Below are 55,734 nucleotides of genomic sequence, written 5' to 3'. Positions count from 1 at the left end.
GTGATGGCCGCGACTACCAGGAAGATCTTCCCGGTTTCGCCGAACAGCGCGGTGGCGAACAGGTAATGCGGCAGGGGCGAGCCGGCCAGCGCGTCTTGCGGTACATAGAGCAGCGCACCCACGCAATACAGGGCGATGGTGATAAAGATCACCGTCACCCCGAGGATCATCGACCAGGGGATGTTGCGCTGCGGGCGACGCGATTCTTCCACCAGCGGGCAGACGAATTCGGCGCCGACGAAGCCCCAGATGGCCAGCGCCACCAGGGTCATCACGCTGGCGCCCATGGGGTTCCAGTCGCTGCTGATGGCGCTGCTCAGTGCCGGTTCGCTACCGCTGCCGGTCACCGCGGCCAGGCCCAGAGCGAGCAGCACGACAACCATGACCAGTGCCAGGGCCGACTGCAGGCGGGCGAAGATGTCGATACCCAGCAGGTTGAGCAGGGTGAACACCACCAGCACCCCATAGGCGATCAGCATGCTGGGGAAGGCGCCGGGGTAGACCTCGTTGATGATCAGATCGAGCAGCAGCAATTCCGCCGACAGGGCGAACATAGCCACCACCACATAACCGGAGAAGGTCGCCAGAATCGCCGGGAAATGCCCCAGCGCCACTTCGGTGTAAGTGCTCAGGCTGCCGGCGCGGGGGATCATCAGCGCCAGCTCGGCGAACGACACCACATAGGTCAGTGCCAGCACGAAGGCCAACGCCAGCGGAATCAGAAAGCCCAGGCCAGCGATGCCGGCGCCTTGCAGCATCAGCACCATAACGCCCTGGGAGACCACCAGGCCGATGGCCACGGCCAGCAGCGCGGTCAGGCCCAGGCTGAGCTTGCGCTTGCGCGCCGGCTCGGCCGCCAGGCCAAAGGGAGGGTTAAGGCTTATATCGGGATCGTGCATGGGAGTTCTCCTGCAATCTTATTGTTGTCTCAGGTGAATCGCACGCGGCAGGTGCCGCAGTTGTTTGCTGCGTCCCTCAAGAACGCAGCTGAAACCAGGTGGTCTTCATCAGGCTGTATTTGTCGAAGGCATGCAGCGACAGGTCGCGGCCGAAGCCCGACTGCTTGCAGCCGCCGAACGGCACGCAGACATCCAGGGCGTCGACGGTGTTCACCGACACAGTGCCGGCACGCAGGCGACGGGCGACGCGATGGGCGCGGTTGAGGTCGTCGCTCCACAGCGAGGCGGCCAGGCCGTACTGGCTGTCGTTGGCCAGGGCGATGGCCTGCTCCTCACTGTCGAAGGGGATCACCGCCAGCACCGGGCCGAACACTTCCTCGCGGGCCAGCTGCATAGCCGCGGTCACGCCGGTGAAGATGGTCGGCTGGATAAAGTTGTTCGAGCCGCCCACTGTCAGGCGCTGGCCGCCGCAGACCAGGGTCGCGCCCTGGCTCTGCGCCCGGTCGATAAAACCCATGATGCGTTCGGCCTGGCGCGCATCGACGATGGCCCCGGCGCGGCTGGCCGGGTTCAGCGGGTCGCCCGGCTGCCACTGCTGCGCCTTGGCGATCAGACGCTGGACGAATTCGTCGTGAATCGAGCGTTCTACCAGCAGCCGCGAGTTGGCCGAGCAGACTTCGCCCTGGTTGAAGAAGATCCCGAAGGCCGCCTTTTCCGCGGCCAGGTCGAGGTCCTGGCAGTCGGCGAACACCAGGTTGGCGCTCTTGCCGCCGCACTCCAGCCACACCTGTTTGAGGTTGGACTGGGCGGCGTAGGCCATAAAGTATTTGCCCACCTCGGTGGAGCCGGTGAAGGCTAGGCAGTCCACGTCCATATGCAGGCCCAGGGCCTTGCCGGCGGTTTCGCCCAGGCCCGGCAGCACGTTCAGCACCCCGGCCGGTAGGCCTGCCTCCAATGCCAACTGACCGAGGCGCAGGGCGGAGAAGGGCGACTGTTCGGCCGGTTTCAAGACCACCGAATTGCCGGCGGCCAGGGCCGGCGCCAGCTTCCAGGCGGCCAGATCCAGGGGGAAGTTCCAGGGCACCACCGCGCCGATCACCCCCAGGGGTTCGCGGGTGATGGTCGCCAGGGCGTCGCTGGCGGTCGGCGCGACCTCGTCGTAGCGCTTGTCCAGCGCCTCCGCATACCAGCTGAAAACCTGGGCCGCGCCGGGTACGTCGATGTTGTAGGCGTCCATCACCGGCTTGCCCATGTTCAGCGAGTCGAGCAGCGCCAGTTCCTCGCGATTGGCCATGATCAGCTCGGCCAAACGCAGCAATACCTGCCTGCGCTCACGCGGGGCCATGCGCGCCCAGGGGCCGTTGTCGAATGCGCGGCGGGCACTGGCCACGGCGGCATCGACATCGGCGGCGGCGCAGGCGGCGACATGCGCCAGCGGTCGGTTGCTGGCCGGGTCAATCGACGTGAAGGTCGCACCGCTCTGCGCCGCGCATAGCTGGCCGTCGATCAGTGCCTGGGTGATAAAACCCTGTTCGGCCGCGCGCTCTTGCCAATCGCTGTACTGCAACATCGCCTCTATCCTCATACCGGATGCCGCAAGCGGCGTCTCGTGGTTGTTGAGGACGATGTTGGCGCAGAGCGCAAACAAGGAAAATTAGTAAATATATGCTCGCAGGCCATGAAAAAACTGGGCAGGCGAGAGGCCCCGGCTGGGGTATGTTGGTATTCAGGTTTTCAGTTGCAGCATCACAAGACGGCCTCGAGGCCGCTACCGGAGGTACCGCATGGCCGCCTACTCCCTGCGCCAGCTCAAGTATTTCGTCACCACCGTGGAATGCGGCAGCGTGGCCGAAGCCTCGCGCAAGCTGTACATCGCCCAGCCGTCGATCTCCACCGCGATCAAGGGCCTGGAAGAGAGCTTCGGTGTCCAATTGCTGATCCGCCATCACGCCCAGGGCGTATCGCTCACCCCCGGTGGCGGGCGCTTCTACCGCAAGGCCCAGGAACTGCTGCGCATGGCCCACGAGTTCGAGCAGAACGCCCTGGCCGACAATGAAATGGTGGCCGGGCAGATCGACATCGGCTGCTTCGAAACCGTGGCGCCGCTCTACCTGCCGCGTCTGATCGCCGGTTTCAACGCGCTCTACCCCGGGGTGGAAATCCGCATCCGCGACGGCGAGCAGCAGGAACTGGTGCAGGGCCTGACCGCCGGGCGCTTCGACCTGGCGATGCTCTACGACCACGACCTCGACGCGACCATCGAGTGCGAACCGCTGATGGTGCCGCAGAAACCCTATGCCCTGCTGCCCGAGGGCCACCGATACACCGGCCAGGCCCAGGTTTCGCTGCGCGACCTGTGCCTGGAACCGATGATCCTGCTCGACGTGCAGCCGAGCCGCACCTACTTCGTCAGCCTGTTCGAGGAACTCGGCCTGACGCCGAACATCGTCTTCAGCTCGCCGTCGATCGAGATGGTGCGCGGCATGGTCGGCCAGGGTTTCGGTTTCTCCCTGCTGGTCACCCGCCCGCACTCGGAATGCACCTACGACGGCAAGAAGGTGGTGATGGTGGATATCGCCGAGCCGGTGAGCAGCTCCGGCCTGGCTGCCGCCTGGCTCAAGCGCGCCCAATTGACCAAGCCGGCGCAGCTGTTCGTCGAGTTCTGCAAGGAGCAGCTCGCCTCGCCCTCGCCTGAGAGGTTGTGAAGAAACGCTCGCCTACTGCGGCCGCCTCCAGACGCCCACTGCTCCGGGCAATTGCCATCTGGCGGGTTGTCGCTGCGCTGTGCAGCACGGTCCCGCGCCTTGCCGCGCACGCCTGGAGACGCTCTCGCGACGGCGCTCGATTTTTTCACAAGTGCTGAGCCCTCTGCTGGGGAGCCTCAAACCGTACCAGGGCCGAACCGCTGCGCCTCCATTCGGGGCTGTCTCCGTGCATCCCGCTACGGGTCGGTTTCAGGCCGCTGACCGTCGCTCTCGCCCATTTCCCGTCTCTGCATATCCGTAAGCTGGCCCTTGCCTTGCCCCGCGAGGCAACTTTGGGGGTCGCTGTCTTCGGTGCCATGGTGCACCGCCAAGCAACACTCTCGACTCACCAAGGAAGGAGGCGACGCCCAGGTTCACTGCAGCCAACGCTGTTTCACCGCAGATAAGGAAAACAATAAAATGCCATTGAGCAGAAAATCCCTACTGGCTCTGACCATCGCCGCCACCACAAGCGCCCCGCTGGCCATGGCCAATCAGGCCGAAAGCCAGGGCTTCATCGAGGATGGGCACCTGACATTCCTCACCCGCAATATGTACTGGAACCACGACCGCCATGATGGCGCCGACGACCGGCGCGAATGGGGCCAGGGCTTTCGCCTCGACTACAAATCCGGCTACACCCAGGGCCTCGTAGGCTTCGGCATCGACCTCAGCGCCTATGCCGCGCTCAAGCTGGATGGCGGTCGCGGCCATTCGGGCGCTGCCGGGGTACTGGTACCGGACGGTGACGGCACTCGCGACGAGGCCAGCTCGGCCGGCGCCTCGGTGAAGATGCGCCTGTCCAACACCGAGCTGAAGTACGGCAACAACCTGCGTCCCTACAACCCGGTGTTTGCGCCGGCCGACGCGCGCCTGCTGCCCAGTACCACCACCGGCTTTTGGCTGACCAGCGCCGAGCTGGACGGTCTGGGTCTGGAAGCCGGCCATTTCACCGCGGCCAAGGACTTTAACAGCACCAACAGCAACGATGACTTCTTCGCCTCCTATGCCGGCGTGAGCACCGACACCGTGAACTTCCTCGGCGGCAACTATGCCGTCAACGACCGCCTCAGCGTCAGCCTCTATGGTTCCGAGTACGAGGACATCTGGCGCCAGTACTACGTCAACACCAACTACAACTATCCGTTGAGCGATAGCCAGAGCCTCAACTTCGACGCCAACATCTACCGTGTCGACGACGACGGCCGCTCGCTGGCCGGCGAGATCGATGTCACCGCCTGGTCGCTGGCCGCTGCCTACACCATCGGCGCGCACACCTTCAAACTGACTCACCAGCAGATCGACGGCGACCAGCCGTTCGACTACCTGGGCATGGGCCCCGGCACCTTTCACGACTCCATCTACCTGGCCAACTCCTCGCAACTGGCCGACTTCAACGGACCGAACGAGAAGTCCTGGGGCGCGTTCTACAACCTCGACATGACCAGCTATGGCGTGCCGGGCCTGAGCTTCCACGCTCGCTACATCCGCGGTACCGATGTCGATGGCAGCAAGATGGACCCGAGCAGCCCCTATGCCTACTACGCCGACAACGAAAAGCACTGGGAGCGCGACCTCGCCGTCGCTTACGTCGTCCAGGCCGGGCCGGCCAAGGATCTGTCGCTGCGTCTGCGCCAGGCCACCCACCGGATCAGCGGCACGTCCGATGTGTCCTCCGACCAGGTTCGCCTGATTATCGAATACCCTTACGAAATCTTCTGACGCAGCAGCGCCGGCCGGTTTACTCCGGCCGGCGTTTCGCGGCACTCACGCCATCGTCCAGGCAGCAGCGGACAACCCCGGCGCGAGCTACGTCATGCCAGCATCCACTTCACCAGCCGTGCCAGTAGCGCATCGCAGCCATCCAGCTGGGACTGGCTGACGAATTCGTCTGCCTGGTGACCCTGCGCCATGCTGCCGGGGCCGCAGACTACCGTGGCGATACCGGCCTGATGGAACAGGCCACCCTCGGTGCCGAAGGCTACTGTGCCGAATTCGCGACTGCCGCTGATCAGCGCAAGCAGTTCGGCCACGTCACTGTGCGGGTCGGTGGCCAGGCCGGGGTAAGCCGATAGCGGTTGGAAATCGATGGCGCTGGCGGCACTGCGTTCACGCATCTGCGGCAGCAAATGCGTCTGCGCATAATCGCGCAATTCACCGGCGACCTGCTGCGGGTCGTCGCCGGGCAGGGCGCGCACCTCGAAGTCGAACTGGCACTCGGCCGGCACTATGTTGAGCGCGCGGCCGCCGTTGATCAGGCCGGTCTGCACGGTGCTGAAGGGCGGGTCGAAACGCGCATCCTGGCGCTCGAGCGCAGTCAAACGCTGGCCGATCTCGCCGAGCCGGTTGATCAGTCTGGCGGCGTATTCGATGGCATTCACCCCGTGCGTCGCATAGGCCGAATGGCAGGCCGCGCCGCGCACCTGGCAGCGCATGGCCAGCTTGCCCTTGTGGCCGAGCACCGGCTTGAGCTCGGTGGGTTCGCCGATCAGGCACAGCAGCGGTTTGTTCGGGCGTCGTTCGAGTTCGGCCAGCAGCGAGCGCACGCCGAGGCAGCCGACTTCCTCGTCGTAGGAAAAGGCCAGGTGCAGCGGCAGGCGCAGTGGTTTTTCCAGAAAGCCCGGCACGGCAGCCAGCACGCAGGCGATAAAGCCCTTCATGTCGGCCGTGCCACGGCCGTAGAGTTTGCCGTCGCGTTCGCTCAGCGCGAAAGGCGGCACTGTCCAGGCCTGGCCGTCCACCGGCACCACGTCGCTATGCCCGGACAGCAGCACGCCGCCATGGTCGGTTGGGCCGATGCTGGCGAACAGGTTGGCCTTGCTGCGCTCGGCGTTGTAGTCCAGCTCGCAGGTCACGCCGAGGCCGTGCAGATAGTCGCGGACGAACTCGATCAGGGCCAGGTTGGAGTCACGGCTGACGGTGGGGAAGGCCACGAGTTCGGCGAGTAGTTCGCGGCTACTTGCATTACTCATCGCCGGGTACGCCGTAGCTCGGCGCACGGGTCGGGTCGAGGGCGCGGATTACGTAGTCGTGCATTTGTGGGCGATAGGCTTGCCAGAGCTTGTCCAGTTCGCCGACGGGGTCGTGCTCGGCCCAATCCACGCGCAGGTCGACCAGCGGCCAGGTCATGTCGTCGACCACCTGCAGCGCCGCCGAATGCACCGGGCCGGCTTCGCCGCCAGCGGTCATGGCTGCGTGCATGGCGGCGAGCAGGCGTTCGCCGAGCAGTCCGGCGCTGTGTTCGAAGGCTTCGATCATCGCGGCGATTACTGCGGGGGAGGCCAGCAGATTGCCGGCCGCCACGCATTGTTCGCCGGCCAGGGCGTGGTGCTGGCCGAGGGCTTCGCTGCCGGAGAACAGGGCGCTGCGGCCCTGGTTGTCGAGCAGCGCGACCTGGCGATACTGGCTGTAGCCGTTACGGCTGAGCGCCAGGTCCAGCGCCGCCGCCGGTTCCAGGCCGGCTTCCAGGGCGTCGAGAATCTGTGGGCCGAGGGCCGGTAGGGTGATGTTCTGGCTGGCCACCGCGCCGATTCCGGCGCGCAGCCAGGGGCAACGGGCGCCCACGGCGATGCTCGAGGAACTGATGGCGATGCCCAGTTGGCCGGTCTCGGCGCAGCGGCCGACGATGGAAAAGGTCATTGCGACTCCTTGATAGATATTGCGAGTGTCACGAGCGAAGCGGCTTTCAGTCGGGAATGACGGCGATCACATCGATCTCCATCAGCCACTGCGGCTGCGCCAGGCCGCTGACCACCAGGCCGGTGGAGATGGGGAATACGCCTTTCAGCCATTTGCCCACTTCCTGGTAGACCGGCTCGCGGTAGCGCGGGTCGGTCAGGTAGGTGGTGGTCTTGACGATATGGCTGAGGTCGCTGCCGGCTTCTTCCAGCAACTGCTTGACGTTCTTCATCGCCTGTTCAGCCTGCGCCCGCGGGTCGCCGAGGCCGACCAGGCGGCCCTCGAAATCGGTGCCGACCTGGCCGCGCACATACACGGTATTGCCGGCGCGCACGGCCTGGCACAGGTCGTTGTCCAGGCTCTGGTTGGGGTAGGTGACCTTGGTGTTGAACATGCGGATGCGGCTATGGGTGGGCATCGGCTTGCTTCCTTTATCCGGTTGATTTAACGGGCGGTTCGGGGCCTGGCTTTGCTCAGTCCGCTGCCTGACGTTGTGCGCAATCGCGATAGGCGAGGTAGGTGCGCTGGGTGGCGATATGGCCAGCAACGTGCTTGGCGTCGTGCCACACCCCCCAGATGAAACTGGAGCCGCGCCGCGACAGCCACGGCAGGCCGAGGAAGTAGACCCCCGGCTCGCTGGACACGCCGCGCTGATGCTGTGGCTTGCCCTTGGCGTCGAAGGCGCCCACCTGCAGCCAGCTGAAATCCACGGCGTAGCCGGTGGCCCAGACGATAGAGGTCACCCCGGCGGCGGCCAGGTCGAGCTCGAGAATGGGCTGGGTCACGCATTGCGGGTCCGGCAGCATGGTGCGGGCCTCGGGCTCCTCCGGCAGGTCGAGACCATTGCGGGCGATATAGGCGTCGGCCGCATCCAGCAGCGCCAGATAGTTCTCATCGCCGCGGGCGAGGTTGTCGGCCAGATCCGCCTGGAAGGTCACCACGCCGTTGTCGAAGGCCTTGGTCAGGCCGACCAGCGTCATGCCCTGCTGGGCCAGGCGGCGGAAGTCCACCGTATGGCCGCCGCGGGCACCGCTGACGGCGATGGTGACGTGCTCCTTGCCCGGCTGGGCGACCTCCGCATCCCATTCGCCGAGCACGCCCAGCCACCAGCAGAAATCGCGGTTGCGGTAGGCGCGCGGCGGACGATCGTGCGGCCCCACCGAGAGGTAGACCTTTCTGCCGGCGCGCTGCAGCTCATCGGCGATCTGCACCCCCGACGACCCGGCCCCCACCACCAGTACGGCACCCGCGGGCAGCTGCGCCGGGTTGCGGTAATCGGCCGAGTGGATCTGGCCGAGCTGCTCATCCTTGGGCGCGATCGGCGGGATAACCGGGCGCTGGAATGGCCCGGTGGCGACCACCACACGACTGGCCTGGATCACCCCCTCGGAGGTTTCCACGGTAAAGCCTGCGCGGTCGGTGTTGCGCACTACCTTTCTCACTTCCACGCCGGTGCGGATGGGGGCGTCGAACTTGCGGGCATAGGCTTCGAAATAGGCCGCTACCCGCTCTTTCGGGGCAAAGGCGTCGGGTTCGAGATCGTCGAACTCCAGGCCCGGGAAGCGGTCGTGCCAGGCCGGGCCGTTGGCCACCAGCGAATCCCAGCGGCCGCTGCGCCAGGCTTCGGCGACCCGGTTGCGCTCCAGCACCAGATGCGGCACCCCGAGCTTGCTCAGGTGTTCGCTGATGGCCACGCCGGCCTGGCCGGCGCCGACCACCAGCGTGTCGATTTCCGTGGTTTCAACGGCCCTGTCGGCGTGCGTCTGCAAAACGCTCTGCTGCAAATCGGTCATGACGTGTTTCCTCTGGTTCCGAGCTTTGTTGTTCTGATGGGTGCGGCTGTCCTTGGGCCCATTCTGTGCAGAACCGGAAATTCACGAAATTATGATTTTTGTCGTCGTTGGCGAGGAAAAAGCTGCGCGCACGGAAATGCCGGGCCGGCATAGCCGCGGGTTTTGCTTAGAGGGTTGCGGGTTTACAGGCGAGGAAATGAAGCCGTTATGGCGCGTGTAGCGGCGGCTATGCGTGCCGGCGGCGAAGCGGTTGGTCAGTGCGCCGGCGGCGTCGTTGGGCGAGCGGCGGTGATCAGGCCTCGCGGTGGCGGTTCTGGCTGGCCTGGACGATACGCTGCGCCGGTACGCGCAATTGCCTCAGCAGGTAGTCGGCAAAGGCCGGCGGGTAGGACTGCACGGCGATCGCCTGGGCCATGCAGCTGAGCCAGATGTCGCTGAGGCGCTCGTCGATCGGCCATTGGGCGTGGAACGCCGGGATCGAGATGGCGCCGTATTTCTCGGCAAACAGCCGCGGGCCGCCCAGCCAGCCGCTGAGAAAACAGGCCAGCTTGTCGCGCGCCATATCGAGATTTTCGCTGTGCATGCGCCGCAGCTCGGCGGCTTCGCTTTGCTCGTCCATCAGCCGGTAGAAGTCGCTGGCCAATCGTTGCAGGCCGGCGATGCCGCCGGCTGCGAGGTAGGAGGCGTCGCCGACGCCGTAGGGGATCTGTTCGTTCATGGTGGACTCTTGGTTAAAACGCCTGCCCGAAACCGGGTTAAACGGCGCGGCTATTGCGGTTATTGTAGGAGCCAGCTTGCAGGCGATTCGGGGGCGTGAAGAGCATCGCCGAGACGCCGGACCGCAGCAAGCTGGCGCGACAGCGCGGCGTCTGGATGACGGGGCTCCTATCAAGCAACCCATATATCATTGATTTTATTGATTATGGTAGGAGCGGCTTTAGCCGCGAATTCTTCGCGGCACAGCACAGCAAAGCAAAGCAAAGCTTCGCGGCTGAAGCGGAACGCCGCCCGGCCGCTCCTACAGGTAGCCACAAGCCGACAGACACGATTGCCCCCAGTTTGCTGCGCGACAGCGCGGCGTCTGGACGACGGGGGATCTTTTATCAAACAGCGGTTGTCGTGGCTGAAATCCATGATGGGTTACGGCGCGTTTGGTCTGCTGGCAGCAGGTTAATTTGTGGGCGCCTAACCTACGCGGCCCGACCTACGCGGCCCGACCCATCCTACGGTCTTGATCCTTGAACACGCGGTTCAGGCTTCGCCTTTGATCTCTTTCAGGTGCTTGTACACGGTGGCGCGGCCCATGTTGAGCACGTTGGCCACGTAGTTGGCGGCGCTCTTGCCCTTGAACGCACCTTCGGCATGCAGGGCTTCGACCAGTTCGCGCTTGTGTTCGCGGGTCAGCAGGTTGAGGCCGAGCTGGCGCTGGCGCAGCCAGTGGTGCAGGAAGGTGTTGATGCGTTCCTGCCAGTCGTCGCGAAACAGCGCGTCCGGCTGGGGGATCAGCTTGCTCGGCGAGAGAAACAGGTCCAGGGCGGCCTTGGCGCTTTCGAACAGCGAGATATTCAGGTTGATGCACAGCACCGCGATCGGCACGCCCCGGGCGTCGCGCAGCACGCTGCTGACCGAGCGGATCTTCTGGCCGTCCCAGTTGAGCTTCTCGTAGGGGCCGATATTCCATTCGTCCACCTCGCCGTCGAGCAGGTCTTCCAGGGCGGCATCGTCGCCGATCTCGCGCTTGGAGATGTTGTTGGCGATGTAGTCGACCTTCTGCGTGCGCAGGTCGTGCAGCACCACTTCGGCGTGGGGGAAGAACAGGGTGGCGATGGCATCGGCGATGACCCGGTAATTATCCAGGTCGGCGGTGGATGTTGGCTTCATCGAGGGCTCCAGTCAGCGCCCCTTGGCACGGGGCGCTGCGAGTGTGGCGCAAAGCACCCGAGGCGTCACCTGTCGGGCGCAGGTTCCTAGGCCTGGCGCAGGCGAGCGGGGGAGAGCATCTGCGCCGTCAGGCCGAACCGGCCGAGGTGCTCGGGCAAGGGTTCGCCGCGGGCCAGGGCGGCGCAGGCCTGGCCCATCGCCGGCGAGGTCTGGATGCCGTAGCCGCCCTGTGCGGCGCACCAGAAGAAGCCCGCCACCTGCGGGTCGTAACCGCCGACCAGGTCGCCATCGGCGACGAAGGAACGCAGCCCGGCCCAGGTGCGGGTCGGCCGGCGGATGCTCAGGCTGGTGTGCTCCTCGATCTGGTAGATGCCCATGGCGATGTCCAGCTCCTCCGGTTGCACGTCGTGGGGCTCGACCGGGTCGGCGTTGGCCGGCGAGCCGAGCAGCATGCCGGCATCGGGCTTGAAGTAGAAGGATTCGTCGAGGCTGACCACGCCGGGCCAGGCCTGGCAGTCGACGCCTTCCGGGCCGGCGAAGATGAAGGCCGCGCGGCGCTTGGGCTGTAGGCCGAGCGGGGCGACCCCGGCGAGCGCGGCGATCTGGTCGCACCAGGCGCCGGCAGCATCGATCAACACCTTGGCGCGAAAGCGCTGGCTGGCGGTGCGCACGTCCCAGCCGTCATCGCGGCGCTGGATCTCCAGCACTTCGCTGTTGCAGTGGATCTGCCCGCCATGCCGGCGGATGCCGCGCAGGTAGCCCTGGTGCAGGGCGTCGGTGTCGATGTCGGCGGCGCTGGGGTCGTACAGCGCGCCCTGGACCTTGTCGCGACGCAGCACCGGCACCAGGGCGCAGGCCTCGTCGGCACCCAGCAGACGCGCCTCGGCCACGCTGGCCTTGGCGCTCCGGTACTGGCGCTGCAGTTCGTCCGGGTCGCCGGCGAAGTCCACCACCAGCTCGCCCCGCGGGCTGAGCAGCGGGTGTTCGGCGAAACCGTGCGGCGGTGCGTCGAAAAACGCCCGGCTGGCGGCGGTCAATGCGCGCACCTGCGGCGTGCCGTAGGTCCCGATGTAGAGCGCGGCGGAGCGGCCGGTGGAGTGGTAGCCGGGCAGTTGTTCGCGTTCGAGCAGGATCACCCGCGCGTGCGGCGCCAGCCAGTAAGCGGTGGAAGCGCCGGCGATCCCGGCGCCGATGATGAGAAAGTCGGCCTGTTGCATGGCGGGGCTCCTAGGCGTTGTTCTTGAGATGATAGAGCGCATTGGCCAGGGCGATGTCTTCCAGGCCCAAACCGATGGAGCGGAAGAACACGTGACGCCGATAGTCCGGCAGGGGCGCCTGGTCGCTGAGCAGCTCCGCCAGGTCGCCGCGGATCAGGGCGCGGTCCCAGTGGTGCTGCTCGCTGGCCAGGCACATTTCACCGGCGCTGGCGGGGGTGGTGGCGCGGTAGTCGCAGTACACATCCATGTTCGCCAGCGACTGCGGCGGCACTTCGTGGGCCCGCGGCGCGTTGGTGCTGATCGAGGTGATCAGCGCCGGCTGGCGCAGGCTGTCCGGGTCGAGCACCGGAGCGGCCGCCGAGGTGCAGAGCAGGATCACCTCGGCGTCGCGGGTCGCCTCCTCAAGGCTGGGGCACAGCTGCAGGCGCGGGTCGAGCTGCCGCAGTGCGAGGCGCTGGGCATCGGTCTGTTCGGCCAGGCTCGGCGAATAGACACGGATACTCTGCCACTCACGCAAGCCCTTGACGTAGTGCACGTGGGCACGCGCCACCGCGCCGCTGCCGATCACCGCCAGGCGGCTGGCCTGCCTGGGCGCCAGGGCATCCACGGCGACCGCGGTGGTGGCGGCGGTGCGTGCGGTGGTCAGGGCGCCGGCATCGCAGAGCAGCAGCGGTTGGCCGCTTTGCATCGACATCAGCAGGGTCCAGGCGCTGACCAGCGGACCTTGCTCGCGCACGATATAGGGCGAGGTCTTGACCCCGTACACGCCTGCTTCGGCCAATACGCCGAGGTAGTTGATGAAATCGCCGGCGGCGTCGGGGAATTCGACCAGCTGCTGCGCTGGCTGCACGGCAGTGCCCGCCGCCAGGCCACGGAACATGGCGAGCATGGCCTGGTGTACGTCGATTCGGGCGAGCAGCTGCTCGGCCTCGGCCTGGTGCAGTACGTAGGGCGTGAGGGTAGGCATGCGGGTACTCCGGCTGGAAATAAACTTAATAATCCATTCTGGACTTTTAAGTATTTCTCGGCAAGGGCCATGGCCGCAGGCTGTCCGTTCGTGGCGCACTGTTGAAGCTGCTGCTGGCTGATCGCCTGCGTGGACAAGTCCGCTCCCACAGGGGAGCGTGCCAGGTGACGGCGCTTGGTCGGCCATCGCCCACAAAAAAGGCGAAGCCGCTTGGCTTCGCCTGTTTGGTGTTTCCTGCTGCTAGTGCTTGCGCGGCACCGGCTTGAGCAGCTCTTCTGGCGGCATCTCGCAGTTGATTTTGCGCCCCAGCAGTTGCTCGATCGGCGGCAGGGCGTAGGCGTCGTTTTCGCTGGCGAAGCTGATCGAGGTGCCGCTGGCGCCCGCGCGACCGGTACGGCCGATGCGGTGCACGTAGTCGTCCGGCACGTCCGGCAGGGTGTAGTTGATCACGTGGCTGATGGCGTCGACGTGGATGCCGCGGCCGGCCACATCGGTTGCGACCATCACCCGGATCTTGCCTTCGCGGAAGCCTTCCAGGGTCTTGATCCGCTTGTGCTGCGGCACGTCGCCGGACATCTGGGCGGCGCTGATGCCGTCGCGGGTCAGGCGTTCTTCGATGCGCCGCACTTCGTCCTTGCGGTTGGCGAAGACCATCACCCGGATCCAGTCGTTCTGCGCGATCAGGTTGTACAGCAGCTTGTACTTGTCGCTGGAGGCGACCATGTAGACGTGCTGCTCGACGGTGTCGCTGGCGACGTTCTCCGACTCGATCTCGACGATGGCCGGGTCGGTGGTCCACTGCTTGGCCAGGTTCATCACGTCTTCGGTGAAGGTGGCGGAGAACAGCAGGGTCTGGCGCTCGTTCTTCGGCGGGGTCTGGCGGATGATCTGGCGCACCTGGGGGATAAAGCCCATGTCGAGCATGCGGTCGGCTTCATCGAGCACCATCACTTCGACCATGTCCAGATGCACTTCGCCACGCTGGTTGAAGTCGAGCAAACGGCCCGGAGTCGCCACCAGGATGTCGCAATAGCGCGACTCGAGCAGCTTGAGCTGTTTGTCGAAGTCCATGCCGCCGACGAAGCTCATCACGTTGAGCCCGGCGTACTTGGTCAGGTCCGCGGCGTCCTTGGCGATCTGCACCACCAGCTCGCGGGTCGGCGCGATGATCAGCGCGCGCGGCTCGCCCATGTAGCGCTCTTTCGGCGGTGGGGTCTGCAGCAGCTGGGTGATGATCGAGATCAGGAAGGCGGCGGTCTTGCCGGTGCCGGTCTGGGCGCGGCCGATGGCGTCCTGGCCCCTGAGGGTGTAGCCCAGCACCTGGGCCTGGATCGGCGTGCAGTAGGGGAAACCCAGATCGTGGATCGCATGCATCAGCTCGGGGGCGAGTTTGAAATCATGGAAACGGGTCTTGCCTTCGGCCGGTTCGACCGCGAAGTCTTCCAGCTTCCAGGTGTCCACCGGCTTGGCTGCGCGCTGGCGCCGGGACTTGTCGGTCTTGGCGGTGGGTTTTTCTGGACTGGGCGCCGTTGCAGGTACGCTGTCGCTCACGCTGGCCGGTTGGCGCATCTTGGTCGCGCGGCTGGGTTTCTCGTGTTTGTTGTCGCCGTTGCGGGGCGTGGTTGGCGAAGCAGACGTGCTGGTTGGGCTGGGCTGCTCGCCCTCGGCTTTGCCGAACATTTTCTTGAGTGCTTTGAGCACGGTCATCTCATCAATTGGTTAAGGAGTGAACGGCTGCCAGTGTAAAGCAAGAAGCCGGCGCGGCGAAGTGCCATGGCTGGCGGCTGCTACCAGCAGTCAGTGGCTGGGAGGCAATTGTCTGATAAGGCATCAAAGTCTCCGCGATTGGCGGTGCGTTCAACATATTAGAAGGCGCAATTTAGAAGGCGCAATCCGGGAGACTCGCCGCGGATTGCGCCGGAGCCGATCCGGTTGGTCAGTCGCCGCCGTGCAGCTGGATGGGCACCGCGAATCCGGCCAGGCGCTTGCTCACGGCCTGCTCCAGCTGGCTGTCGCGGCGCGGCAGGTGGATGTGGGCGAGCTGGCCGCGGCGTTCGTCGCTGAGCACCTCGACGCGGATGGCACTGTCCAGTTCGGCCACTGCCGCTTGATAGACGCGGCGAATGGCATCGAGGCGCAGGGTTGGTTTGAAGGTCTTGCCCACCGCCGTGACCGGGATGGCGTCGATGATCCAGGCGTCCTTGGGCACGGCCGCACGTTCGCTAATATGCGCGGCGGCATGCGCCAGCAGTTGCGCTTCGCTGGCCTGGCTGCCCGGCTTGAGTTGGATATAGACCACCGGCAGTTCGCCGGCCTTCTCGTCGGGCTTGCCGACCGCGGCGGCCAGGGCCACGGCAGGGTGGCCGTGCAGGGCCTGCTCGATCATCTGCGGGTCGATGTTGTGCCCGCCGCGGATGATCAGGTCCTTGCTGCGCCCGGTCAGCCAGATGTAACCGTCGGCGTCGATGCGCCCCAGGTCGCCGCTGTTGAACCAGTCGCCGTCGACCCAGATGCCCTGGTTCTTGACGGTCTGCAGGTAGCCCTTGAACACCGTGGCGCCGCGGATGCACAGGTTGCCGATTTCATCTTGTGCGGCATCGCGCAGGTAGCGGCCCTGCTCGTCGAGCTGCTTGATGCTGACTTCGCAGTAGGGCATGCGCAGGCCGATCGAGCCGGGACGGCGCTCGCCGGCGGGTGGATTGGCGCAGGTGCCGCAGGTGCCTTCGGTGAGGCCGTAGCCTTCGATCAGGGTCAGCCCGGTCTTGGCCTCGAATTGGCGGATCAGCTCCACCGGCATCGGCGCGGCGCCGCACAGGGCGTATTTCAGCGAGCTCAGGTCGTGTCCCGCGCTGGGCACCTGCAGCAGGCCGGCATAGATGGTCGGCACGCCGCTGAAGAAACTGACCTTGTGGCGTTCGATGATGCGCCAGAAGTTCTCGATCAGCGCGCCATTGCGATAGCCCTGCGGGGTGGCCAGGAGGACTTCGGCACCGCCGCCGAAGGCGGTCAGGCCGGTGACGATGACGCCGTTGACGTGGAACAGCGGCAGGCCGCATAGAGTCACGTCGCCAGGCGCGAAGCCGGTCACCATATTCATGCTGTAGGCCATCGCCACTTCGTTGCCGTGGCTGTGCGGGGCCAGCTTGGGGGTGCCGGTGGTGCCGCCGGTGTGGAAATAACTGGCGATGTCGTCCGGGTGGAACCGGCGACCGCTTTCCAGCTGGTCGGCCGGGCAGGCGGCGATCAGTTCGTCGAAGTCCAGCACGCCTTGCGGCAGCGGCCCGCGTTGCGTCTTGAGCGCGCTGCGTTGCGGCTCGGGCAGCAGGTTGGCCATGTCCACGCAGATCACCGCCTTGAGGTCCGGCAGGTGGCCGCGCAGCGACTCGACCTTGGCCCACAGGTCGGTGCCGGGGAAGGGCGCCAGGGTCACCAGCAACTCGGAGTCGGAGGCCTGGATCAGCTCGGCAATATGCTCGGCTTCCAGCAGCGGATTGATCGCGTTGACGATGCCGGCCGCTTCGCCGCCCCAGATGGTGAAGTGAGTCTGCGGCAGGTTGGGTAGCAGGAAGGAGACCGCCTTGCCCGGGCGCAGGCCGAGGCGGTGGAAGGCGTTGGCGGTCTGGGTGATCTTGCCCAGCAATTGCTGGTAGCTGAGCCGGTAAGTCGGCTCATCGACAGTACCCTGGAGGATGAAGGACAGCGCCGGTGCCTGCGGGTGCGCCGCGGCCGTGCGGCGGATCAGGTCGTAGGTGCTGGCCGGCAGGTTGCGTTCGGCCAGTGGGGTGGCTTCGATCTGCTCGATATCGGCTAAACCGCGAATGATGGGCTGGTTGGTCATTTATTGATCTCGGCTTGTGACATTGGCGTGCTCAGCCGCTGCGCCAGCCAATCGGCGATGTCGCGGATCTCTTCCGGCAACACTTCATGGGCCATCGGATAGTCGCGCCACTGCACGGCGACGCCACAGGCGGCCAGTTGATCGTGGGCTGCGCGACCCATGGTGGGCAGCACAACCTCGTCGAATCTGCCATGCGCACAGAGTGTTGACAGTTGTTTTTTTGTATCCGCCAGCTGCATGTCGTCACTGAATGTCGGTGCATAGGTGGACAGGGCGATGACCCCGCCGAGCGGTCCCTGCCAGCGCAGGAAGGCGGCGTGCAGCACCACGGCGCCGCCCTGGGAGAACCCGGCGAGAAAGATCCGGGCCGGGTCGATGCCGCTGTCGCGCTGCGCTTCGATCAGACTGATCACTTGCTGGGCCGATGCTTCCAGTTGTTCGCGGTTGATCGCCCGTGCCGGGTTCATGGCCAGGATGTCGTACCAGCTGGGCATGGCCCAGCCACCATTGATGGTCACCGCCTGGGTCGGTGCCTGGGGCAGGACGAAGCGGGTGCTGTGCAGGCGCTCCTGTAGTGCTTCGGCCACGGGGAGAAAGTCATAGCGGTCGGCCCCCAGGCCGTGCAACCAAATGACGCAGGCGTCGGCAGCGAGTGTGGGCTCAAGGATCAACGGTTCGCTCATGGGTAGCTCCGGGGTGGTGCAGGTGTGCATGTTTTAGTGCACCTGAAATATCAGTGAGTGGCTAATCTGTGAAGAAGATGTCGCAAGGTTACAAGTTTTGCGCTTGACCTGTACGTATGGTGATAAAGGCGAAGCTTTGGTACGGGCTTTGCTATAACCAACCGGGACTGATGCTGTAGCCCGGAACGGTAACACTGCTAGCAAACCGGGTATGGAACAGACGGGAAGCCATTTGTTGGGGGTTTCCACTAGACTCGGCAAACGCTGCATATTTGCCGATAAGCGAATCGCTATCCGTCTCCAGCCCATTCGACCAATGGGCGAGCGCGAGATTTTATGGCCGATGCAACGATCGCCAACTAGACTCTCGCGAGGTCTGAGCCCCGGTTGATCGCGTTGCTGCCGACACGATCGACGTGCCCCATAAGGGTACGGAGGTAGGGCCGAGACTCCAAACACAACAAAAGCAACTGGAGGTTTTAATGAAGATGGTGAAATCCACCCTGGCTATTCTGACTACCGCAACCGTTCTGGGTGTCAGCGGCTTCGTTCACGCTGGCGCGACCCTGGACGCGGTACAGAAGAAAGGTTTCGTTCAGTGCGGCATCAGCGATGGTCTGCCTGGCTTCTCCTACGCCGATGAAAAAGGCAATTATTTCGGCCTCGACGTCGATGTATGCCGCGCAGTGGCCGCTGCCCTGTTTGGCGATGCGACCAAAGTCAAATACAGCCCCTTGACTGCCAAGGAGCGCTTCACCGCGCTGCAATCCGGCGAAGTCGATGTGCTGTCGCGCAACACCACCTGGACCAGCTCGCGCGACTCCGGCCTGGGCCTGAACTTTGCCGGCGTGAACTACTACGACGGCCAGGGTTTTCTGGTTAACAAGAAACTCGGGGTGACCAGTGCCAAGGAACTCGACGGCGCTACCGTGTGCATCCAGGCCGGCACCACCACCGAGCTGAACCTCTCCGACTACTTCCGCGCCAACGGCCTGAAGTACACCCCGATCACCTACGATACTTCCGACGAGAGCGCCACTTCTCTGGAATCCGGCCGTTGCGACGTGCTGACTTCCGACCAGTCGCAACTCTACGCCCAGCGCATCAAGCTGGCTGCGCCGCTGGAGTACGTGGTACTGCCGGAAGTGATCTCGAAAGAGCCGCTGGGCCCGGTTGTGCGTCAGGGTGATGACGAGTGGTTCAACATCGTCCGTTGGAGCCTGTTCGCCATGGTCAACGCCGAAGAGCTGGGGATCACCTCGGCTAACGTCGAGGAAACGGCGAAAACCACCAAGAACCCGGACGTTGCACGTCTGCTGGGTGCCGAAGGCGAGTACGGCAAGGACCTGAAACTGCCGAAGGACTGGGCCGTGCAGATCGTCAAGCAGGTGGGCAACTACGGCGAGAGCTTCGAGCGCAACGTCGGTGCCGGCAGCGAGCTGAAGATCGAGCGTGGCCTCAACGCCCTGTGGAACAAAGGTGGTCTGCAATACGCACCGCCAGTGCGCTGATCGTCTTTGCCGGTGTCCCGTCCCGGGGCATCGGCATGTTCTAGATGACGTGAACCCCATGCCCGCCAATGCGGGCATGGGGGTTCCTAGAGGGCTCCTATGCAAAATCCTGCAAATGTCTCGCGGCCACGCGGATCGGTCTGGACCGATCCCAAGGTGCGCGCATGGCTATTCCAAATTATTGCCGTTATCGTCGTCGTGGCGCTCGGCTGGTACCTGTTCGATAACACTCAGACCAACCTCGAGAAGCGTGGGATCACCTCCGGGTTCTCCTTTCTCAACAACAGTGCCGGGTTCGGCATTGCGCAAAGCCTGATCGATTACAACGAAAGCCACACCTATGGGCGGGTCTTCTTCGTTGGTTTGCTCAACACCCTGCTGGTGTCGGTGATCGGCATCTTTCTGGCGACCATTCTGGGCTTCATCCTCGGTGTGGCGCGGCTGTCGCCCAACTGGTTGATCGGCAAGCTCGCTACCGTCTACATCGAGACCTTCCGCAATATCCCGCCGCTGCTGCAGATCTTCTTCTGGTACTTCGCGGTGATGCTCTCGCTACCCGGTCCGCGCGCCAGCCTGGAGATAGGTCAGACCTTCTTCCTCAATAGCCGCGGCTTGTATATGCCGGCGCCGAGCCCCTCGGACAGCTTCGTCAGCTTTTTCGGGGCTTTGGTGGTGGCGATCATCGGCATCGTCTTGCTGACACGCTGGTCGCGGGCACGGTTCGAGGCCACCGGCAGGTACTTTCCGGTGTCCTTGGGGGCGATACCGCTGTTGCTGGTGCTGCCCGGCCTGGCCGTGCTGCTGACCGGCAATCCGCTGCAATGGAGCACGCCCGAGCTGACCGGTTTCAACTTCACTGGCGGCTGGGTACTGATTCCCGAATTGATGGCCTTGACCCTGGCCTTGTCCATCTACACGGCGGCCTTCATCGCCGAGAACGTGCGTTCCGGGATCATGGCGGTCAGTCATGGACAGACCGAGGCAGCACGTTCGCTGGGCCTGCCGGGCGGCAAGACCCTGCGCCTGGTGATCATTCCCCAGGCCATGCGGGTGATCATTCCGCCGCTGACCAGTCAGTACCTCAACCTGGCGAAGAACTCCTCGCTGGCGGCCGGTATCGGTTATCCGGACATGGTCTCGCTGTTCGCCGGCACGGTGCTCAACCAGACGGGGCAAGCCATCGAGGTGATTGCCATCACCATGAGTGTGTACCTGGCCATCAGCATCAGCATTTCCATGTTGATGAATTGGTACAACAAGCGCATGGCGCTGATCGAACGCTAGAGGACAAGCCATGAGCACTCATACTTTCAAGCCCGATCTACCGCCACCGCTGCTGAGCGTCGGCGTACTCGGTTGGCTGCGCGCCAACCTGTTCTCCAACTGGTTCAACAGCCTGCTGACCCTGTTCGCCGCCTACCTGATCTGGCTGATCGCACCGCCGATCATCCAGTGGGCCTTCATCGATGCCGACTGGGTGGGCACGACTCGGGCCGACTGCAACTCGGGCGGGGCTTGCTGGGTCTTCATCCAGCAGCGTTTCGGCCAGTTCATGTACGGCTTCTACCCGACCGATCTGCGCTGGCGTGTCGACCTGACCCTATGGTTGGCCGTCATCGGTGCCGCCCCGCTGTTCATCTCGGCAATGCCGCGCAAGGCCGTGTATGGCCTCAGCTTTCTGGTGGTGTATCCATTGCTGGCCTACTGGTTGCTGCATGGCGGCTTCTTCGGCCTGCGCGAGGTGGCCACCAGCCAATGGGGTGGTTTGATGCTGACCCTGGTGATCGCCGCCGTGGGTATCGCTGGCGCCTTGCCGCTGGGCATAGCGCTGGCGCTCGGACGGCGTTCGGACATGCCGGCGATCCGGGTGATCTGCGTGACCTTCATCGAGTTCTGGCGCGGTGTGCCGCTGATCACGGTGCTGTTCATGTCGTCGGTGATGCTGCCGTTGTTCCTGCCTGAAGGCATGAGCTTCGACAAACTGATGCGCGCGCTGATCGGGGTGATCCTGTTCCAGTCGGCCTATATCGCCGAAGTGGTGCGCGGTGGCCTGCAGGCCATTCCCAAGGGCCAGTACGAAGCCGCTGCGGCCATGGGTCTGGGTTACTGGCGGATGATGGGCCTGGTGATTCTGCCGCAGGCGCTGAAGCTGGTGATTCCCGGCATCGTCAACACCTTTATCGCGCTGTTCAAGGACACCAGCCTGGTGATCATCATCGGCCTGTTCGACCTGCTCAACAGCATCAAGCAAGCCACCACCGATCCGGTTTGGCTGGGCATGGCCACCGAAGGCTATGTATTCGCCGCCCTGGTTTTCTGGGTTTTCTGTTTCGGCATGTCCCGCTACTCCATGCATTTGGAACGTAAGCTGAACACTGGCCACAAGCGTTAGGAGTTATTTCAATGGCTGTAGCAAAAAAACAAACCAGCGCTGAATCGATGATCCTGATGGAAGGCGTGCACAAGTGGTATGGCGAGTTCCACGTGCTCAAGGACATCAACCTGAACGTCAAACCGGGCGAGCGTATCGTCCTCTGCGGTCCGTCCGGTTCCGGCAAGTCCACCGCCATCCGCTGCATCAACCGGCTGGAAGAACACCAGCAGGGGCGCATCGTGGTCGATGGCACCGAACTGACCCATGACCTCAAGCACATCGAGACAGTACGTCGCGAAGTGGGCATGGTGTTCCAGCACTTCAATCTGTTTCCGCACCTGACCGTGCTGCAGAACTGCACCCTGGCGCCGATGTGGGTGCGCAAGATGCCCAAGCGTCAGGCCGAAGAAGTCGCCATGCATTTCCTCGAGCGCGTGCGCATCCCCGAGCAGGCCCTCAAGTACCCGGGGCAGTTGTCCGGCGGCCAGCAACAGCGCGTGGCGATTGCCCGGGCGCTGTGCATGAAGCCGAAAATCATGCTGTTCGACGAACCGACCTCGGCCCTCGATCCGGAAATGGTCAAGGAAGTGCTGGACACCATGATCGGCCTGGCCGAAGACGGCATGACCATGCTCTGCGTGACCCACGAGATGGGCTTCGCCCGCACCGTGGCGAACCGGGTGATCTTCCTCGACAAGGGCGAGATCGTCGAACAGGCCGATCCCGAAACCTTCTTCAACAACCCGCAGAACGAGCGCACCAAGCTGTTCCTCAGCCAGATCCTGCACTGAGAACCCGTGGCAATGAAAAAAGGAGCCCTCGGGCTCCTTTTTTCATTCAGCGCGTCAGGCGCCCGGCATCGTTACATCCGTGGGTAATCGATATAGCCAACCGCCCCGGAACCATAAAAGGTTGCCGGCTGCGGTTCGTTCAACGGGGCGTCCTCGGCGAGGCGCGCAGGCAGGTCCGGATTGGCGATAAAGGGGATGCCGAAGGCCACGGCATCGGCCTTGCCGCTGGCCAGCCAGGCGTTGGCCTGCGCCTTGCTGAAGCGCTCGTTGGCGATGAACACGCCACCGAAGGCTTGCTTCAGACCCGGTGCCAGGCTGTCATCGGCTTCCTGCTCGCGGGCACAGATAAAGGCGATGCCGCGCTTACCCAGTTCGCGGGCAATGTAGGTGAAGGTCTCGGCGCGGTTGCTGTCGCCCATGTCGTGGCTGTCGGCGCGAGGCGCCAGGTGCATGCCGACCCGGCCGGCGCCCCACACCGAAATCACCGCATCGGTGACTTCCAGCATCAGCCGTGCACGGTTTTCCAGGGCGCCGCCGTAGCGGTCGCTGCGCTGGTTGGTGCTGTCCTGGAGGAACTGGTCGAGCAGGTAACCGTTGGCGCCATGGATTTCCACGCCGTCGAAACCGGCCGCCTTGGCATTTTCCGCACCCTGGCGATAGGCCTCGACGATATCGTCGATTTCCTCGGTTTCCAGGGCGCGCGGGGTGACGTATTCGGTGATCGGGCGTACCAGACTGACATGCCCGGCCGGCGCGATGGCACTGGGCGCTACCGGCAGTTCGCCGTTGAGATAGCTGGGGTGGGAGATACGCCCGACGTGCCACAGTTGCAGGACGATCTTGCCGCCATGGGCATGCACCGCCTTGGTGATATTGCTCCAGCCGCGCACCTGTGCGTCGGACCAGATGCCGGGGGTATCCGGGTAGCCGACGCCCATCGGCGTGACCGCGGTGGCCTCGCTGATGATCAGCCCGGCGGAGGCGCGTTGCACGTAGTACTCGGCCATCAGCGCGTTGGGTACACGGCCCTCGTCGGCGCGGGTGCGGGTCAGGGGCGCCATGATGATGCGGTTGTTCAGTTCCAGCTCGCCGATGGTGATCGGGTCGAAAAGCGTAGGCATCGGATGATCCTCGGTCAGGGTTGCAGATAGTGGGGGGCTAGAGTTCTTGGCTGATGTGGCGCACAAACGCCTGGATGTTGTCTTCGTTGCGTTTGAAGAAATGCCACTGGCCGACCTTCTTGCTGGTCACCAGGCCGGCTCGTTGCAGGGTCGCCAGGTGGGCCGAGACCGTCGATTGCGACAGCCCGGTGCGCTGGTCGATCTTGCCGGCACACACGCCGATCTCCAGCGGGTGATCCTGGTCGGCGAAATAGGCCTCGGGGGTTTTCAGCCAGTGCAGGATGTCGCGGCGCACGGGGTGGGCCAGGGCTTTGATCACTTCATCGATATCGATGGGCATGGGTGCGGTTTCCAGGGTTGCTGTCGCGCCATATCGCGATGGGGCGAACTATATATCGGTCCCAGGCGATACACAGATCGTTTGCGCCGATAGTGCTCATTGCCCGCGCTGATGTGTATGCTCCGGCCTATGAACTACCTCGCTCATCTGCACCTCGGTGGCGACGCGCCGGCCCAACTGCTCGGCAGCCTGTATGGCGATTTCGTCAAAGGCCGGCTGGCCGGGCAGTGGCCGGCGGATATCGAGGCGGCGATCGTCCTGCATCGGCGCATCGATGCCTTTACCGACAGCCATGCGCTGCTGGCCCAGGCCCGTGCGCGCTTCCCCGCCGAGCGCCGGCGCTATGCCGGTATCCTCCTGGACCTGTTCTTCGACCACTGTCTGGCGCGCAACTGGCCGGATTACGCCGACGAACCGCTGGCGCAGTTCACCGGGCGGGTGTATCGGGTCTTGGCCGATGAGCCGGTCCTGCCCGGGCGCCTGGCCCTGATTGCGCCGCGCATGGCGGCCCAGGACTGGCTGGGCAGCTACCGCGATTTCGCCGTGCTGGAACAGGTGATTGCCGGCATGGGCCGGCGCCTGTCACGGCCCGGCGTGCTGGATGGCAGCCTGCTCGAACTGGAGCGCCTGTATCAGCCGCTGAGCGAGGATTTCCGCGCCTTCTACCCCGAACTGATGGAGTTCGTCAGGCGGGCGCAGGATTGCAGGTAGGGTGCGCCGCGCGCACCGGGTTCAGCCCCCGGCATGCGGATGCAGGTGAAAGCGGCGGATCACCGCCTTCTCCAGCTCGGCGACGCTGAACAGCAGCAACCCGGCCAGCACTACACGCAGCCATTCGTCGCCGCCCAGTGCAGTGGAGCCGAATACCTGCTGCATGGGCGGTGCGTAGGTGAACAACAGTTGCAGCGCCAGGCACACGGCGATGGCCAGCAGCACCTTGGGGTTGCCGAGCAAGCCTTCGCGATTGAGGACCGAGGCGAAGATATGCCGGCTGTTCACCAGGTAGAACATCTCGCACATCACCACGGTGTTGACGGCCATGGTGCGCGCGCTTTCCAGGCTGTTGCCGTGGCGCATTTCCCAGAGAAACAGGCCGAGGGCGCCGCCCATCATCAGCAGCGAAACCATCAGCACGCGCCAGACGAAGAAGCCCGTGAGCAGCGGCTCGGCCGGCGGGCGTGGCGGACGGCTCATCAGACCTTGCTCGGACGGTTCGAAAGCGAGGGCCAGGGCCAGGGTGATGGAGGTGACCATGTTGATCCACAGCACCTGGACCGGGGTCAACGGCAGATTCAGCTGGAACAGGATGGCGGCGATCACGATCAGGGCTTCGCCGCCGTTGGTGGGCAGGACGAACAGGATGAATTTCTTCAGGTTGTCGTAGATCGCCCGGCCCTCGCGCACGGCCCCGGCAATGGTGGCGAAGTTGTCGTCGGTGAGGACTATCTCTGCCGCTTCCTTGGCCGCCTCGGTGCCCTTGCGGCCCATCGCCACGCCGATATCCGCACGCTTCAGCGCCGGCGCATCGTTGACCCCGTCGCCGGTCATCGCCACCACTCCGCCGCTGGCCTGCATGGCCTGCACCAGGCGCAGCTTGTGTTCCGGGCTGGCGCGGGCGAACACCTCGATGCCGGCTAGCAACTCGCGCAGGCGGCGTTCGTCGAGCAGTTCGATTTCGGCGCCGGTCAGGGCCGGCCGGCCAACCCCGATGCCCAGTTGCGCGCCGATGGCGCGGGCGGTTTCGACATGATCGCCGGTGATCATTTTCACCGCGATGCCGGCGCTGCGGCATTCGGCCACCGCGGCGATGGCCTCTTCGCGGGGCGGGTCGATGATGCCGAGCAGGGCGAGCAGGGTGAAACCCTGTTCCACATTGGCAAAACTCAGGCTGCGTTGCTCGGCATCGGCCGGGCGGCTGGCAATGGCCAGCAGGCGCAAGCCGTGGGCGGCCAGGTCAGTGGCCTGGCGCCGCCAGTAGTCCGCATCGAGCGGCTGGTCGCCGTCGCCGGTGCGTTGCCGGCTGCACATCTCCAGCAGTCGCTCGGGGGCGCCCTTGAGGTAGATCAGCCCATGACCGCCATGGTCATGGTGCAGGGTGGCCATGAAGCGGTGTTCCGACTCGAAGGGAATGGCGTCGCTGCGCGGCAGCTCGGCCTGCGTCTCCAGTGCGGCGAGGCCGGTTTTCAGGGCCAGGGTGGCGAGTGCGCCTTCGGTCGGGTCGCCGTGCAGCAGCCAGTTGCCGGCGGCGTCCTCCTCCAGCCGGGCATCGTTGCACAACAGCGCCGCGCGGCCGATCTCGAGCAGGGCCCGATCGATCTCCAGGGGCGCGCCAGCGAGATGAAAGCCTCCGACGGGGGCGTAACCGACACCGCTGACGTCGATGATTCGGTCGGCGCTGACCAGCCGTTGCACGGTCATCTCGTTGCGGGTCAGGGTGCCGGTCTTGTCCGTGCAGATCACGGTGACCGAACCGAGGGTTTCCACCGCCGGCAGGCGCCGTACGATGGCGTTTTGTCGGGCCATGCGCTGCACGCCGAGGGCCAGGATCACAGTCATGATCGCCGGCAACCCCTCGGGAATCGCCGCGACGGTCAGCGCCACCACCATCATGAATGTCTGCGCCGGATCCTGCTCGCGCCACAGGGTGCCGAGGGCGAAGGTGACGACCGCCAGGATCAGCAGGGCCACGCTCAGCCAGCGGCTGAAGCCGTCGATCTGCCGCAGCAGCGGGGTGGTCAGCGGCTGCACCTGTTGCAGCATGCTGCCGATGCGTCCCAGTTCGGTGGCCGGGCCTGTGGCCACCACCAGGCCGAGGGCCTGGCCGCTGCTGACCAGGGTGCCGGAGTAGGCCATGCAGCGGCGGTCGCCGAGCACGGCGTCGGCGGCCGAGCGGGCGATGGATTTCTCCACCGGTACCGACTCGCCGGTCAGCGCCGCTTCCTCGACGATGAAATTCTTCACCTTGAGCAGGCGCAGGTCGGCCGGCACCTTGTCCCCGGAGACCAGGGCGACGATATCGCCGGGCACCAGCTGTTCGGCGGGGATTTCCCGGCGTTCGCCATCGCGCAGGACCATGGCATGCAACGACAGCATGTCGCGAATGGCGTCCAGGGCGTGCTCGGCCTTGCCCTCCTGAATGAAGCCGATCAGCGCATTGATCAGCACCACGACGAGGATCACCGCGGTATCCACCCAGTGCCCGAGCAGGGCGGTGACCGCCGCCGCGGCGATCATCATGTACAGCAGCAGGTTGTGAAATTGCAGCAGCAGGCGCAACAGCGGGCCGCGGCGCCTGGGCGGCGGCAGGCGATTGGCCCCATAGCGTTGCAGGCGTGCCGCAGCCTCGTTCTCGGCGAGGCCCGTCGGGTTGCTGTGCAGGTTGTCGAGGGCCTGTTGCGTATCGAGGGCGTGCCAGTCCGATTCGGTGTGAGCCGGTTGTCGGGTGTCCATTCAGCCTTCTCCATGATTGCACTGTTGGCACAGTAGTCTTATTCACGGAGCCTGCGCTGATCTGCATCAAAACCGCCGGACATGTTCTGCGGTCGAATGTTCAGACACGCACAGCCTGGCATGGTGAACGAGATGATCAAGCTACTGGTGGCGACCGACCTTTCCCAGCGTTCGGCGCATGCGGTGGAGCGTGCCGCCCGGTTGATCGAAAAGCAGGGTGGCGGCGACTGGACCCTGGTGCATGTGGTCGATGACGATGCGCCGAAGGACTTCGTCGCCGAGCATGTGCAACGGGTCAAGCGCTTGCTCGACGAGCAGGCGCAGCAACTGGCCGCCCAGACCGGCAGTCAGCCGCGGGTGTTGGTGAACAGCGGCGAGGTCGAACCGATCATCTTCGAGGCGTGCCTGGGTATGGGCGCCGACCTGCTGGTGGTCGGCTGCCACCGCAAGACGCCGCTACGCGACTTCTTTCAGGGCACCAGTGTGGAGCGACTGATCCGTGGCAGTCACCTGCCGGTATTGCGCGTCGCACAACCGGCCGCTGCCGATTATCGGCATACCTTGGCGGCGCTGGATCTGTCGCCCGGCGCCATGCAGGCCATGGTCAGCGCAGAGCGGCTGGGCCTGCTCGATCCACAGCAGTGCACGGTGCTGCATGCCCTGGAACCCTTTCCCATGGGCATGTTGACGGAGGCGACGATTGATCTTCATTTGCTTGAAAACCAGGCCAAGGAGGCCTTGCTGAGCCTGCTTGGCAACCTGCAGGGCGCTGGCTTGACCCTGACCGAAGGCTGCATACGGGTGCGCGAAGGCGATCCCCGGCAGGTGGTTGCCCAGGAATTGCAGGAGGTACAAGCCGACCTGCTGGTGATCGCGACCCATGGGCGCAAGGGGCTGCCGCGGTTGTTGCTCGGCAGCGTCGCCGGGGCGCTGCTGGCCGAGTTGTCGTGCGACATTCTCTGCGTGCCGCCGCAGGGCTGAGAGGCTGTGAAAAAAATCTCGCCTACTGTGACCGCCCCCAGGCGCCCGCTGCTTGCGTAGCGCGCCTTACCGCGAACACCTGGAGACGCTCTCGCTACGGCGCTCGATATTTTCACAACCTCTGAGTCACGCGGCTTGGGCTTGAGCCCCGCTGTCCACGGCCAGGGCGCTGGCCACGGCCGCGTGGGCGCGGCGTGCCAGTTGATTGCGATTCTGCGCGGTGCTGGCAATCGGTTGCAGCAGGCGGATCTGCACGTCGATGCGCTCACTGGCGAGCAGGCGCAACAGGTGCGAGAGCAGGTCGTCGTCACCGATAAAGGGCGTGATCATGCAGGGCTGGCCGTCGCGCAGGTAGCGGATGGCGACCGGTTGCAGCGCCACCCCGGACTCGATGGCGCTGCTCAGCAGGCGGCCGTGGAAGGTGCGCAGGACCTGGCCATCGGTGGTGGTGCCTTCCGGGAAGATCAGCAGCGGCCGGCCCTGTCCCAGGTGGTGGCCGAGTTGTCGGTTGAGCAGGCTGCTGTCGCCCGCGCCGCGGCGGATGAACAGGGTGCCGGCCTGGTGCGCCAGCCAGCCGGCCAGCGGCCAGGAACGCACCTCGGCCTTGGACAGGAACGACAGCGGGGCGAGCATGCCGAGCAACGGAATATCGGTCCAGGAGATGTGGTTGCTGACCCACAGCATTGGTTCCTGCGGCAACTCGCCGTGCACGCTCAGGCGGAACGGCAGGGCATTGCTCATGCGCGCGAAGAACCAGCGACTCATGCGCTGGCGCAGGCCCATCAGGTCATGACGCAGCAAACGCTCCAGCAGACTCACCACCCCGGCCAGCGGGGTGACCAGGGCGATCAGCGCAAGTAAACGCAGAAGACGCAGATATAAACGTAGTTTCGCCATGAATGACTCCTGTGGTGACGCGAGTGCCGGCATGTCTACCGATTCCCGGGACTCGCTGCAAGTCTGCAATGCCTCTGTAGGCGCGACCGTCCCGTCTCCGACGCTGTGCGGTCGCGCAGCAAACTGGCTAGCCGGCTAGCACCTGTAGGAGCGGCCGGGCGGCGTTCGGCTTCAGCCGCGAAGCTGTGCTGTGCCGCGAAGAATTCGCGGCTGAAGCCGCTCCTACAAGCTAAGTCGCTTCAGACCGCCGCCTTGAAGTGGCGGGCGTAGCGCGGGCAGAGTTCGTCGCGCTTTAGCAGGATGAACACATCGGCTACCTGAAAGTCCGGGTCCCAGCAGGGTTCGCCGCAGATTTTCGCGCCCAGGCGCATGTAGGCCTTGAGCAGCGGCGGCATCTCGGCGATTACGTTGCTCGGCACCTCCAGGGCCGGCAGCGGGGTCTTCGGCTCGGCCCGCAGGTGTTCGGTGCACAGGTAGCGTTCGCGCAGGCGCTGCATGATCGCCTGGGCCTGGATGCCGCCGTCCTGCATGGAAATGCTGGCGCAGCCCATCAGGTAGCGGTAGTCGCCCTGGTTGAGGACTTCGGCCAGTTCGCCCCAGAGCACGGCGATGGTGGCGCCGTTGCGGTAGGCGCTGTCGACGCAGGTGCGGCCGATCTCCAGAACCGGGCCTTGCAGGTGCGGCAGGCCGTGCAGGTTGAACTCCTCTTCGCTGTAGAAGCGGCCCAGGTCGGCGGCGGCCCGATGATCGAGCAGGCGGGTGGTGGCCACCAGCAGGCCGCTGTTCAGGTCGCGCACGCCGATGTGCTGGCAGTGTATGTCGTAATCATCCATGTCCAGGCCCAACTCGGCACCCTTGAGCTTGGCATCGAATTCGGCGCTGAACACGCGAAAGCGCAGGGCCTGGGCTTCACGCAGGGCAGTGGGGCCGACTAGCCGCTCGGCTTGCAAGCGACGTGCTGGGGTGTTGCGGTCGCGGGTGATTGCCATCTGGGTCATGCCGTCATCTCCGTTGGCCGGCTTTTTTGCCTTGCAGCCGGTCGATCTTGTTGGGCAAGCTCAGGCTAGGTAGCAGCGGTGTCACCCCTGTGACGTTTTGGTGATGCTTGTGTGACCGCCGCTTACGACTCCATCTCGGTCGAGGAACTGCGTATGCCCTGGCAATCCCTGCTGCAAACCCATCAACGCCTGCCGGCCGCCAGCAACCTGGAGGACTGGTATGCCGCGCTGCTGGCGCGGCTGGGCAGGCCGTCGCCATTCGAGCTGGCCTTGCTCGGCGGGCGTTTGGCGGCTACTCCGGGGCTGGCCTTCCTCGCCGGCTATCAAGGCGCGCTACGGGCGCTCTGGCTGTCCGCGCCCTGGTCGCTGGGCGCGCTCTGCGTCACCGAGCACAAGAGCGTGCGCCCGGCGGACATGCAGACCCGCCTGAGCGGCCTGCAGCTGCACGGGCGCAAGGATTTCGTCACGGCAGGCGATGCCGCCGACTGGCTGCTGGTCGCCGCCCGCGAAGAGCAGCCGGCGCAACCGGTACGGCTGGCCCTGGGCGTGGTGCGCAATGGCGATCCCGGGGTGCGGAACGAGGTGCTGCCGAGCTTGCCCCTGATGCCCGATATCGGCCACGCCCGCCTGCATCTGGCTGGCGCCCACTGCGAGCGCCTGGCCGGCGATGGCTGGGACGACTACGTGAAGCCGTTTCGCAGCATCGAGGATCTCCACGTGCTGACCGCCGTGGGCGCCTGGCTGTATGGCGTGGGGCGGGACTCGAACTGGCCCCAGGCCCTGCAGTTGCGCCTGCTCGGCCTGCTCGCCGGCTGCGCCGAAGTGGCCCGGCAAGGCCCGAAGCAACCTGCCACCCACCTGCTGCTGGCCGGACTGTTCGCCCAGTTCGCCGCACTCGACACCGAGTTGCATGCGGCCTTCGCCGCCGGACCGGCGGACTGGGCGGTCTTGTGGCAACGCGACCGCGGCCTGCTGTCGCTTGCCGCCTCTGCCCGCGGCAAACGCCTGGCCAAAGCCCAGGCCGCCTTGGGCCTGCAGCCGTAGCAGACCCAGCCGTATCTTCGACGCCGCGTGTCGCCACGATGCTGTTGCCTGCGCGCCGGAAACACGCGCTTTTTAGCGTCATCGACGGCGTGCTAGGGTGGCGTTTGGTCATCCGCGGAGGCACTGCAATGCGCGTTTCCCTGCCGTATCGGCTCGGTTTGCTCCTCGTCATGGTGAGCGGCGCCGGCCTGGTCCAGGCCGAAAGCTGGCCGGCTGCCGATTGGACGCAGGAGCCGGTGCCGCCGAGTCCGGCCATCGCCGAACTGGAGGCCTATGCCTTTCCCGCCCGCGACGACGCAAACCGCACGGGCGTGCGCACCGATGCCTTGCTGATCGTGCGCGATGGCCGGTTGGTTTACGAGCGCTACGCCGGGCCGACCAGCGCCGACACCCCGCACCTGGCCTGGTCGATGAGCAAGAGCCTGCTCGCCACCACGCTGGGCGTCGCCTACGGCCAGGGCCGCTTCCAGCTCGATGCGCCAGTGGCGCAGTATTACCCGCCGTTCGCCCGGCACCCGCGGATCGAGGTCGGCCATCTGCTCAACTGGGCCTCGGGCCTGGACTGGCACGAAGACTACGAATACGCGCCGTTGAAATCCTCGGTGGTGGCCATGCTCTATACCCGCGGCCGTGCGGACATGGCGGCCTTCACCGCAGCGCACACCGCCGCTGCCGAGCCTGGCACACGGTTTCGCTACTCCAGTGGCGACAGCAACCTGCTGGCCGCCGCCCTCAAGGGCATGGTCGGCGCCGAGGCCTATGCGAATTATCCCTGGAGCGCGCTGTTCGAGCCGCTCGGCATCACCTCGGCGGTCTGGGAAACCGATGCCGCCGGCACCTTCGTCGCCTCGTCCTACGCCTACATGAGCGCCCGTGACCTGGCCCGCATCGGCCTGTTGATGCAGCGCGATGGTCGCTGGGGCGAACGGCAGGTGCTGCCGCCGGCCTGGGTCGCATTCAACCGCACGCCCTTGGTCAATTATCAGGCGCAGAACGCCGAGGCGGGGGACGCCGTGCCGGGCGGGCACTGGTGGTTGAACGCCGAACTGCCCGGTGCGGCCAGGCCCTGGGCGGATGCGCCGGCCGATGCCTTCGCCGCCCTCGGTCACTGGGGCCAGGGACTGTATGTGTTGCCAGCGGAGAAACTGGTGATCGTGCGCTACGCCGATGATCGCGACGCCAGCTTCCAGCACAATCAACTGCTCAAGCGGGTCGGCGCCGCCTTTGCCCGCGAGGTGCAACCATGATCCGTCGTCGTCCGTTGCGCATGCTGCTGCTGGCGATCGTCCTGCTGCTGGTGGGGCTCGGCTGGCACAATCGCGCGCACCTGCAGGCCTTCCCCGACATCATCGGCGCCTACACGGCCAAGGAATATTGTTCCTGCCGCTACGTGATGAACCACCCCGCGCCCTACTGCGAAGGCTATGTGAGCCAGTATGTGCCGGTCAGCCAGTTGCTCGATGACCAGAGCCGCAAACGGGTCACCGCCAGCGGCCTGGGCCGCACCCATAGCGCCATCTGGCTCGGCCCGCGGCAGGGCTGCCAGTTGCTGCCGGCCGGGTTAATCCCGCCACAGCCGTGAGCGCTTGTGAAAAAACGCTCGTATGCTGCGGCTCGCGCCTGCGCTCGATATTTTCACAGGCTTTGAGCGATCAGGCGCGGTGGGCTTTGCAAGGCCGCCACGGGCGACTATGGTGGCGGGCTCGACGTTCAACCTACGGGGACTTATGCGAACCTGCCTTGTCTGCTCCTTGTTGCCGGCTGCGTACTGATGCCCGGGACGGTTTTCCCCTGGCGCGGCGGCAACCAGTTTGCCTTGCTCAACGATGGCCCGACATTCTTCCCGCGGATGATCGCGGCTATCGACGATGCCCGCGAACTGGTCGCACTGGAACTGTACCTGGTGGCAAGTGGCGCCTGCATGGAAGTCCTGCTGCAAGCCTTGTGCGCGGCGTCGCAGCGCGGCGTCGCGGTGCGTTGCCTGTTCGATGATTACGGTTCCCAGGCGCTGCTGCAGGTCGACCGTCGGCGCCTGAGCGAGGCCGGCGTGCAACTGCGACGCTACAATCCGCTGCGCTGGCGTCGCGGCATGCGCAATTTCTATCGCGATCACCGCAAGCTGTTGCTGGTCGATGGCCGGCTGGCCTTCATCGGCGGCACCGGGGCGACCGATCAGTTCTGGATCCCCGGCGAGGCGGATAGCACCTGGCGCGAAGTCATGGTGGAAATCGCCGGGCCGCTGGTGACGGACTGGCAGGTGTTGTTCGACCGCCAGTGGCATGCCCTGCATGCACGCTTTGCCTGGCGGCCAAGGCCGGTGCCCGGGCTGAAACGCTTGCCGCTGTCGCCGCCGGTCGGTCAGGGCCTGGGCCGGGTGGCCTACGCCGATGCCCGCCAGCATCGTGACATCCTGCAGTCGCTGGTGCGTGCGTTGCGCGGCGCCAGGCAGCGCATCTGGCTGGCCACGCCGTATTTCCTGCCGACCTGGAAAGTCCGCCGCGCCCTGCGCAAGGCGGCCGAACGCGGGGTCGAGGTGCGCCTGCTGCTCAGTGGCCGCCACACCGACAACCCGCCGGTGCGCTATGCCGGCCAGCGTTACTACCCGAAGCTACTCAGGTCCGGGGTGCAGATCTTCGAATACCAGCCACGCTTCCTGCACCTGAAAATGGTCCTGGTGGACGACTGGATCAGCATCGGCTCGTGCAACTTCGATCACTGGAACCTGCGCTTCAATCTCGACGCCAATGTGGAAGCGCTCGACCCGGAGCTGACCGCCGCTGTGGTCGCCAGCTTCCAGGCGGACTTCGCCGACAGTCTCGAGATCAGCCAGGAATACTGGCTCGCCCGGCCCTGGTGGCGGCGCGTGCAGGAGCGCCTGTGGGGCTGGCTGGATCGGCTGGTGGTGAACCTGCTCGACCGCCGTCGCTAGCAGGCGGTTGAGAAATGTAGCGAGCGAAGGCAAGGCGAAAGCATAACCGAATGCAGTAGTTTCTCAGCGGCCTGCTAAGCCGCCTTTCGCCCGCGGGCAACAGTCCGACGTGCGGGCATCTTTCCTGGCGATGTAGTCCTAGGCTATTACCTGTCCGCTGGATGGGGCGCGGATACTGGTTGCGCCCCCTCAACCCGTTACAGGAGAACGCTCATGGCTGCGAAAAAGATTCTGATGCTGGTCGGCGACTATGTCGAAGACTACGAAGTGATGGTGCCGTTCCAGGCCTTGCAGATGGTTGGCCATAGCGTGCATGCGGTCTGCCCGGGCAAGAACGCCGGAGAAAGCGTGCGCACCGCCATCCACGACTTCGAAGGCGACCAGACCTACAGTGAAAAGCCAGGGCACAACTTCGGCCTGAACTTCGACTTCAGCCAGGTCAAGGCCGACGCTTACGATGCCCTGCTGATTCCCGGCGGCCGCGCCCCGGAATACCTGCGCTTGAATGCCGAGGTATTGGCCCTGGTGCAGGCCTTCAATGCCGCCAACAAGCCCATCGCCGCGGTGTGCCATGGCGCCCAACTGCTGGCCGCCGCCGGTGTGCTCGACGGCCGCGAATGCAGCGCCTACCCGGCCTGCGGGCCGGAAGTGCAATTGGCGGGAGGCCGCTACATGGAGATCGCCGTGGACCAGGCCCATGTCCAGGGCAACCTGGTCACCGCTCCGGCCTGGCCCGCGCATCCGGCCTGGCTGGCCGCCTTCCTCAGGCTGCTGGGCACCCAGATCAGCCTGTAGACTGCCCCCGTCGGAGCCAGGGGGGCTGGGCGTCCCCGACTAGGCGTCCCCCAGGCTCCTACCCATCACCCGCCCGAGGAAAGGCATGCCATGTGCGAGCTCTATGTCAAAGCCGACCCCATCCTTTACGAATCCCGCTCACGCTCGCTACGCATTCGTGGCGTGGTCACCACCCTGCGCCTGGAAAACCAGTTCTGGGACATCCTCGCCGAGATCGCCGCGGTCGACGGCATGACCACCAACCAGTTGATCAGCAAGCTCTACGACGAAGTCATGGACTACCGCGGCGAGGTGGTGAATTTCGCCTCCTTCCTGCGCGTCAGCTGCACGCGCTTTCTCAGCCAGCGGCCGCGCAATGTGCGCGAGCTGCCACTGGCGCAGCGGGCGCAATAGCAGGTTGCGCTGCTGGGCTGACCATCAGGCGAACGCGAGAACCTCGCCCAGCGGCTTGCGCACTTTCTGTGGCCAGTTGCCGGCGGTCGGATAGCCGATAGTCACCAGCATCACCGGCAGTTCATTGGCCGTCAGGCCAAATGCCCCAGCCACGCCTTCGCTATCGAAGCCGCTCATGGCCCCGCTGGCCAGGCCCATGCCCTGGGCGGCCAGCATCAGGGTCATGGCTGCCAGCGAGGCCGAGCGCAGCGCTTCGTCACGCTGCAGTTGCGGATTATCCATATGGGCGGTGCTGGCGGCGTTCACCCAGCTGTCCACAAGCCAAGGCAGCAGAATGCCGGCCTCCACTGAGGGTTGCAGCGCCTGAGCCAAACCATGGTGGGCGGCCAGAGTGCCGCAGACGATAAAGGTCACCGAGGCGTCCAGCACCTGGCGCTGCTCGTAGGCTAGGGCGTGCAGGCGCGTCTTGGCTTGTGCCGAATGCACAGCGATGAATTTCCAGTTTTGCAGGTTGTAGGCCGATGGCGCGCAGGTGGCCAGCTGCACCAGTTGGCGGATCAGCGCTTCGGGCAGTTCGCGCCCCGGCTGGTAGCGGGTGGTGGACGCGCGGGTTTCGATCAGGGCGTTGATGGCAAGGTTCATGGCAGTCTCCGTTGTACAGTCAGTCAGTGGATCGTTGGGTGGCCGTCACGGGAGTGGTCGAGGCCCATTGCACCAGCAGGATGCTGCCCAGCACCGCCAGCAGGCCGATCAGGGCCACGCCGGTGATGTGTTGGTTGAGCAGCGCCCAGCCCATCAGCACGGCGACCACCGGGCTTAGCAGGCTCAGGGATGACACTGCCACCGGCGATAGCCGGGCAATGCCACGGAACCACAGGACATAGGCCAGCATGGCGCCGAACAGCGACAGGTAGGCATAGGCCAACCCCTGGCTGAGGCTCAGGGCGGGTAGCGCTGGGTCGAGGGTCAGGGCCACTGGCAGCAGCATCAGGCCGCCCAGCAGCAACTGCCAGCCGGTAAAGGGCAGCAGCGCAAGATGGGTCTGCCAGCGCCGGGTCAGGTAAGTACCCAACGCCATGCAGGCCATGCCGACAAATGCCGCTGTGATGCCCAGGGCATCCCAGCTGGCATCCGGTGACAACAGCAGGGCGGCCATGCCGATAATCCCCAGCAGGCTGGCACCGATGGCCAGGTGCGCCGGACGCTGGCCTTCCACTGTCCACAGCAGGCCCATCAGCAGCAGCGGCTGGATGGCCCCTACCACCGCAGCCAAGCCACCGGGCAGGCGGTAGGCGGCGACGAACAGCAGGGCCTGGAAGCAGCCGATATTCAACGCCGCCAATATCAGCATGCGCCCCCACTGATTGCGCGCCGGCAGTTGGCGGCAGAACAGCACCAGCAGCAGGCCGGCCGGCAGCACCCGCAGCATGGCCGCGGTAAAGGGGCGGTCCGGCGGCAGCAGCTCGGTGGTGACGATATAGGTAGAACCCCAGATCAGTGGCGCCAGGGCGGTGATCAGGGCGGTGAACCAGGTGTTGCGTACCAGTGCAGGACTCATGGGAATTATCTCGCATTCAAGATAAACTAAGCCTAATCCATAGATGTCTTGAATTCAAGATAAATGCCCGGAGGGGAAAACATGTCCAGCCAACGCCCGACCGACGCCGTCGACACCATCCTGCAACAGTGGCAGCGCGAGCGCCCGGACCTGGACGCCAGCCCCATGGCGGTGATTGGCCGCATCGGCCGCTGCTCGGCCCTGCTGCGCCGGGAGCTGGATCAGGTGTTCAGCCGCTTCGGCCTCAGCGCCTGGGAGTTCGACGTGCTGGCCACCTTGCGCCGCTCCGGTGACCCTTACTGCCTGGCGCCTACCGCGCTGTTCTCGGCACTGATGATCACCTCCGGCACCATGACCCGGCAGCTGCAGCAACTGGAAGCCGCCGGCTGGGTCAGCCGTATCCCCAGCCCCAGCGATGCCCGCAGCCTGCTGGTGCAGCTGAGTCCCGCCGGGCTCGACCTGATCGACCGTGCCCTCAGCGCCCACGTGGACAACGAGGCGCGCCTTCTCGCCCCGCTGTCGGCGGCCACCCGCGCGCAGCTGGCCGAGGGCCTGTCGGCGTTGTTGGCCATACTGGAACCAACATCCAAGTGACTTGCGACGCAGAGGGCTGTCTCATTCTTTAAGGTCGCAGGCTCAGTAGCCTGTGTGGAGACAACTCTTTGACCAACCAGGAGAGTAGAAGATGAGCGACGAACTGAAGATTGAAGATATTCGGGTAGGCGAGGGCAAGGCAGTGGTCAAGGGTGCCCTGATCACCACCCAGTACGACGGCTTTCTCGAAAACGGCACCAAGTTCGACTCCTCCTACGATCGCGGCAAACCCTTCCAGTGCGTGATCGGCACCGGCCGCGTGATCAAGGGCTGGGATATCGGCATGATGGGCATGCGCGTCGGCGGCAAACGCAAACTCTTCGTCCCGGCCCACCTCGGCTACGGCGCAACGGAGTTCGGCCCCCATATCAAGCCCAACTCCAACCTGATCTTCGAGATCGAACTGCTGGAAGTGCGGACCCGGGACGATTGATAAAGGCCTGAAACGACCCTGGGTTTTCGGGCGTTAGGCAGGTGGTCGTTCGCGGCTGGCTTGTCTGGCTGGGTACGACCAGAAGCGGCCGGTGAGACCATGCAGCCCCCCAGGATGGCGCGGGCCGCGCAGGTTTGAGCGCAGCGATAGCCATCGGCAGCAATCAAAAAGGCGAGCGTTTGGCTGTCTCGTGGCAACCTCTTCGCGGTTTTCCGGAGGGGCCATCCACCCTTGGCAGTCGCTGAGCGGCTATTTTCACCACCACCGATAATCGCCGTTTGCGAGGTCACGCCGGCGTGTCACTGGGGAAGACCGGCCTTGCGCATTCCACCCACGAACGGCTCAAGGATCGCAGCGTCGCACAATGGCTCCGCCGTGGCCCAGTGGCCGGCTCCTGCCATCAATTACCACCGCCCCAAGCCGCCATTCGCCAACCTCCAGGCCGCCATGCAGATCGCCTGGAGCCGACGCGCTGCCTACTGCTTGCACACCTCCCGCAAGCACCCGCGCAACCAGCGATGCGCCGGGTCGGCATCCATCCGCGGGTGCCAGAGCATGGCGACCGTGAACGGCGCCAAGGTGAGCGGAAGAGCGAAGCTGTGCATGCCGTTGCGCAGGCTGGCGGTGTGCCGTTCGGGAACGCTGACGATCAGGTCGGTGGCGCGCGCCAACGCCAATGCGGTGGAAAAGCCGGCGACCATGGTCACGACCTGCCGCGCAAGGCCGAGCGATTTCAGCGCTTCGTCGACAGGGCCCTTGTCGAGCCCGCGCCGGGAAACATAGATGTGCCCGCCAGCCGCATAACGGGCCGGGGTGACCTCGCCCTGGCTCAGCGGGTGGCCCGCGCGCACCACGCCGATGAAACGGTCGCGGAACAAGGCCTGGGTACGCAACTCGGGGCTGGCGTCCTGGCCGACCACACCGGTTTCCAGGTCGACGGTGCCGTCGCGCAGCGGCGTGCTGTCCTTGTCCGGCTTCTGCATAAAGCACAGGCGCACGCCAGGCGCTTCCTGTGCGATGCGTGCAATCAGCGCCGGCCCGAAGTTCTCCACAAAGCCTTCGCTGCTGCGCAGGGTGAAGGTGCGCACCAGCTGCTTGAGGTCGATCTGCGCGGCGGGGCGCAGCACCGCTTCGGCATCCTGCACCAGTTGCGCGACCCGCTCGCGCAGTTCCAGTGCTCGGGGCGTGGGCACCAGGCCGCGTCCGGCCCGCACCAACAGCGGGTCGCCCATGGTCTCGCGCAAGCGTGCCAGCGCCCGGCTCATCGCCGAGGGGCTCAGCCGCAAGCGCTTGGCGGCGCGCGCCACGCTGCCTTCGGCGAGCAGCACATCGAGGGTGATCAGCAAGTTGAGATCGGGTGTGGACATGGCTCGCCCCTGGCATGACGTGATTTTGATCAGGCGTCAAACGCACGAATAACCTGCAAATGCTGCGCCTTCCGCCAGGTTACGCGCCGGCGTAGATTTCTGACAGCTCCGCTTCGGGAGCTGCCAGAACAAAGGAGGGCGTGATGAAGCCGGTTATTGCAGGACCAACTGAGGCCGTAGCGGGAAGTGCGCAGCAGATGCCTGCGGCTCGGCTGGCGCTCGCCAGCCTGTCGCTATCCATGTTGCTGTCCTCGCTCGGCATCAGCATCGCCAACGTCGGCTTGCCGACCTTGGCCCAGGCGTTCGACGCCTCCTTCCAGGACGTGCAGTGGGTGGTTATCGCCTATCTGCTGGCGATCACCACCCTGATCGTCAGCGTCGGCCGGCTCGGCGACCTGATGGGGCGGCGGCGCTTGCTCCTGGCCGGGATTTTCCTGTTCACCCTGGCCTCGGCGCTGTGCGGACTCGCACCCAGCCTCGAACTGTTGATTGCCGCCCGCGCGTTGCAGGGCCTCGGCGCGGCAATCATGCTGGCTCTGACCATGGCCTTCGTCGGCGAGACGGTGGCCAAGGCCAAGACCGGCAGCGCCATTGGCTTGCTCGGAAGCATGTCGGCGATTGGCACCGCGCTGGGGCCGTCGCTCGGCGGCGTGCTGATCGCCGGGTTCGGCTGGCAGGCCATCTTCCTCATCAGTGTGCCGCTGGGTGCCCTGGCGCTGCTGCTCGCGCGGCTTTACTTGCCCGCCGACCGGCAAACGCCGAAGGCCGAGCGTGGTGGCTTCGACCCGCTGGGCACGCTGCTGCTGGCACTGACGCTCGCGGCCTATGCGCTGGCCATGACCATGGGACGCGGGCTCGATATGGCCTTGTTGCTGGTCGCTGGCGTCGGCATCGGCCTGTTCGTATGGGTCGAGGCGAGGGTCGCGTCACCGCTGATTCGCCTGGCGCTGTTTCGCGATCCGCTGCTGAGTGGCAGCCTCGCCATGAGCGCGCTGGTCTCGACGGTGATGATGGCGACGCTGGTGGTCGGGCCGTTCTACCTGTCGGACGGGCTCGGTCTGGACGCTGCTCGGGTGGGATTGACCTTGGCGGTCGGGCCCTTTGTCGCGGCGTTGACGGCGACACCCGCAGGTCGCATCGCGGACCGTTTTGGCGCCCAACGCATGACCATCGTCGGGCTCGTCGGCATGGCGGCCGCTTGCCTGTTGCTGGCGCTGCTGCCGGAGAGGCTCGGCATCGGCTGCTATATTGCCCCCCTAGTCGTCCTCACCATGGGCTATGCACTGTTCCAGACGGCCAACAACACCGCGGTCATGGCCGATGTGCCCGCAAACCAGCGGGGCGTGATTGCCGGCATGCTCAACCTGTCGCGCAATCTCGGGCTTATCACCGGGGCATCGGCGATGGGCGCGGTGTTCGTGTTCGCCTCGGCGACCCGCGATATCACCACGGCGCATCCGCAGGCCGTTGCCAGCGGCATGCGCGTCACCTTCGCGGTGGCCCTGGCGCTGGTCGCCACCGCGCTGGCTATCGCGTTGGCAAGTCGTGCGCTGGCTCGCCGGATGGGGCGAGTTGCGTGATGACAGACCCTGTAGTGGAGGCCGCCTCGCCACCAGCCTTCTGCCGAACCGGCGCGCTGTTGCGCCGCGAGACCAGCACCACGCCCGCCAGCACCAGGCCGGCACCGACCAGTTGCGCGAGGGAAACCGGCTCCGAGAGCAGCAGCCAGCCGAACAGGATCGTCAGTATCGGGCCCAGTGTGCCGATCAGCACGGTGCGCGCCGCGCCTATCTGGCGAACCGCGGCCGACTGCCAGAACACCGGCAGTACCGTCGAGAACAGCGCCATCGCCGCGCCATACACATAGACCGGCGCTGGCTGGATCAGCGCGGAGAACGGTTGGGTGGCTAGGAAGTGCAGTTGCGTGGCGACGGTGGACACCAGAATCGCCAGCGCGGCGAAGCGGACGGTGCCGAGGCGATGCACCGCGATCTCGGCCCCGGCGCTATAGAGCGCGTAGGACACCGCGGAGCCGAAGACGAAGGCCGCACCGATCAGCACGGCGTTGATGTCTTGCGCCACCTGCAGGTCGTGGGCGAACGCCAGGCCGATGCCGGCATAGGACAGCAACAGCGCAGCCACCTGGCGTCTCTCCAGGCGCTTGCCCATGGCGAGCACGCCGATCAGTACGGTAATGGTCGGGTAGATGAACAGAATCAGGCGCTCGAGTGCGGTGGAAATGTACTGCAGACCGATGAAGTCGAGGATGCTCGCCCCGTAGTAGCCGAGCAGGCCCAGCGCGATCAGCAGGCCCCAGTCCTTACGCGTCAACGGCGGCGCGGAACGGCGCAGCGAGAGGCTGACCCAGAGCACTATCGGCAACGCAAAGGTCATGCGCAGGGTCAGCAGCGTGACCGCGTCCACCGGCGCGGCGGCATAGGCCAGCTTGACGAAAATCGCCTTGAAGGAAAAACCAAAGGCGGCAAGGATCGCCAGCGCGATGCCCATTCGTTCGGCCGACCACATTTTCCATGGCATAGCGGGTAAATCCCGAAGAGTTGTCTTGAACCGAATGATGACGGGTGTATAACCCCTATAGAATTGGCGTTTTCGCAGCCTGGCGTTCGGATTTAACCAACCCTATGAGCTACGACCTGACCGACCTGCGCCTCTTTGTCGCGATTGCCGAGGCGAAGAACCTGACCCGTGGCGCCGAGCGCGTGCATTTGGCCCCGTCTTCGGCCAGCCATCGCATGCGCGCGCTGGAAGAGTCGATCGGCACCGCGCTGTTGCTGCGCGAGCCGCGCGGCGTCAGCCTGACCCGCGCCGGCGAGGCCCTGCTGCGCCACGCGCGCCAGGTGTTCGCCCAGCTCGAACAGATGCACGCCGACCTCGCGCCCTACGCCAAAGGCGTGCGCGGGCATGTCAGCCTGTGGGCCAACACTCACGCCACCCATACCTTTCTGCCGGACAGCCTCGCGACCTTTTTGCAGCGTCATCCGCAGGTCACCATCACCCTGGAGGAGCACACCAGCCCCGAAGTGGTGATGGCCGTGGCCCGCGGGGAGGTCGATGTCGGTGTGGTGGCGGATTTGGTCGAAGGCGCCGAAGTCGAACTCATTCCCTACCGCACCGACCGGCTGGTGCTGATCGCCCCCGCCGACCATGCGCTGGCGCAGCGGGCGAGCACGCGCTTTGCCGAGGTACTCGATTACCCCTTCGTGATGCTGCATGCGGGGTCGGCCATCCACACCTTCACGATGAACACCGCGGCCGCGCTGGGCCGGCATCTCGAAGTGCGCATCCAGGTGCGCAGCTTCGAGGCCGTGTGCAGAATGGTCAGCGCCGGCGTCGGCTTGGGCATGGTGCCCCTAAGCGCCGTATCGACAGGCGCCTCACTGTCCCCGCTGGCCGTCGTCGAGCTCGAAGAGCCCTGGGCGCAGCGCGACCTGAAGGTGTGCGTGCGCAAACGCGAGTCGTTGTCCCACTTCGCCGCCGATCTGGTCGCCTTTCTGACTGAGGGCGAGGTGGAGCCGGCCTAGGGCATCAAGCGTCTGGGCCGCTGAGGGCGGCTCACCATGGCGACCGGTCGCGTATTCGGCTTGACCGTGCTGCGTCGTTCCGGTCCCCTGTGCGCACCGAGCAAAAACGCACAAGGAAGAACTCGCATGCCCCGCCTGGTTTGGCTGCGCGACCACATGCAATACAGCGACACCCTGGCGCAGTGGCTGCATCGCCAGTTCGCCTACGAGTTCATCGAGCAGCCACTGGCCGACTGGCAGCGTGAATTCGCCGAGGGCCAGGGCAACGGCGCCTGGCAATGCCTGATCGCCGTCGAGAACGGCCAGCTACTCGGCGGCGCGGCACTCGCCAGCAACGACCTGCCCGAACGTCCGGAACTCGGACCCTGACTCGCCTGCGTCTTCATCGCCCCTCAGGCACGCAAGCGAGGCCTGGCGGAACAGCTGATCGAAGGCATCTGCGCCGCAGCAAAGGCCAGCGGCAATGCGCGCCTGTACCTGCACACCCATGACCGCAACGACTACTACGCGAAGCGTGGCTGGCAGCTGCTGGAACGTTTCCAGGCCTGGGAGAAGGAGCAGTGGTTGATGATGCGGGATCTTTGATCCCGTCCGGGTTCGATACTGAAGGCGCAAACATGCATCTGGGCCGAGCCATTGGTCATCCGCGAGCACCAGGGCGGCGATGGCGCGGCAACTCGAGGGCAAGATGCGCTACTCCGATCCAGCGTCTCGTCCCTTCACAACTGCCTGAAAAGGGCGGCAACCAGTATTCCGCCCGCAATCGCGGGCAGGGGCTTCTTCAGCAGCATGATGATTGCCGTGGTCAATAAAGCCAGGCGTGCGCTCGTGTCGCCATCAATCGCCAGCGGTGTAAGGAGTGCCACCAGCACCGAGCCGGACATGGCGCTGATGAACTGTTGAACCCTGTAGCCGATGGGCACAAACGACATCACGAACACACCACCCCAACGGGTCGCCAGCGTCACGGCCGCCATGATCAGCACAACGATCAGCGTGCCAAAACCAGCCGTTTCAATGCTCATCGCTTCTTCTCCGTCCACAGCGCACCCAAGGCACCGCCCGCCAGTGCTCCCACAACGACATGGCTGTTGGCTGGCAGATACCAGTAGGCCATCAGCGATGAACAGGCGGCGACTGTCCAGATGACCAATAGCCGTGGATTCTTTTCCCCAGTAACAGCCATTGCCAGCAGGAAGCAGCCCATCACCATGTCCAGGCCGAAACTCATGGGGTCATGGATGGCGCCGCCAAAATAAATGCCCAGCCAGGTACCGAATACCCAGAATGACCAGAGGGCGAGACCGCCACCCAGTAAAAGCCCGAAGCCCGGTTGCCCACGGTTGAACGCCTGCATGGACATTGCCCAGTTGGCATCGGAGGCAACCAGCATCACGCCATAGCGCTTTGCCGGTGATAAATGGCGCAGCCAGGGATAGAGAGAAGCCCCCATCAGGAGATGGCGAGCATTGATGGCGAAGACGGTGAGAGCCAGCGGGACTATCGGTATTTGACTGCCCCACAGCTCCAGCGCGGCAAACTGCGAGGCACCGGCGAAGACCAGCGTGCTCATGATCAGCGTCAAGGGATCGTCCAGGCCGGCCTGTGTTGCGGCCAGTCCAAACGCTGCCCCAAACGCAATAACGAAAATGGAAAGGGGCACGAGCTGCTTGAAGCCAACCCATACATCTTGGCGGTTGAGTTCATGCACATTCGTATCCCTGTCTGACATCTCGCAGCGCCTCTGATTGGTGTCTTCTGGCTATTGCCGATATGGGTGGGATGATCTCTGCTGAAGCGACCTTCCCGCGTGCTCAGTCGCCAATGGAAGGCGCTGGCTCGCTCATGGCAGCACTATGCTCCTGACGTGAGCTGAAGAAAAACGCATAATTCAACGGCATGCCATTCGATAATCTGATGCAAGGGTTGACCGCATGACTTTTCAAGACCTCCAGATTGACTGGCTGAAGTGCTTTGTCGCTGTCGTCGATAGCGGTTCGTTGACCGGCGCAGCCCCAGAGGTACATCGCTCTCAGTCAGCGGTGAGCATGCAGCTGAAAAAGCTGGAAACGGCGCTGGGGCGTCAGCTCCTGATACGCGGGCCACGGCACCTGCAACTGACAACGGATGGACAAACCCTGTTGGGGTATGCGCGGCGCATGCTCGATCTGCACGCCGAAGCCCTGGCGGCCTTTCACGGCGAGGAACTCACCGGCCGCCTACGACTCGGGGTGCCTGATGACTATGCGGCCAAGTACCTGACGCCGGTGCTCAAGCGATTCGCCCCACGGCATGGCGGGGTGGAGATCGAACTGAACTGCGAGCAGTCGACTGCTCTCATTCCACGGATTGGCAACGGCGAACTGGATCTGGCCTTGGTTTCCCGAGACCATTCCCGGCGTGGCACCTTGCTTTTCCGCGAGCCCATGGTCTGGGTAGGCTCCGCGCAGTTCGAGCTTTGGCGACGCGATCCGCTGCCGATTGCCGTCTATGAAAGCACCAGTATGGCGCGTGGTAGCGCCATCAACTCGCTGGCCTTGCAAGGACGACGGTACCGCGTGGTCTACAACAGCTCCAGCCTGGCAGGCCAGATTGCCGCCGTCGAGAGTGGTCTGGCGGTAGCGGTGCTGACCCAATGCAGCGCCCCCGAACACCTGCAAATTCTCGGCAGCGAGCATGGCCTCGGACCTCTGGAGCCTATGGAGGTGGCCGTGTGCCGAAGCCGGGCCTCCAGGGGCTCGAAAGCCGTAGACAGCCTGCAGAGTCTGCTGATCAAGACGCTCCGGCTATCCGCGTAGCCCTTTCTTTTCCGGCAGTTCAATGCGGCGGTTGGGCCGACAGTAGCGCTGCCGCGCGCCGACAGGCAACCACGGCACGGCGGCATTTGTACAAATATCCCAGAGAAACCCAGCGGCCCATGGCCGAGAATATCGCCCTGAGCGCATTACCTTGGTGCCGCCGACGCATTATCGACCCGGGTGCCGACGCTATGCTGAGCAAACCCTGCAGTCTGAAAAGCGAAGTGCAACAACGGGTTCGGCACTCGAAGCCGGGTGAATGAGATTCCGCTACCTGGGTCAAAAGTGCAGCGGCTGAAACAGTCGAGAGGTCTACAACGATCGCAAAACCATCGTTGAGCCGGTATTTGGCCAGATCAAAAACCTTGGTTTTGATGACTTCAGTGTCCGCAGCACCTGAAGGCGGCAGGAAAATTTTCCCTAAAAACACAGGCCGCCGGACCTCGTAAAGCGGATAACGAGACTTTTTGTTGATGCTTAGATGACCGTAGCTCACCTTCGGGTGATCAGATGGTGATTTGGGCAGTCGGGTTGGCACCGCATTCTCGGACAGCCTTCGAGGTGCTATTGATGATTTGCAGCAGGGCCACTGAGGAAGAGGAAGGAGTTCGGCACATGAGTTAGGTGAGTATGAGAGGATACAGTCACTTGGCATCCTGTTAGATGCATCATCTGCAGACCTGTAATTTCCATCCCAATGAAAAAGCACCTCAACGATCAGCTTTACGATGTGATTGCCGCGAGTCTCGATGACGGCCGTATTGTGCCGGGCACACTGATCCTCGAGGGGCGCCTGGCCGAGATATTCGGGGTCAGCCGCTCGCCGGTTCGCCAAGCGCTGGCGAGGCTGCACGAGGACAGGCGGATCAGCACCTTCGAGGGCCGCGGCTACCTGGCGGGCCAGCGGCCAAGCCAGGTGATCCGTAATAAGCTCGACGCCGATGCCTTCGCCGTGCTGCCCGGACAGAGTCGGCCACGCAAGACCGAGTCTTGGCAAGGGGTGTACAACGACATCGAGCGTGAGCTACTGCATCATTCGATATTCGGTTCGCATCAGATCAATGAGCTGGAGCTGTCCAAGCACTACAGGATCAGTCGTACCGTATCCAATCAGGTGCTGACTCGCTTGCAGTTGATGGGTCTGGTGGAGAAGGACGAGCGCTCGCGCTGGCAGCTGATCGAGTGGGACAGTCAGCGCCTGGCAGACCTCTACGAGGTGCGCCGCCGCCTCGAGCCCTATGTGCTGGTTCGTGCCGCTGAACATATTCCGATGGAGAAATTGCTGCACTTCATCGCCCGCCTGAAGCAGGCGATGGTGCAATACCCTGAAATGGAAAGCCGCGAGTTCGACGACCTGGAAAGCGACCTGCACATCCGCACCCTGAGCTATTGCCCCAACCGCGAGATGCTGCAGATGCTCAGGCGCACCCACTCACTGCTGCTGTCCGGCAAACACATCCTGCTGAACAAGAACTACTTCCCCGAGGAGGAGCCGTTTTTTCAGGAGCACCTGGAAATCTTCGAGCACCTGCGGCGCGGTGAGCCGCGCCTGGCTGCGGCGAGCATGGAAGAGCACCTGCTGATCGCCGAACGTAAGGTAGGCCAGCGCCTGGCCTACTTCAAGGCGCACAACTCGGTCGCCGAAGTACCCTACCTGGAGCGCCTTGGCTGAGAAATCAGGTCACCGCACCGACCGACCAAGGCACGAACTCGTTGTCGCCGTAGTTGTAGCTCTCGCTCTTCGACGGCGCGCCTGAGGCTACTTCGATCAGCGCCTCGAAGATGCGCTCACCGGCCTGGGCGACGGTCTCGCGACCTTCGATGATCCCCCCGCAATCGATGTCCATGTCCTCTTCCATGCGCCGGTACATCTCGCTATTGGTCGCCAACTTGAGGCAGGGCGCCGGCTTGAACCCGGCCACTGAGCCGCGGCCTGTGGTGAAGCAGATCAGGGTTGCGCCCGAAGCGATCTGTCCGGTTACCGACACCGGGTCATAGCCAGGACTGTCCATGAACACGAAGCCCTTTTCACTGATCGGCTCGGCATATTCGTAGACCGCGTTGAGTGTGGTTGAGCCACCCTTGGCCGCGGCACCAAGGGATTTCTCGAGGATGGTGGTGAGGCCGCCGACCTTGTTGCCCGGCGAGGGGTTGTTGTTCAGTTCGGCGTTGTTGATGCGGGTGTAGTGCTCCCACCAAGTCAGCCGACTGAGCAGCTTGTTGGCCACCTCGTGGCTCACCGCGCGGCGGATCAGCAGATGTTCGGCGCCGTAAATCTCCGGGGTCTCACTGAGAATTGCTGTGCCTCCATTACGCACCAGCAGGTCGGCGGCATGGCCCAGTGCCGGGTTGGCGGTGATGCCGGAATAGCCGTCGGAGCCGCCGCATTGTAAGCCCAGGATCAGGTGCTCGACGCTTTCCTCGGTGCGCTCCAGGCGTCCGATGGCGAGGACCATCTCGTTCACCTGCTCGATTGCCTTGTCGATGCTGCGCCTGGTGCCGCCGGCATGCTGGATGTTGAACACGCGAAAGTTCGGCGTTTCGACCAGCTGGTATTTCTTCATCAGCGAGGAGATTTGGTTGGTCTCGCAGCCCAGACCAATCAGCAGCACGCCGGCGATGTTGGGATTGCGCGCGTAGCCCCAAAGGGTGCGTTCGAGGAATTGGAAACCTTCCGATTCGGTGTTGATGGCGCAGCCGCTGCCATGGGTCAGCGCCACTACGCCGTCGATGTTGTGCTCGGCCAGATGAGCCGAACCATTGAAGTGCGCCGCGACCGCGCGCGACACCGTGGCCGAACAGTTAACAGTGGACAGGATACCAATGTAATTGCGGGTACCGACCCGGCCGTCGCAGCGCCTGTAGCCCATGAAGCGCCGGCGCTGTTCATGCGGTAGTACCGGTGTACGTACTACGGCTGGTGGCAACTCGCCATTGGCATGGTTCGGCGGCATCGCCACGTTGTGCGTGTGCACATGGGCGCCGGCGGCGATTGCTTGGATGCTGACGCCTATGGTCTGCCCGTATTTGATCACGGCGTCTCCCGGGGCTAGGGCCCGCAGGGCGATCTTGTGGCCGCTGGGAATGTCGTCTTCGGCGATCAGGCCGATCTCTGCGACCGTTGTGCCCTTGGCGATGGGCTTGCGCGCAACGGCCACCGAGTCCTGTTCGTTGAGTACGACTACGGACTGCGTACGGGTGATTAGCTGCATAGGTTTTCTCGGTTTGTTGTTGTGGAGGAATGAAGCGATAGTGGCAAAGATGAACATTGCATGCAATGTTTGTTGATGCTAGTGTCGCTCGCAAATTGCGCTGCTTGCTCAGCGAACAAAACAAAACAAAAAGAGGCCCGTTCATCATGCTCAATACTGTTTCTTCCTTCCCATCAGCCTTGCCGCGTATTGCCTCGCGAGCGCGCACCACGACTCGGCATGCGTCGTTCACCATGCTAGGCATGACCTGTGCGGAGTTATGTTCAGCGCAGAACTGCGCCACTGCCTATGGCGGTATCACCGTCCCGCAGGAGGACAAGTGATGCGCAAGCTGGTCAATGGCTATTTCCAGTTGCTCAAACTGCTGGCTGTGGCCGGACTGGTGGTCATGGTGGTGTTGGTATTTGGCAACGTCGTCCTCAGGTACGGGTTCAACCAGGGGATCACCATCTCCGAGGAAATGTCGCGCTGGGCCTTCGTCTGGCTGACTTTTATTGGCGCCATCCTGGTGCTCAAGGAGCGTGGCCACATGGGGGTCGACCTGGCATTGAAGAAGATGCCGGCCTGGGGTGAACGACTCAGTCTGGTCGCCAGCCAGTTGTTGATGCTGGCCTGTTCGCTGCTGTTCTTCTGGGGCAGTTGGCAGCAGGTAGTGATCAACTGGAATACCCCGTCACCGGTGACCGGCCTGTCGATGGCCTTGTTCTATGGTGCCGGCCTGGTCTTCGGTAGCTCCGCAGCGCTGATCCACCTGCATGAGATCTTCTGCCTGGTCGTGCGCAAGGAATTCCAGCTTGCCGAAACCGAAGCCGAAGCCTCCTCGCAAGGCCATTTCGGCTAGCGATCGACCCGCAAGCCCAATACGGCTATGCAGTCCGCCGCCGCTGGCGACGGGCACCGAACAACAAGAATTGGAGTGGTGAAATGGCTATCCTCGGCATATTCGTGAGCTCGCTTCTCGGCTCGATGGTTATCGGCGTGCCCATCGCCTATGCCCTGATTCTTTGCGGCATCGCGATGATGTACTACCTGGGGCTGTTCGATGCGCAAATCATCGCGCAGAACCTGATCAATGGCGCCGACAGCTTTCCGCTGATGGCGATACCGTTCTTCATGCTGGCCGGTGAAGTGATGAACTCCGGCGGCCTGTCGAAGCGCATCGTCAACATGGCGGTGGCCATGGTCGGCCACATCAAGGGCGGTCTCGGCTATGTCGCCATTCTGGCCGCCTGCCTGCTGGCCAGCCTGTCCGGTTCCGCTGCTGCCGATGCTGCAGCCCTGTCGGCGCTGCTAGTGCCGATGATGGTCAAGGCTGGGCATAACAAGGCGACCTCCGTGGGCCTGATTGCCTCGGCGGGAATCATCGCGCCGGTGATTCCGCCGTCGATCGGCCTGATCCTGATTGGCGTGGCGGGCAACGTGTCGATCACCAAACTGTTTCTCGCAGGGATAGTGCCCGGATTGTTGATGGGCGCTTCGCTGTGCTTCGCCTGGCACTGGGTTTCGCGTCGGGAAGTCATCGACACTCCGAAACGCGCCACGACTCGGGAGGTAATTGGCGCATTCCGCGACGGCATCTGGGCCCTGCTGCTGCCGCTGATCATTCTGGTGGGGCTGAAATTCGGCGTGTTCACCCCCACCGAGGCCGGCGTCATCGCGGCGGTGTATGCGTTGTTCGTATCGATGTTTATCTACCGCGAACTGAAAGTCAGTGACCTCTATGGGGTGCTGTCGTCGGCAGTGACCACGACCAGCATGGTGATGTTTCTGGTCGCATCCGCTCTGGTCGCAGCCTGGGTGATCACCGTGGCCGATCTGCCCGCGGAAATCATCGGCCTGCTCGAGCCACTGATGGACAGCCCGCGTCTGCTGATGCTGCTGATCGTGGCCATCATCATCGCGGTCGGAATGGCGATGGACATGTCGCCGATCATTCTGATTCTGGTCCCCGTGATGCTGCCGGTGGCTGAAGCCGCTGGCATCGATCCGGTGTACTTCGGCGTGTTGTTCGTGATGACCTGTGCTATCGGCTTGATTACGCCCCCCGTCGGCCTGGTGCTGAACGTAGTCTCGGGCGTATCGAAGGTTCCCTTCATCGATACGGTCAAGGGCACCCTGCCATTTCTCATCGCCGAGTTACTGGTGGTGTTGTTGTTGATCGCATTCCCCGAACTGCTGATGGTGCCGGCCCGCTGGCTGGCGCAATAAATCTCTGTCCCTGGGGCCGACTGCGTGAAGTGCTGCGTACCGTGGGCTCCAGGGACGGATAGCTCAGGCATCTGTGAATGCCATTAGAAAGTGTCGATAAAACTGAAAAAAGAGGAAAGTCATGAGAATAATTCCAAAAGTACTGACCGCTCTGCTGTGCTCGAGCCTGGCGTTCTCCGCCGCCAGTCATGCGGACGAGATCAGTTCGAGAGTCTTCAAGGTTGGCTTCGTGCAGGCTAAGAACCACCCGCACGGACTGGGGGCGCAGAAGTTTGCCGACATCATGAAGGAGAAGACTGACGGCAAGATTAAAGTGATGGTCTTCGGCAGCGGCACACTCGGTGGCGATGCGCAGGTTATTTCCTCCGTTCAGGGCGGCATCGTGGACATGACCATGGTCACCCCGGGCCTGCTGGCCGGGATTGAGAAAGGATTCGGCATGTATGGCATGCCGTTCACCTTCGAGAACGCCAAGGAAGTCGATGCAGTACTCGATGGTCCGGTCGGCCAGAAGCTGCTGGAAACCCTGCCGGCGCATGGCTTGATCGGTCTGGGTTACTGGGATCACGGCTTCCGCCATGTGACCAACAGCCAGCAGCCTATAACCAAGCTGGAGGATCTTCAGGGTTTGAAGATTCGTGTGCAGCAAATTCCGACCGCTATAGAAACCTTCAACCAGCTTGGTGCCAATGCCACGCCGATGTCTTTCACCGAGCTCTACACCGCAATGGAAACCCGGACGGTGGATGGCCAGGAGAACCCGCTGGCAGCGATTGAGACTTCGAAGTTCTTCGAAGTGCAGAAGTATGTGTCGCTGACTGGGCATTTCTACGACCCATTGGTGGCGATCTTTAGCAAGAAGACTTGGGACAAGCTGTCAGCCACTGAACGCGAAATTGTCCTGGAAGCGGCTGCCGAGGCTCAGGCCTACGAGCGCAAGGTTTCTCGCGAAATGGACGTGACGGCGCGCGAGTCTCTCGCTAAGCACGGTATGCAAGTGAACGTGTTGGCCCCTGAAGAGATCGCGCGTATGCGCGAGCATCTCAAACCGGTCACCGACAAGTTCACCCAGGAGTACGGGGTGGAGCTGGTGCAGGCCATGACCAACGAAATCCAGAAAGTCCGTAACCAGCAGTAACCCAGCACACCGCGCCAGGCACTGGTCGGCTCAAGGACGCCTTCTCGGCAGTCAGACAACTTCGTTTTTGGCGAGGAACGGGCTCTGCGGTTGAGGTCCGACCAGTCTTCAGCGCTAAACATCGCTAATGGGAGCAACTTGCATGGCAGACCTGAAAATAGGCTTTATCGGGCTCGGCTTGATGGGTCATGGCATGGCCTCGAACATACTCAAGAAGGGCTATCCGCTCACGGTGTTGGGGCATCGTAATCGGCAGCCGATCGATGATCTGGTGAGCCAGGGTGCTAGCGAGGTTGATACGGCTGCAGAGCTGGCCCGCGGCGTGGATATCGTCTTCCTCTGCCTGCCTGGCTCCAACGAGGTTGCCCAGACCTTGGCTGGTGAGACCGGTCTGCTGGCGGGCCTGCACAAGGGCCTGGTCGTAATCGACTGCAGCACCGGAGACCCGAACCGTACCGAGGAACTGGCGCGGCAGATCACCGAGCGGGGTGGTCGCTACATGGATACTCCAGTCAACCGCACGCCCAAGGACGCGGCTGCGGGTCGCCTGAACGTTCTCGCCGGTGGCGACGCGGACTTACTGGAGCTGGTGCGTCCGGTGCTTGAGTGCTTTTCCGAAACCATCCATCACCTGGGCCCGGTGAGTTCCGGGCACAAAGCCAAGGTGATTCACAATTTCATCGCCCTGGGCAATGCCAGCATCCTCGCCGAGGCCTTCTGCACCGCGGCGAAGACCGGAGTCGATCTACGTGCCTTCGCCGATATCTGCGGTTTAAGCGGTGGCTACAGCCGTACTTTCGAGCGGATCATCCCGTTCGTGCTCAACGGCGATGACTCGCAACAGCAGTTCGCCCTCGGCAACTGCGAGAAGGACATGCGCTACTACACCCAGCTGACCAAGCTGGCGCCCTCCACCGGGATAGTTGCCGAGTCGGTGTACCAGACGTTCCTGTTAGCCAAGAGCCTGGGCCACGGCGAGAAGTTCGTGCCGCACCTGTTCGATGTACTCGGTGAGATCAATGGCGTGCGGGTTCGTGCGAGCGAAGAGGGCGCGCCATGAAGCTAGTGCGTCATGGCCCTGCCGGCCAGGAGAAGCCCGGCCTGCTCGATGCTGCGGGGCGCGTTCGCGACCTGTCCGCGGTGATCGACGACATCAGCCCGGAACTGCTGGCGCCGGCGCAGCTTGCCGAGCTGGCGACGCTGGATGAATCCAGCCTGCCGCTGGTGCCGGCCGATGCGCGCCTCGGCCCGCCGCTGGCACGGATCGGCAAGATCGTCTGCGTCGGTCTGAACTATGCGGACCACGCCAAGGAGTCCGGCCTGCCGGTTCCTGCGGAGCCGGTGTTGTTCATGAAGGCCACCAGCGCCATCAGCGGCCCGTTCGATCCGGTGATCCTGCCGCGGGGGTCGAGCAAGACCGACTGGGAAGTGGAACTGGGCGTGGTGATCGGGAGCAAGGCGCAGTATGTCGAGCGCGCCGAGGCGATGGATTATGTCGCCGGTTACTGCATCGTCAACGACGTCTCCGAGCGTTCCTTTCAGCTTGAGCGCGGCGGTCAGTGGGACAAGGGCAAGAGCGCCGATACTTTCGCGCCCATTGGCCCCTGGCTGGTCACCCGCGATGAAGTCGCCGACGTCGCCGATTTGCAACTGCGCCTATCGGTCAACGGTGAGCTGCGCCAGCAGGGCAATACCCGCACGATGATCTTCTCGATCGAGGAAATCGTCAGTTACGTCAGTCAGTTCATGACGCTCAACCCGGGCGACGTGATCAGCACTGGCACCCCGCCGGGAGTCGGCGCCGGGATGAGTCCGCCGCAGTTTCTCAAGCCGGGCGACCGGATGACCCTGAGCATCGCCGGCTTGGGTGAGCAGACCCAAGACGTCCAGGCCTGGCAGCGCTAAGTGCCACCAACCGCGTGTAATCGACGGCCGCGCTTGCGCGGTCGTCCTTTTTTGACCAGGTGATAGCGATGAACAGACGCCTCTATCCCGGTGGTGACTACCGCCGTGCGCAGAATATCGAGGAGCTGCGTGCTATCGCCCGGCGCAGACTGCCGCACTTCGCCTTCGAGTACCTCGAGGGTGGTGCGGACGATGAAGTCACCCTCAGGCGCAACCGCGCGGTCTTCGAAAGCATCGGCCTGCAGCCGCGCACCCTGCGCGACGTTGCGGTGCGTGACCTGACGACGCGTTTCTTCGATGGCCCGGCAAGCATGCCCATGATGCTCGGCCCTACCGGCTTCAACGGCCTGCTCACCGATAAGGGGGATTTGCGTCTGGCCGAAGTGGCTGCGCGGGCGGGCATTCCCTTCATCCTCAGCAACGCCTCGACCGTCTCGATCGAGGATATCGCCCGCGTCGAGGGCGTGCGCGCCTGGATGCAGATCTACCTGTACCGCACCCGTGCGCACGTCGCAAAGCTGGTCGACCGGGTCAAGGCGCTGGAACTGGAAACCATAGTGGTGACCACCGACAGTGCGATCTTTGGCAATCGAGAGTGGGACAGGCGCAACTATGTGCGGCCGCTCAAGCTCGACCTGCGCAATCAGTTGGATGTGCTCCGCCATCCACGCTGGATCTGGGACGTGTTGATCCCCAACGGCGTACCGCGCTTTCAGAATCTCGGTGATCTGCTGCCGCCCGGCCAGGACTCGGTCAAGGGCGCGGCCAGTGCCCTGGCGGCCGAGCTCGACCCGAGCCTGAACTGGCAGGACATCGCCTGGCTGCGTGACCTCTGGCCCGGACGGTTGATCGTCAAGGGCATGCTGCATCCCGAAGACGCCCGGCTGGCGTTGCAGTACGGGGTCGATGGAGTGGTGTTGTCCAACCACGGTGGCCGCCAGCTCGATGGTGCGGTCTCGGCAATGGAGGTGCTGCCGGAGGTGGTCAGTCTGGCCAAGGGGCAGTTGAGTGTGTTCCTCGATGGCGGCTTCCGCCGTGGCTCCGACATCGTCAAGGCACTACTCCTGGGTGCCGATGGCGTGCTGCTCGGCCGTGCCGGGCTCTACGGGCTGGCGGCAGGCGGTGCTGCGGGCGCCAGTCATGCGATTGAAATCCTGCGTGGCGAGGTCGAGCGGACTCTGGGCCTGCTCGGCTGCAGCAAGCTGTCCGAACTCGGCCCTGAGTTGATCCATGACCCGGCCTGGCGCCGCGCCGCAGTGCTGGCCGCGGACTAGAACGGGCAGTCCAGGCCGCTATCCTGCGCGGCCTGGCGCACTGCCTGGCACACGTCGTCGGGTAGGGGAACGCCACTTTCCAGATAGCGGCGTCGGCGTGCCAGGCCCGCATGGCCGGGCATGCGCACCGGTTCGCCGGCCACGCGCGGGCGGCTGCTGTGGCAACGATCGACGAAGTGGCCCATTTCCGCCCGCAGTGCTTCGAGGCCACCGAAGAACTCGGGGTCCAGGGTCAATACACAGACTGCCGCGCCCCACCGATCGATTCCGTCCTTGCGGCCAAAACCACCGAGCCCTGAGGTCAGCGCCTCGACCAGGGTGCCGAGGGCGAAGCCCTTGTGGCCGAATTCCAAGCCGCCCAGGGGCAGGATGCTGCCCGGC

General features: G+C 64.2%; 51 protein-coding genes and 2 pseudogenes (1 of these 53 only partly in view). 27 read left to right on the top strand and 26 right to left on the bottom strand.

The window, feature by feature from the left end; translation table 11 throughout:
• Together ABZE94_RS01095 and ABZE94_RS01090 are read right to left on the bottom strand one after the other, a co-directional pair.
• On the bottom strand, positions 1-899 hold the 5' portion of the coding sequence (locus ABZE94_RS01095; protein WP_372873692.1) for an APC family permease. The gene continues 526 nt to the left of window position 1, outside the view; 899 of the gene's 1,425 nt are visible here — the first part of the coding sequence; it begins with the start codon at positions 897-899; its stop codon lies beyond the left edge, outside the window.
• A gap of 76 nt (positions 900-975) precedes the next feature.
• A complete protein-coding gene (locus ABZE94_RS01090) occupies positions 976-2,469 on the bottom strand; it encodes an aldehyde dehydrogenase (RefSeq protein ID WP_372873691.1) in 1,494 nt (497 codons plus the stop codon).
• A 214-nt stretch (positions 2,470-2,683) separates the two neighbouring features.
• Between ABZE94_RS01090 and ABZE94_RS01085 the strand changes: the two genes are divergently transcribed.
• Complete coding sequence (locus ABZE94_RS01085) at positions 2,684-3,604, top strand: LysR family transcriptional regulator (protein WP_372873690.1); 921 nt, start codon at positions 2,684-2,686, stop codon at positions 3,602-3,604.
• 459 nt (positions 3,605-4,063) lie between these two features.
• Positions 4,064-5,365, top strand: a complete 1,302-nt coding sequence (locus tag ABZE94_RS01080; protein WP_372873689.1) for an OprD family porin — start codon at positions 4,064-4,066, stop codon at positions 5,363-5,365.
• 92 nt (positions 5,366-5,457) lie between these two features.
• Here ABZE94_RS01080 and argE read toward each other — a convergent pair whose 3' ends face one another.
• The 11 genes and pseudogenes from argE to ABZE94_RS01025 form a co-directional block, all read right to left on the bottom strand.
• Positions 5,458-6,615, bottom strand: a complete 1,158-nt coding sequence (gene argE, locus ABZE94_RS01075) for an acetylornithine deacetylase (RefSeq protein WP_372873688.1) — start codon at positions 6,613-6,615, stop codon at positions 5,458-5,460.
• Positions 6,608-7,282 (bottom strand): DUF1028 domain-containing protein, encoded by a 675-nt coding sequence (locus ABZE94_RS01070; protein ID WP_372873687.1) that lies wholly within the window; start codon positions 7,280-7,282, stop codon positions 6,608-6,610. The genes argE and ABZE94_RS01070 overlap by 8 nt, the downstream gene beginning before the upstream one ends.
• A 46-nt stretch (positions 7,283-7,328) precedes the next feature.
• Positions 7,329-7,739 carry a RidA family protein gene (locus ABZE94_RS01065; RefSeq protein WP_372873706.1) on the bottom strand — a complete coding sequence of 137 codons (411 nt, stop codon included), beginning with the start codon at positions 7,737-7,739 and terminating at the stop codon, positions 7,329-7,331.
• 15 nt (positions 7,740-7,754) lie between these two features.
• Positions 7,755-9,114, bottom strand: a pseudogene (locus ABZE94_RS01060) (flavin-containing monooxygenase); the annotation flags it as partial.
• Between the two features lie 292 nt (positions 9,115-9,406).
• Positions 9,407-9,832 carry a group II truncated hemoglobin gene (locus ABZE94_RS01055; protein WP_372873686.1) on the bottom strand — a complete coding sequence of 142 codons (426 nt, stop codon included), beginning with the start codon at positions 9,830-9,832 and terminating at the stop codon, positions 9,407-9,409.
• Between the two features lie 533 nt (positions 9,833-10,365).
• Positions 10,366-10,995 (bottom strand): transcriptional regulator, encoded by a 630-nt coding sequence (locus ABZE94_RS01050; RefSeq protein WP_372873685.1) that lies wholly within the window; start codon positions 10,993-10,995, stop codon positions 10,366-10,368.
• A gap of 86 nt (positions 10,996-11,081) precedes the next feature.
• Positions 11,082-12,212, bottom strand: coding sequence for an NAD(P)/FAD-dependent oxidoreductase (locus ABZE94_RS01045; protein WP_372873684.1), 1,131 nt, complete (start codon positions 12,210-12,212; stop codon positions 11,082-11,084).
• 10 nt (positions 12,213-12,222) lie between these two features.
• The gene (locus tag ABZE94_RS01040; RefSeq protein WP_372873683.1) at positions 12,223-13,179 is read right to left on the bottom strand and encodes an ornithine cyclodeaminase family protein; all 957 of its coding nucleotides are present in this window, start codon (positions 13,177-13,179) and stop codon (positions 12,223-12,225) included.
• 240 nt (positions 13,180-13,419) lie between these two features.
• On the bottom strand, positions 13,420-14,880 hold the full coding sequence (gene rhlB / locus ABZE94_RS01035; protein ID WP_372873682.1) for an ATP-dependent RNA helicase RhlB: 1,461 nt from the start codon (positions 14,878-14,880) through the stop codon (positions 13,420-13,422).
• A 235-nt stretch (positions 14,881-15,115) separates the two neighbouring features.
• The gene (locus ABZE94_RS01030; RefSeq protein WP_372873681.1) at positions 15,116-17,017 is read right to left on the bottom strand and encodes an acyl-CoA synthetase; all 1,902 of its coding nucleotides are present in this window, start codon (positions 17,015-17,017) and stop codon (positions 15,116-15,118) included.
• Complete coding sequence (locus tag ABZE94_RS01025) at positions 17,014-17,700, bottom strand: alpha/beta hydrolase (protein WP_372873680.1); 687 nt, start codon at positions 17,698-17,700, stop codon at positions 17,014-17,016. The genes ABZE94_RS01030 and ABZE94_RS01025 overlap by 4 nt, the downstream gene beginning before the upstream one ends.
• Positions 17,701-18,182: 482 nt before the next feature.
• Between ABZE94_RS01025 and ABZE94_RS01020 the strand changes: the two genes are divergently transcribed.
• From ABZE94_RS01020 to ABZE94_RS01005, 4 genes are all read left to right on the top strand, one after another.
• The gene (locus ABZE94_RS01020) at positions 18,183-19,211 is read left to right on the top strand and encodes an amino acid ABC transporter substrate-binding protein (RefSeq protein WP_372873679.1); all 1,029 of its coding nucleotides are present in this window, start codon (positions 18,183-18,185) and stop codon (positions 19,209-19,211) included.
• A 99-nt stretch (positions 19,212-19,310) separates the two neighbouring features.
• On the top strand, positions 19,311-20,495 hold the full coding sequence (locus tag ABZE94_RS01015; RefSeq protein ID WP_372873678.1) for an amino acid ABC transporter permease: 1,185 nt from the start codon (positions 19,311-19,313) through the stop codon (positions 20,493-20,495).
• 10 nt (positions 20,496-20,505) lie between these two features.
• The gene (locus ABZE94_RS01010; protein ID WP_372873677.1) at positions 20,506-21,603 is read left to right on the top strand and encodes an amino acid ABC transporter permease; all 1,098 of its coding nucleotides are present in this window, start codon (positions 20,506-20,508) and stop codon (positions 21,601-21,603) included.
• Positions 21,604-21,614: 11 nt separating this feature from the next.
• Complete coding sequence (locus ABZE94_RS01005; protein ID WP_372873676.1) at positions 21,615-22,376, top strand: amino acid ABC transporter ATP-binding protein; 762 nt, start codon at positions 21,615-21,617, stop codon at positions 22,374-22,376.
• Between the two features lie 71 nt (positions 22,377-22,447).
• Here ABZE94_RS01005 and ABZE94_RS01000 read toward each other — a convergent pair whose 3' ends face one another.
• Both ABZE94_RS01000 and ABZE94_RS00995 read right to left on the bottom strand, forming a co-directional pair.
• Positions 22,448-23,497 carry an alkene reductase gene (locus ABZE94_RS01000; protein WP_372873675.1) on the bottom strand — a complete coding sequence of 350 codons (1,050 nt, stop codon included), beginning with the start codon at positions 23,495-23,497 and terminating at the stop codon, positions 22,448-22,450.
• 37 nt (positions 23,498-23,534) lie between these two features.
• On the bottom strand, positions 23,535-23,837 hold the full coding sequence (locus ABZE94_RS00995; protein WP_372873674.1) for an ArsR/SmtB family transcription factor: 303 nt from the start codon (positions 23,835-23,837) through the stop codon (positions 23,535-23,537).
• A 129-nt stretch (positions 23,838-23,966) separates the two neighbouring features.
• Here ABZE94_RS00995 and ABZE94_RS00990 point away from each other — a divergent pair, with 129 nt between their 5' ends.
• Positions 23,967-24,548, top strand: coding sequence for an ACP phosphodiesterase (locus tag ABZE94_RS00990; protein WP_372873673.1), 582 nt, complete (start codon positions 23,967-23,969; stop codon positions 24,546-24,548).
• Between the two features lie 21 nt (positions 24,549-24,569).
• Here the strand turns inward: ABZE94_RS00990 and ABZE94_RS00985 are convergent, their stop codons facing one another.
• Positions 24,570-27,287 carry an HAD-IC family P-type ATPase gene (locus ABZE94_RS00985; protein WP_372873672.1) on the bottom strand — a complete coding sequence of 906 codons (2,718 nt, stop codon included), beginning with the start codon at positions 27,285-27,287 and terminating at the stop codon, positions 24,570-24,572.
• 132 nt (positions 27,288-27,419) lie between these two features.
• Between ABZE94_RS00985 and ABZE94_RS00980 the strand changes: the two genes are divergently transcribed.
• Positions 27,420-28,268, top strand: a complete 849-nt coding sequence (locus ABZE94_RS00980) for a universal stress protein (RefSeq protein WP_372873671.1) — start codon at positions 27,420-27,422, stop codon at positions 28,266-28,268.
• Positions 28,269-28,394: 126 nt separating this feature from the next.
• Here the strand turns inward: ABZE94_RS00980 and ABZE94_RS00975 are convergent, their stop codons facing one another.
• Complete coding sequence (locus ABZE94_RS00975; RefSeq protein ID WP_372873670.1) at positions 28,395-29,165, bottom strand: lysophospholipid acyltransferase family protein; 771 nt, start codon at positions 29,163-29,165, stop codon at positions 28,395-28,397.
• A gap of 239 nt (positions 29,166-29,404) precedes the next feature.
• A complete protein-coding gene (gene olsB / locus ABZE94_RS00970) occupies positions 29,405-30,163 on the bottom strand; it encodes an L-ornithine N(alpha)-acyltransferase (protein ID WP_372873669.1) in 759 nt (252 codons plus the stop codon).
• 153 nt (positions 30,164-30,316) lie between these two features.
• On the opposite strand from olsB, the gene ABZE94_RS00965 reads away from it, so the two are divergent.
• From ABZE94_RS00965 to ABZE94_RS00940, 6 genes are all read left to right on the top strand, one after another.
• A complete protein-coding gene (locus tag ABZE94_RS00965) occupies positions 30,317-31,207 on the top strand; it encodes an acyl-CoA dehydrogenase (protein ID WP_372873668.1) in 891 nt (296 codons plus the stop codon).
• A 128-nt stretch (positions 31,208-31,335) separates the two neighbouring features.
• The gene (locus ABZE94_RS00960; RefSeq protein WP_372873667.1) at positions 31,336-32,454 is read left to right on the top strand and encodes a serine hydrolase domain-containing protein; all 1,119 of its coding nucleotides are present in this window, start codon (positions 31,336-31,338) and stop codon (positions 32,452-32,454) included.
• A complete protein-coding gene (locus ABZE94_RS00955) occupies positions 32,451-32,789 on the top strand; it encodes an amidase (protein WP_372873666.1) in 339 nt (112 codons plus the stop codon). Before ABZE94_RS00960 ends, ABZE94_RS00955 begins: the two co-directional genes overlap by 4 nt.
• A gap of 189 nt (positions 32,790-32,978) precedes the next feature.
• Entirely contained in the window at positions 32,979-34,136 is a 1,158-nt protein-coding gene (locus tag ABZE94_RS00950) for a phosphatidylserine/phosphatidylglycerophosphate/cardiolipin synthase family protein (RefSeq protein ID WP_372873665.1), read from the top strand.
• A gap of 213 nt (positions 34,137-34,349) precedes the next feature.
• Entirely contained in the window at positions 34,350-34,931 is a 582-nt protein-coding gene (locus ABZE94_RS00945) for a DJ-1/PfpI family protein (protein ID WP_372873664.1), read from the top strand.
• Between the two features lie 90 nt (positions 34,932-35,021).
• Positions 35,022-35,324: a ribbon-helix-helix domain-containing protein gene (locus tag ABZE94_RS00940; RefSeq protein WP_372873663.1), complete on the top strand. Its 303-nt coding sequence runs from the start codon at positions 35,022-35,024 to the stop codon at positions 35,322-35,324.
• Between the two features lie 24 nt (positions 35,325-35,348).
• On the opposite strand, the gene ABZE94_RS00935 is transcribed toward ABZE94_RS00940, so the two are convergent.
• A complete protein-coding gene (locus ABZE94_RS00935; protein WP_372873662.1) occupies positions 35,349-35,966 on the bottom strand; it encodes a nitroreductase family protein in 618 nt (205 codons plus the stop codon).
• A 19-nt stretch (positions 35,967-35,985) separates the two neighbouring features.
• Positions 35,986-36,882: an EamA family transporter gene (locus tag ABZE94_RS00930; protein WP_372873661.1), complete on the bottom strand. Its 897-nt coding sequence runs from the start codon at positions 36,880-36,882 to the stop codon at positions 35,986-35,988.
• A gap of 81 nt (positions 36,883-36,963) precedes the next feature.
• Here ABZE94_RS00930 and ABZE94_RS00925 point away from each other — a divergent pair, with 81 nt between their 5' ends.
• Together ABZE94_RS00925 and ABZE94_RS00920 are read left to right on the top strand one after the other, a co-directional pair.
• A complete protein-coding gene (locus tag ABZE94_RS00925; protein ID WP_372873660.1) occupies positions 36,964-37,476 on the top strand; it encodes a MarR family winged helix-turn-helix transcriptional regulator in 513 nt (170 codons plus the stop codon).
• Positions 37,477-37,567: 91 nt separating this feature from the next.
• Positions 37,568-37,909: an FKBP-type peptidyl-prolyl cis-trans isomerase gene (locus tag ABZE94_RS00920; protein WP_372873659.1), complete on the top strand. Its 342-nt coding sequence runs from the start codon at positions 37,568-37,570 to the stop codon at positions 37,907-37,909.
• Positions 37,910-38,385: 476 nt separating this feature from the next.
• Here the strand turns inward: ABZE94_RS00920 and ABZE94_RS00915 are convergent, their stop codons facing one another.
• The gene (locus ABZE94_RS00915; protein ID WP_372873658.1) at positions 38,386-39,276 is read right to left on the bottom strand and encodes a LysR family transcriptional regulator; all 891 of its coding nucleotides are present in this window, start codon (positions 39,274-39,276) and stop codon (positions 38,386-38,388) included.
• A 143-nt stretch (positions 39,277-39,419) separates the two neighbouring features.
• On the opposite strand from ABZE94_RS00915, the gene ABZE94_RS00910 reads away from it, so the two are divergent.
• Positions 39,420-40,856 (top strand): MFS transporter, encoded by a 1,437-nt coding sequence (locus ABZE94_RS00910; RefSeq protein ID WP_372873657.1) that lies wholly within the window; start codon positions 39,420-39,422, stop codon positions 40,854-40,856.
• Here ABZE94_RS00910 and ABZE94_RS00905 read toward each other — a convergent pair.
• Positions 40,804-41,814 (bottom strand): DMT family transporter, encoded by a 1,011-nt coding sequence (locus ABZE94_RS00905; protein WP_372873656.1) that lies wholly within the window; start codon positions 41,812-41,814, stop codon positions 40,804-40,806. The two genes, ABZE94_RS00910 and ABZE94_RS00905, sit on opposite strands and share 53 nt — an antisense overlap.
• Positions 41,815-41,918: 104 nt before the next feature.
• Between ABZE94_RS00905 and ABZE94_RS00900 the strand changes: the two genes are divergently transcribed.
• Together ABZE94_RS00900 and ABZE94_RS00895 are read left to right on the top strand one after the other, a co-directional pair.
• Entirely contained in the window at positions 41,919-42,818 is a 900-nt protein-coding gene (locus ABZE94_RS00900) for a LysR substrate-binding domain-containing protein (RefSeq protein WP_372873655.1), read from the top strand.
• A gap of 126 nt (positions 42,819-42,944) precedes the next feature.
• A pseudogene (locus ABZE94_RS00895) lies at positions 42,945-43,403 on the top strand (GNAT family N-acetyltransferase).
• A gap of 134 nt (positions 43,404-43,537) precedes the next feature.
• Here the strand turns inward: ABZE94_RS00895 and ABZE94_RS00890 are convergent.
• Together ABZE94_RS00890 and ABZE94_RS00885 are read right to left on the bottom strand one after the other, a co-directional pair.
• Entirely contained in the window at positions 43,538-43,843 is a 306-nt protein-coding gene (locus ABZE94_RS00890; protein ID WP_372873654.1) for an AzlD family protein, read from the bottom strand.
• The gene (locus ABZE94_RS00885) at positions 43,840-44,550 is read right to left on the bottom strand and encodes an AzlC family ABC transporter permease (RefSeq protein ID WP_372873653.1); all 711 of its coding nucleotides are present in this window, start codon (positions 44,548-44,550) and stop codon (positions 43,840-43,842) included. The genes ABZE94_RS00890 and ABZE94_RS00885 overlap by 4 nt, the downstream gene beginning before the upstream one ends.
• Positions 44,551-44,752: 202 nt before the next feature.
• Here ABZE94_RS00885 and ABZE94_RS00880 point away from each other — a divergent pair, with 202 nt between their 5' ends.
• Both ABZE94_RS00880 and ABZE94_RS00875 read left to right on the top strand, forming a co-directional pair.
• Positions 44,753-45,616 (top strand): LysR family transcriptional regulator, encoded by an 864-nt coding sequence (locus ABZE94_RS00880; protein WP_372873652.1) that lies wholly within the window; start codon positions 44,753-44,755, stop codon positions 45,614-45,616.
• A 697-nt stretch (positions 45,617-46,313) separates the two neighbouring features.
• Positions 46,314-47,288, top strand: a complete 975-nt coding sequence (locus ABZE94_RS00875) for a GntR family transcriptional regulator (RefSeq protein ID WP_372873651.1) — start codon at positions 46,314-46,316, stop codon at positions 47,286-47,288.
• A 4-nt stretch (positions 47,289-47,292) separates the two neighbouring features.
• Here the strand turns inward: ABZE94_RS00875 and ABZE94_RS00870 are convergent, their stop codons facing one another.
• Positions 47,293-48,828: a UxaA family hydrolase gene (locus tag ABZE94_RS00870; RefSeq protein ID WP_372873650.1), complete on the bottom strand. Its 1,536-nt coding sequence runs from the start codon at positions 48,826-48,828 to the stop codon at positions 47,293-47,295.
• 322 nt (positions 48,829-49,150) lie between these two features.
• On the opposite strand from ABZE94_RS00870, the gene ABZE94_RS00865 reads away from it, so the two are divergent.
• From ABZE94_RS00865 to ABZE94_RS00840, 6 genes are all read left to right on the top strand, one after another.
• On the top strand, positions 49,151-49,669 hold the full coding sequence (locus tag ABZE94_RS00865) for a TRAP transporter small permease (protein ID WP_372873649.1): 519 nt from the start codon (positions 49,151-49,153) through the stop codon (positions 49,667-49,669).
• 83 nt (positions 49,670-49,752) lie between these two features.
• Positions 49,753-51,036 (top strand): TRAP transporter large permease, encoded by a 1,284-nt coding sequence (locus ABZE94_RS00860; RefSeq protein WP_372873648.1) that lies wholly within the window; start codon positions 49,753-49,755, stop codon positions 51,034-51,036.
• Positions 51,037-51,157: 121 nt separating this feature from the next.
• Positions 51,158-52,174 carry a TRAP transporter substrate-binding protein gene (locus tag ABZE94_RS00855; protein ID WP_372873647.1) on the top strand — a complete coding sequence of 339 codons (1,017 nt, stop codon included), beginning with the start codon at positions 51,158-51,160 and terminating at the stop codon, positions 52,172-52,174.
• Positions 52,175-52,316: 142 nt separating this feature from the next.
• Entirely contained in the window at positions 52,317-53,234 is a 918-nt protein-coding gene (locus tag ABZE94_RS00850) for an NAD(P)-dependent oxidoreductase (protein WP_372873646.1), read from the top strand.
• Positions 53,231-54,079, top strand: coding sequence for a fumarylacetoacetate hydrolase family protein (locus tag ABZE94_RS00845; protein ID WP_372873645.1), 849 nt, complete (start codon positions 53,231-53,233; stop codon positions 54,077-54,079). Before ABZE94_RS00850 ends, ABZE94_RS00845 begins: the two co-directional genes overlap by 4 nt.
• A gap of 68 nt (positions 54,080-54,147) precedes the next feature.
• On the top strand, positions 54,148-55,353 hold the full coding sequence (locus tag ABZE94_RS00840; RefSeq protein WP_372873644.1) for an alpha-hydroxy acid oxidase: 1,206 nt from the start codon (positions 54,148-54,150) through the stop codon (positions 55,351-55,353).
• Here ABZE94_RS00840 and ABZE94_RS00835 read toward each other — a convergent pair.
• Positions 55,350-55,734: Ldh family oxidoreductase (locus ABZE94_RS00835; RefSeq protein WP_372873643.1), on the bottom strand; the 385-nt coding region annotated here is incomplete at its 5' end. The genes ABZE94_RS00840 and ABZE94_RS00835 overlap by 4 nt on opposite strands.

The organism is Pseudomonas sp. (assembly GCF_041601375.1).
Taxonomy (GTDB): Bacteria; Pseudomonadota; Gammaproteobacteria; order Pseudomonadales; family Pseudomonadaceae; genus Aquipseudomonas.
Note: the sequence above shows the minus strand (reverse complement) of the source record. Positions and strands in the feature narration are given on the sequence as shown.

Bases quoted from the DNA above. Each gene is read 5' to 3' on its own strand.
- ABZE94_RS01090 (WP_372873691.1), bottom strand. From the start codon at position 2,469: ATGTTGCAGTACAGCGATTGGCAAGAGCGCGCGGCCGAACAGGGTTTT.
- ABZE94_RS01085 (WP_372873690.1), top strand. From the start codon at position 2,684: ATGGCCGCCTACTCCCTGCGCCAGCTCAAGTATTTCGTCACCACCGTG.
- ABZE94_RS01080 (WP_372873689.1), top strand. From the start codon at position 4,064: ATGCCATTGAGCAGAAAATCCCTACTGGCTCTGACCATCGCCGCCACC.
- argE (WP_372873688.1), bottom strand. From the start codon at position 6,615: ATGAGTAATGCAAGTAGCCGCGAACTACTCGCCGAACTCGTGGCCTTC.
- ABZE94_RS01070 (WP_372873687.1), bottom strand. From the start codon at position 7,282: ATGACCTTTTCCATCGTCGGCCGCTGCGCCGAGACCGGCCAACTGGGC.
- ABZE94_RS01065 (WP_372873706.1), bottom strand. From the start codon at position 7,739: ATGCCCACCCATAGCCGCATCCGCATGTTCAACACCAAGGTCACCTAC.
- ABZE94_RS01055 (WP_372873686.1), bottom strand. From the start codon at position 9,832: ATGAACGAACAGATCCCCTACGGCGTCGGCGACGCCTCCTACCTCGCA.
- ABZE94_RS01050 (WP_372873685.1), bottom strand. From the start codon at position 10,995: ATGAAGCCAACATCCACCGCCGACCTGGATAATTACCGGGTCATCGCC.
- ABZE94_RS01045 (WP_372873684.1), bottom strand. From the start codon at position 12,212: ATGCAACAGGCCGACTTTCTCATCATCGGCGCCGGGATCGCCGGCGCT.
- ABZE94_RS01040 (WP_372873683.1), bottom strand. From the start codon at position 13,179: ATGCCTACCCTCACGCCCTACGTACTGCACCAGGCCGAGGCCGAGCAG.
- ABZE94_RS01030 (WP_372873681.1), bottom strand. From the start codon at position 17,017: ATGACCAACCAGCCCATCATTCGCGGTTTAGCCGATATCGAGCAGATC.
- ABZE94_RS01025 (WP_372873680.1), bottom strand. From the start codon at position 17,700: ATGAGCGAACCGTTGATCCTTGAGCCCACACTCGCTGCCGACGCCTGC.
- ABZE94_RS01020 (WP_372873679.1), top strand. From the start codon at position 18,183: ATGAAGATGGTGAAATCCACCCTGGCTATTCTGACTACCGCAACCGTT.
- ABZE94_RS01015 (WP_372873678.1), top strand. From the start codon at position 19,311: ATGCAAAATCCTGCAAATGTCTCGCGGCCACGCGGATCGGTCTGGACC.
- ABZE94_RS01010 (WP_372873677.1), top strand. From the start codon at position 20,506: ATGAGCACTCATACTTTCAAGCCCGATCTACCGCCACCGCTGCTGAGC.
- ABZE94_RS01005 (WP_372873676.1), top strand. From the start codon at position 21,615: ATGGCTGTAGCAAAAAAACAAACCAGCGCTGAATCGATGATCCTGATG.
- ABZE94_RS01000 (WP_372873675.1), bottom strand. From the start codon at position 23,497: ATGCCTACGCTTTTCGACCCGATCACCATCGGCGAGCTGGAACTGAAC.
- ABZE94_RS00995 (WP_372873674.1), bottom strand. From the start codon at position 23,837: ATGCCCATCGATATCGATGAAGTGATCAAAGCCCTGGCCCACCCCGTG.
- ABZE94_RS00990 (WP_372873673.1), top strand. From the start codon at position 23,967: ATGAACTACCTCGCTCATCTGCACCTCGGTGGCGACGCGCCGGCCCAA.
- ABZE94_RS00985 (WP_372873672.1), bottom strand. From the start codon at position 27,287: ATGGACACCCGACAACCGGCTCACACCGAATCGGACTGGCACGCCCTC.
- ABZE94_RS00980 (WP_372873671.1), top strand. From the start codon at position 27,420: ATGATCAAGCTACTGGTGGCGACCGACCTTTCCCAGCGTTCGGCGCAT.
- ABZE94_RS00975 (WP_372873670.1), bottom strand. From the start codon at position 29,165: ATGGCGAAACTACGTTTATATCTGCGTCTTCTGCGTTTACTTGCGCTG.
- olsB (WP_372873669.1), bottom strand. From the start codon at position 30,163: ATGACCCAGATGGCAATCACCCGCGACCGCAACACCCCAGCACGTCGC.
- ABZE94_RS00965 (WP_372873668.1), top strand. From the start codon at position 30,317: ATGCCCTGGCAATCCCTGCTGCAAACCCATCAACGCCTGCCGGCCGCC.
- ABZE94_RS00960 (WP_372873667.1), top strand. From the start codon at position 31,336: ATGCGCGTTTCCCTGCCGTATCGGCTCGGTTTGCTCCTCGTCATGGTG.
- ABZE94_RS00955 (WP_372873666.1), top strand. From the start codon at position 32,451: ATGATCCGTCGTCGTCCGTTGCGCATGCTGCTGCTGGCGATCGTCCTG.
- ABZE94_RS00950 (WP_372873665.1), top strand. From the start codon at position 32,979: ATGCCCGGGACGGTTTTCCCCTGGCGCGGCGGCAACCAGTTTGCCTTG.
- ABZE94_RS00945 (WP_372873664.1), top strand. From the start codon at position 34,350: ATGGCTGCGAAAAAGATTCTGATGCTGGTCGGCGACTATGTCGAAGAC.
- ABZE94_RS00940 (WP_372873663.1), top strand. From the start codon at position 35,022: ATGTGCGAGCTCTATGTCAAAGCCGACCCCATCCTTTACGAATCCCGC.
- ABZE94_RS00935 (WP_372873662.1), bottom strand. From the start codon at position 35,966: ATGAACCTTGCCATCAACGCCCTGATCGAAACCCGCGCGTCCACCACC.
- ABZE94_RS00930 (WP_372873661.1), bottom strand. From the start codon at position 36,882: ATGAGTCCTGCACTGGTACGCAACACCTGGTTCACCGCCCTGATCACC.
- ABZE94_RS00925 (WP_372873660.1), top strand. From the start codon at position 36,964: ATGTCCAGCCAACGCCCGACCGACGCCGTCGACACCATCCTGCAACAG.
- ABZE94_RS00920 (WP_372873659.1), top strand. From the start codon at position 37,568: ATGAGCGACGAACTGAAGATTGAAGATATTCGGGTAGGCGAGGGCAAG.
- ABZE94_RS00915 (WP_372873658.1), bottom strand. From the start codon at position 39,276: ATGTCCACACCCGATCTCAACTTGCTGATCACCCTCGATGTGCTGCTC.
- ABZE94_RS00910 (WP_372873657.1), top strand. From the start codon at position 39,420: ATGAAGCCGGTTATTGCAGGACCAACTGAGGCCGTAGCGGGAAGTGCG.
- ABZE94_RS00905 (WP_372873656.1), bottom strand. From the start codon at position 41,814: ATGCCATGGAAAATGTGGTCGGCCGAACGAATGGGCATCGCGCTGGCG.
- ABZE94_RS00900 (WP_372873655.1), top strand. From the start codon at position 41,919: ATGAGCTACGACCTGACCGACCTGCGCCTCTTTGTCGCGATTGCCGAG.
- ABZE94_RS00890 (WP_372873654.1), bottom strand. From the start codon at position 43,843: ATGAGCATTGAAACGGCTGGTTTTGGCACGCTGATCGTTGTGCTGATC.
- ABZE94_RS00885 (WP_372873653.1), bottom strand. From the start codon at position 44,550: ATGTCAGACAGGGATACGAATGTGCATGAACTCAACCGCCAAGATGTA.
- ABZE94_RS00880 (WP_372873652.1), top strand. From the start codon at position 44,753: ATGACTTTTCAAGACCTCCAGATTGACTGGCTGAAGTGCTTTGTCGCT.
- ABZE94_RS00875 (WP_372873651.1), top strand. From the start codon at position 46,314: ATGAAAAAGCACCTCAACGATCAGCTTTACGATGTGATTGCCGCGAGT.
- ABZE94_RS00870 (WP_372873650.1), bottom strand. From the start codon at position 48,828: ATGCAGCTAATCACCCGTACGCAGTCCGTAGTCGTACTCAACGAACAG.
- ABZE94_RS00865 (WP_372873649.1), top strand. From the start codon at position 49,151: ATGCGCAAGCTGGTCAATGGCTATTTCCAGTTGCTCAAACTGCTGGCT.
- ABZE94_RS00860 (WP_372873648.1), top strand. From the start codon at position 49,753: ATGGCTATCCTCGGCATATTCGTGAGCTCGCTTCTCGGCTCGATGGTT.
- ABZE94_RS00855 (WP_372873647.1), top strand. From the start codon at position 51,158: ATGAGAATAATTCCAAAAGTACTGACCGCTCTGCTGTGCTCGAGCCTG.
- ABZE94_RS00850 (WP_372873646.1), top strand. From the start codon at position 52,317: ATGGCAGACCTGAAAATAGGCTTTATCGGGCTCGGCTTGATGGGTCAT.
- ABZE94_RS00845 (WP_372873645.1), top strand. From the start codon at position 53,231: ATGAAGCTAGTGCGTCATGGCCCTGCCGGCCAGGAGAAGCCCGGCCTG.
- ABZE94_RS00840 (WP_372873644.1), top strand. From the start codon at position 54,148: ATGAACAGACGCCTCTATCCCGGTGGTGACTACCGCCGTGCGCAGAAT.